Origin of the sequence: Pseudomonas sp. EL_65y_Pfl2_R95, from assembly GCF_963971045.1 — a bacterium.
Classification (GTDB): domain Bacteria; phylum Pseudomonadota; class Gammaproteobacteria; order Pseudomonadales; family Pseudomonadaceae; genus Aquipseudomonas.
The window spans coordinates 394,907-451,575 of record NZ_CAXAOV010000002.1 but is presented as its reverse complement, the minus strand read 5'-3'; the positions used below and the strand labels follow the sequence as shown (position 1 = coordinate 451,575).

The 56,669-nt window shown below is 55.3% G+C and carries 56 protein-coding genes (2 of these 56 running past the window's edge); 18 read left to right on the top strand and 38 right to left on the bottom strand.

Annotated features, from left to right (window positions below; all coding sequences use genetic code 11):
- Both bfr and AACY09_RS09940 read right to left on the bottom strand, forming a co-directional pair.
- Positions 1-128 carry the 5' portion of a bacterioferritin gene (gene bfr, locus AACY09_RS09945; RefSeq protein ID WP_339487584.1) on the bottom strand. The gene continues 343 nt to the left of window position 1, outside the view, so 128 of the gene's 471 nt are visible here — the first part of the coding sequence; its start codon is at positions 126-128; the stop codon falls past the left edge of the window.
- Positions 129-344: 216 nt separating this feature from the next.
- A complete protein-coding gene (locus AACY09_RS09940) occupies positions 345-563 on the bottom strand; it encodes a bacterioferritin-associated ferredoxin (RefSeq protein ID WP_339487583.1) in 219 nt (72 codons plus the stop codon).
- A gap of 291 nt (positions 564-854) precedes the next feature.
- Here AACY09_RS09940 and AACY09_RS09935 point away from each other — a divergent pair, with 291 nt between their 5' ends.
- From AACY09_RS09935 to AACY09_RS09925, 3 genes are all read left to right on the top strand, one after another.
- Complete coding sequence (locus AACY09_RS09935) at positions 855-1,457, top strand: peroxiredoxin (protein ID WP_010484487.1); 603 nt, start codon at positions 855-857, stop codon at positions 1,455-1,457.
- 174 nt (positions 1,458-1,631) lie between these two features.
- A complete protein-coding gene (locus tag AACY09_RS09930) occupies positions 1,632-1,904 on the top strand; it encodes a CopG family ribbon-helix-helix protein (RefSeq protein WP_339487582.1) in 273 nt (90 codons plus the stop codon).
- On the top strand, positions 1,901-2,125 hold the full coding sequence (locus AACY09_RS09925; protein WP_445323806.1) for a type II toxin-antitoxin system RelE/ParE family toxin: 225 nt from the start codon (positions 1,901-1,903) through the stop codon (positions 2,123-2,125). Before AACY09_RS09930 ends, AACY09_RS09925 begins: the two co-directional genes overlap by 4 nt.
- 129 nt (positions 2,126-2,254) lie before the next feature.
- On the opposite strand, the gene rnt is transcribed toward AACY09_RS09925, so the two are convergent.
- Together rnt and pyrC are read right to left on the bottom strand one after the other, a co-directional pair.
- Positions 2,255-2,929 (bottom strand): ribonuclease T, encoded by a 675-nt coding sequence (gene rnt / locus AACY09_RS09920; RefSeq protein ID WP_339487581.1) that lies wholly within the window; start codon positions 2,927-2,929, stop codon positions 2,255-2,257.
- On the bottom strand, positions 2,926-3,972 hold the full coding sequence (pyrC, locus tag AACY09_RS09915; RefSeq protein WP_339487580.1) for a dihydroorotase: 1,047 nt from the start codon (positions 3,970-3,972) through the stop codon (positions 2,926-2,928). Before pyrC ends, rnt begins: the two co-directional genes overlap by 4 nt.
- 206 nt (positions 3,973-4,178) lie before the next feature.
- Here pyrC and AACY09_RS09910 point away from each other — a divergent pair, with 206 nt between their 5' ends.
- The 5 genes from AACY09_RS09910 to AACY09_RS09890 all read left to right on the top strand — a co-directional run bounded on the left by AACY09_RS09910 (position 4,179) and on the right by AACY09_RS09890 (position 8,717).
- Positions 4,179-5,084: a flagellar protein MotY gene (locus AACY09_RS09910; RefSeq protein WP_339487880.1), complete on the top strand. Its 906-nt coding sequence runs from the start codon at positions 4,179-4,181 to the stop codon at positions 5,082-5,084.
- Positions 5,085-5,215: 131 nt separating this feature from the next.
- Positions 5,216-6,433, top strand: coding sequence for an argininosuccinate synthase (locus AACY09_RS09905; RefSeq protein ID WP_339487578.1), 1,218 nt, complete (start codon positions 5,216-5,218; stop codon positions 6,431-6,433).
- 179 nt (positions 6,434-6,612) lie between these two features.
- On the top strand, positions 6,613-6,903 hold the full coding sequence (locus AACY09_RS09900) for a hypothetical protein (RefSeq protein ID WP_339487576.1): 291 nt from the start codon (positions 6,613-6,615) through the stop codon (positions 6,901-6,903).
- Positions 6,904-7,116: 213 nt separating this feature from the next.
- Positions 7,117-7,509 (top strand): lactoylglutathione lyase, encoded by a 393-nt coding sequence (gene gloA / locus AACY09_RS09895; protein WP_339487574.1) that lies wholly within the window; start codon positions 7,117-7,119, stop codon positions 7,507-7,509.
- 74 nt (positions 7,510-7,583) lie between these two features.
- On the top strand, positions 7,584-8,717 hold the full coding sequence (locus AACY09_RS09890; RefSeq protein ID WP_339487573.1) for an aminotransferase class V-fold PLP-dependent enzyme: 1,134 nt from the start codon (positions 7,584-7,586) through the stop codon (positions 8,715-8,717).
- Between the two features lie 131 nt (positions 8,718-8,848).
- On the opposite strand, the gene AACY09_RS09885 is transcribed toward AACY09_RS09890, so the two are convergent.
- From AACY09_RS09885 to metG, 9 genes are all read right to left on the bottom strand, one after another.
- Complete coding sequence (locus AACY09_RS09885; protein WP_087515986.1) at positions 8,849-9,028, bottom strand: PA3496 family putative envelope integrity protein; 180 nt, start codon at positions 9,026-9,028, stop codon at positions 8,849-8,851.
- Between the two features lie 107 nt (positions 9,029-9,135).
- Positions 9,136-9,774 carry an endonuclease III gene (nth, locus tag AACY09_RS09880; RefSeq protein WP_339487571.1) on the bottom strand — a complete coding sequence of 213 codons (639 nt, stop codon included), beginning with the start codon at positions 9,772-9,774 and terminating at the stop codon, positions 9,136-9,138.
- Positions 9,771-10,484, bottom strand: a complete 714-nt coding sequence (locus AACY09_RS09875; protein WP_339487569.1) for an electron transport complex subunit E — start codon at positions 10,482-10,484, stop codon at positions 9,771-9,773. Before AACY09_RS09875 ends, nth begins: the two co-directional genes overlap by 4 nt.
- Entirely contained in the window at positions 10,484-11,110 is a 627-nt protein-coding gene (gene rsxG, locus AACY09_RS09870; RefSeq protein WP_339487878.1) for an electron transport complex subunit RsxG, read from the bottom strand. The genes AACY09_RS09875 and rsxG overlap by 1 nt, the downstream gene beginning before the upstream one ends.
- A 30-nt stretch (positions 11,111-11,140) precedes the next feature.
- Positions 11,141-12,172, bottom strand: coding sequence for an RnfABCDGE type electron transport complex subunit D (locus AACY09_RS09865; protein WP_339487568.1), 1,032 nt, complete (start codon positions 12,170-12,172; stop codon positions 11,141-11,143).
- A gap of 3 nt (positions 12,173-12,175) precedes the next feature.
- On the bottom strand, positions 12,176-14,677 hold the full coding sequence (gene rsxC, locus AACY09_RS09860) for an electron transport complex subunit RsxC (protein ID WP_339487567.1): 2,502 nt from the start codon (positions 14,675-14,677) through the stop codon (positions 12,176-12,178).
- Positions 14,674-15,264 (bottom strand): electron transport complex subunit RsxB, encoded by a 591-nt coding sequence (gene rsxB / locus AACY09_RS09855; protein ID WP_339487566.1) that lies wholly within the window; start codon positions 15,262-15,264, stop codon positions 14,674-14,676. The genes rsxC and rsxB overlap by 4 nt, the downstream gene beginning before the upstream one ends.
- Entirely contained in the window at positions 15,261-15,845 is a 585-nt protein-coding gene (gene rsxA / locus AACY09_RS09850) for an electron transport complex subunit RsxA (RefSeq protein ID WP_087515993.1), read from the bottom strand. The genes rsxB and rsxA overlap by 4 nt, the downstream gene beginning before the upstream one ends.
- A 181-nt stretch (positions 15,846-16,026) precedes the next feature.
- Positions 16,027-18,069, bottom strand: a complete 2,043-nt coding sequence (gene metG, locus AACY09_RS09845; RefSeq protein ID WP_339487565.1) for a methionine--tRNA ligase — start codon at positions 18,067-18,069, stop codon at positions 16,027-16,029.
- Positions 18,070-18,238: 169 nt separating this feature from the next.
- Here metG and apbC point away from each other — a divergent pair, with 169 nt between their 5' ends.
- A complete protein-coding gene (apbC, locus tag AACY09_RS09840; protein ID WP_339487564.1) occupies positions 18,239-19,330 on the top strand; it encodes an iron-sulfur cluster carrier protein ApbC in 1,092 nt (363 codons plus the stop codon).
- 130 nt (positions 19,331-19,460) lie between these two features.
- On the opposite strand, the gene AACY09_RS09835 is transcribed toward apbC, so the two are convergent.
- Positions 19,461-19,670, bottom strand: a complete 210-nt coding sequence (locus tag AACY09_RS09835) for a cold-shock protein (RefSeq protein WP_010484518.1) — start codon at positions 19,668-19,670, stop codon at positions 19,461-19,463.
- A 335-nt stretch (positions 19,671-20,005) separates the two neighbouring features.
- On the opposite strand from AACY09_RS09835, the gene dcd reads away from it, so the two are divergent.
- Positions 20,006-20,572 carry a dCTP deaminase gene (gene dcd / locus AACY09_RS09830; RefSeq protein ID WP_339487561.1) on the top strand — a complete coding sequence of 189 codons (567 nt, stop codon included), beginning with the start codon at positions 20,006-20,008 and terminating at the stop codon, positions 20,570-20,572.
- Between the two features lie 443 nt (positions 20,573-21,015).
- A complete protein-coding gene (locus AACY09_RS09825) occupies positions 21,016-21,243 on the top strand; it encodes a hypothetical protein (protein WP_339487560.1) in 228 nt (75 codons plus the stop codon).
- 170 nt (positions 21,244-21,413) lie between these two features.
- Here AACY09_RS09825 and AACY09_RS09820 read toward each other — a convergent pair whose 3' ends face one another.
- The 16 genes from AACY09_RS09820 to AACY09_RS09745 form a co-directional block, all read right to left on the bottom strand.
- Positions 21,414-21,860: a potassium channel family protein gene (locus AACY09_RS09820; protein WP_339487559.1), complete on the bottom strand. Its 447-nt coding sequence runs from the start codon at positions 21,858-21,860 to the stop codon at positions 21,414-21,416.
- On the bottom strand, positions 21,860-22,906 hold the full coding sequence (locus tag AACY09_RS09815) for a DUF2955 domain-containing protein (RefSeq protein ID WP_339487557.1): 1,047 nt from the start codon (positions 22,904-22,906) through the stop codon (positions 21,860-21,862). The genes AACY09_RS09820 and AACY09_RS09815 overlap by 1 nt, the downstream gene beginning before the upstream one ends.
- Complete coding sequence (locus tag AACY09_RS09810) at positions 22,906-24,036, bottom strand: HlyD family secretion protein (protein ID WP_339487555.1); 1,131 nt, start codon at positions 24,034-24,036, stop codon at positions 22,906-22,908. Before AACY09_RS09810 ends, AACY09_RS09815 begins: the two co-directional genes overlap by 1 nt.
- Positions 24,029-25,579 carry a TolC family protein gene (locus tag AACY09_RS09805; RefSeq protein ID WP_339487553.1) on the bottom strand — a complete coding sequence of 517 codons (1,551 nt, stop codon included), beginning with the start codon at positions 25,577-25,579 and terminating at the stop codon, positions 24,029-24,031. Before AACY09_RS09805 ends, AACY09_RS09810 begins: the two co-directional genes overlap by 8 nt.
- Positions 25,569-26,687, bottom strand: a complete 1,119-nt coding sequence (locus tag AACY09_RS09800; protein WP_339487552.1) for an AI-2E family transporter — start codon at positions 26,685-26,687, stop codon at positions 25,569-25,571. The genes AACY09_RS09805 and AACY09_RS09800 overlap by 11 nt, the downstream gene beginning before the upstream one ends.
- A gap of 398 nt (positions 26,688-27,085) precedes the next feature.
- On the bottom strand, positions 27,086-29,623 hold the full coding sequence (locus AACY09_RS09795; protein WP_339487550.1) for a penicillin acylase family protein: 2,538 nt from the start codon (positions 29,621-29,623) through the stop codon (positions 27,086-27,088).
- 162 nt (positions 29,624-29,785) lie between these two features.
- Entirely contained in the window at positions 29,786-30,961 is a 1,176-nt protein-coding gene (locus AACY09_RS09790) for a BamA/TamA family outer membrane protein (RefSeq protein ID WP_339487549.1), read from the bottom strand.
- 105 nt (positions 30,962-31,066) lie between these two features.
- Positions 31,067-33,616, bottom strand: a complete 2,550-nt coding sequence (locus AACY09_RS09785; RefSeq protein ID WP_445323804.1) for a fused MFS/spermidine synthase — start codon at positions 33,614-33,616, stop codon at positions 31,067-31,069.
- 98 nt (positions 33,617-33,714) lie between these two features.
- The gene (locus AACY09_RS09780; protein ID WP_445323815.1) at positions 33,715-35,259 is read right to left on the bottom strand and encodes an arylsulfatase; all 1,545 of its coding nucleotides are present in this window, start codon (positions 35,257-35,259) and stop codon (positions 33,715-33,717) included.
- Between the two features lie 151 nt (positions 35,260-35,410).
- A complete protein-coding gene (locus AACY09_RS09775) occupies positions 35,411-36,418 on the bottom strand; it encodes an HAD family hydrolase (RefSeq protein WP_339487545.1) in 1,008 nt (335 codons plus the stop codon).
- A gap of 33 nt (positions 36,419-36,451) precedes the next feature.
- Positions 36,452-37,771 carry a hypothetical protein gene (locus AACY09_RS09770; RefSeq protein WP_339487544.1) on the bottom strand — a complete coding sequence of 440 codons (1,320 nt, stop codon included), beginning with the start codon at positions 37,769-37,771 and terminating at the stop codon, positions 36,452-36,454.
- Entirely contained in the window at positions 37,768-39,366 is a 1,599-nt protein-coding gene (locus tag AACY09_RS09765; RefSeq protein WP_339487543.1) for a VWA domain-containing protein, read from the bottom strand. The genes AACY09_RS09770 and AACY09_RS09765 overlap by 4 nt, the downstream gene beginning before the upstream one ends.
- A gap of 1 nt (position 39,367) precedes the next feature.
- On the bottom strand, positions 39,368-40,369 hold the full coding sequence (locus AACY09_RS09760; protein WP_339487875.1) for a vWA domain-containing protein: 1,002 nt from the start codon (positions 40,367-40,369) through the stop codon (positions 39,368-39,370).
- A complete protein-coding gene (locus AACY09_RS09755; protein ID WP_339487542.1) occupies positions 40,356-40,853 on the bottom strand; it encodes a DUF4381 domain-containing protein in 498 nt (165 codons plus the stop codon). The genes AACY09_RS09760 and AACY09_RS09755 overlap by 14 nt, the downstream gene beginning before the upstream one ends.
- On the bottom strand, positions 40,850-41,743 hold the full coding sequence (locus AACY09_RS09750; RefSeq protein ID WP_445323814.1) for a DUF58 domain-containing protein: 894 nt from the start codon (positions 41,741-41,743) through the stop codon (positions 40,850-40,852). Before AACY09_RS09750 ends, AACY09_RS09755 begins: the two co-directional genes overlap by 4 nt.
- A gap of 71 nt (positions 41,744-41,814) precedes the next feature.
- The gene (locus AACY09_RS09745) at positions 41,815-42,795 is read right to left on the bottom strand and encodes an AAA family ATPase (RefSeq protein WP_339487540.1); all 981 of its coding nucleotides are present in this window, start codon (positions 42,793-42,795) and stop codon (positions 41,815-41,817) included.
- 535 nt (positions 42,796-43,330) lie between these two features.
- Here AACY09_RS09745 and AACY09_RS09740 point away from each other — a divergent pair.
- The 3 genes from AACY09_RS09740 (at position 43,331) to AACY09_RS09730 (ending at position 47,103) form a co-directional block, all read left to right on the top strand.
- Positions 43,331-44,029 carry a cytochrome P460 family protein gene (locus AACY09_RS09740; protein ID WP_339487539.1) on the top strand — a complete coding sequence of 233 codons (699 nt, stop codon included), beginning with the start codon at positions 43,331-43,333 and terminating at the stop codon, positions 44,027-44,029.
- A gap of 442 nt (positions 44,030-44,471) precedes the next feature.
- Entirely contained in the window at positions 44,472-45,476 is a 1,005-nt protein-coding gene (locus AACY09_RS09735) for a DUF2860 family protein (RefSeq protein WP_339487538.1), read from the top strand.
- 352 nt (positions 45,477-45,828) lie between these two features.
- Positions 45,829-47,103 carry an OmpP1/FadL family transporter gene (locus AACY09_RS09730; protein ID WP_339487537.1) on the top strand — a complete coding sequence of 425 codons (1,275 nt, stop codon included), beginning with the start codon at positions 45,829-45,831 and terminating at the stop codon, positions 47,101-47,103.
- On the opposite strand, the gene AACY09_RS09725 is transcribed toward AACY09_RS09730, so the two are convergent.
- The gene (locus AACY09_RS09725; protein WP_339487536.1) at positions 47,100-48,005 is read right to left on the bottom strand and encodes a LysR family transcriptional regulator; all 906 of its coding nucleotides are present in this window, start codon (positions 48,003-48,005) and stop codon (positions 47,100-47,102) included. The two genes, AACY09_RS09730 and AACY09_RS09725, sit on opposite strands and share 4 nt — an antisense overlap.
- 127 nt (positions 48,006-48,132) lie before the next feature.
- Between AACY09_RS09725 and AACY09_RS09720 the strand changes: the two genes are divergently transcribed.
- The gene (locus AACY09_RS09720) at positions 48,133-48,561 is read left to right on the top strand and encodes a VOC family protein (protein WP_339487873.1); all 429 of its coding nucleotides are present in this window, start codon (positions 48,133-48,135) and stop codon (positions 48,559-48,561) included.
- Positions 48,558-49,145, top strand: a complete 588-nt coding sequence (locus tag AACY09_RS09715; protein WP_339487535.1) for a glutathione S-transferase family protein — start codon at positions 48,558-48,560, stop codon at positions 49,143-49,145. The genes AACY09_RS09720 and AACY09_RS09715 overlap by 4 nt, the downstream gene beginning before the upstream one ends.
- 70 nt (positions 49,146-49,215) lie before the next feature.
- Here the strand turns inward: AACY09_RS09715 and AACY09_RS09710 are convergent, their stop codons facing one another.
- The 4 genes from AACY09_RS09710 to AACY09_RS09695 form a co-directional block, all read right to left on the bottom strand.
- Entirely contained in the window at positions 49,216-49,932 is a 717-nt protein-coding gene (locus tag AACY09_RS09710; protein ID WP_339487534.1) for an SAM-dependent methyltransferase, read from the bottom strand.
- 259 nt (positions 49,933-50,191) lie between these two features.
- Entirely contained in the window at positions 50,192-50,623 is a 432-nt protein-coding gene (locus tag AACY09_RS09705) for a carboxymuconolactone decarboxylase family protein (protein WP_339487533.1), read from the bottom strand.
- Positions 50,620-51,285, bottom strand: coding sequence for an FMN-dependent NADH-azoreductase (locus AACY09_RS09700; RefSeq protein WP_339487531.1), 666 nt, complete (start codon positions 51,283-51,285; stop codon positions 50,620-50,622). Before AACY09_RS09700 ends, AACY09_RS09705 begins: the two co-directional genes overlap by 4 nt.
- On the bottom strand, positions 51,282-51,728 hold the full coding sequence (locus AACY09_RS09695) for a GNAT family N-acetyltransferase (protein WP_339487530.1): 447 nt from the start codon (positions 51,726-51,728) through the stop codon (positions 51,282-51,284). The genes AACY09_RS09700 and AACY09_RS09695 overlap by 4 nt, the downstream gene beginning before the upstream one ends.
- Positions 51,729-51,816: 88 nt before the next feature.
- On the opposite strand from AACY09_RS09695, the gene pdxR reads away from it, so the two are divergent.
- A complete protein-coding gene (gene pdxR, locus AACY09_RS09690) occupies positions 51,817-53,220 on the top strand; it encodes a MocR-like pyridoxine biosynthesis transcription factor PdxR (RefSeq protein WP_339487529.1) in 1,404 nt (467 codons plus the stop codon).
- 46 nt (positions 53,221-53,266) lie between these two features.
- Here the strand turns inward: pdxR and AACY09_RS09685 are convergent, their stop codons facing one another.
- From AACY09_RS09685 to AACY09_RS09675, 3 genes are all read right to left on the bottom strand, one after another.
- Entirely contained in the window at positions 53,267-53,653 is a 387-nt protein-coding gene (locus tag AACY09_RS09685; RefSeq protein ID WP_339487528.1) for an ester cyclase, read from the bottom strand.
- Between the two features lie 71 nt (positions 53,654-53,724).
- Positions 53,725-54,870 (bottom strand): GGDEF domain-containing protein, encoded by a 1,146-nt coding sequence (locus tag AACY09_RS09680; RefSeq protein WP_339487526.1) that lies wholly within the window; start codon positions 54,868-54,870, stop codon positions 53,725-53,727.
- Positions 54,871-55,043: 173 nt separating this feature from the next.
- Positions 55,044-55,853 carry a CPBP family intramembrane glutamic endopeptidase gene (locus AACY09_RS09675; protein ID WP_339487525.1) on the bottom strand — a complete coding sequence of 270 codons (810 nt, stop codon included), beginning with the start codon at positions 55,851-55,853 and terminating at the stop codon, positions 55,044-55,046.
- A 551-nt stretch (positions 55,854-56,404) separates the two neighbouring features.
- Here AACY09_RS09675 and AACY09_RS09670 point away from each other — a divergent pair.
- Positions 56,405-56,669: the 5' end (the start) of an MFS transporter gene (locus AACY09_RS09670; protein ID WP_339487870.1), read on the top strand. Its footprint extends 842 nt past the window's final position; only the first 265 of its 1,107 coding nucleotides appear in the window; the start codon lies at positions 56,405-56,407; the stop codon falls past the right edge of the window.

The following is a 56,669-nucleotide window of genomic DNA, read 5'->3' as shown; positions in this document are numbered from 1 at the left end:
TGTTCGCCGAGTTTTTTCAGGCCCCAATCTTCATACATGCGTGCGTGCAGGAAGTATTGGTTGATCGCGACCAGCTCGTTACCGAGGATCTTGTTCAGATGCTGGATGACTTTCTTGTCGCCTTTCATGTGCCTGCCCTGTGCTGAAAATAATGTAAGGAGTAAATTTTGAGCGCTTAACCCTAAGCTGTCAAACCTAAGTGCTTGATAGTTAAGTTAAAATTAAACTTAATACGAATGTTTAAGTTCTGCATTTATCCATTAAGTCATTGAATTTTGGGCATAAAAAAGCCGGATATTAAATCCGGCTTTATAAATTGCTTGTGTGGCAGCAGTAAAAAATATTCAAGCCGCTACAAAATTGACCTGGTAGGCGAGGGCGCTCTGGCTGGCCTGCGCTTCATTCAAGGTTTCGCGAACAACGGATTTAGCTAAACAGGCACATTTGCCGCATTGGCTGGCAACGCCAGTGGCTTCACGGACTTCACGGTAGCTGCAGCAACCTTCGTAGATTGCATCGCGGATCTGACCGTCGGTGACACCTTCGCAGAGGCAGACATACATAGTTAAGACTCGCTGCTCAAAGTATGTTTCGTTGGCAAGGATACTAATGTGAATGAGAATGCTTGTCAAAGCGATCCGCTTTTGGTTTTTGCTAATAAGCCAAGCCACCGATGAACGGTCAAGACCTCGCTGAATTGCCGCTATGGGTCTAAGGTCAAAAAGCGGTGGGCGAGGTCTAAAATCGGAGTGTATGATGGTGGGCCCAGTCAGTGCGGGCGCGTAATTGCGTTGTCGTGTTGCAGCGCTAGGATTAAATGGCTCGCACTACTCAAACTTTTTAGGAGATATCGAATGAGCGTACTCGTAGGTAAGAAAGCCCCTGATTTCGACGTCGCAGCTGTATTGGGTACAGGCGAAATCGTTGACAGCTTCAGCCTGTCCTCTGCGATCAAAGGCAAATACGGCCTGGTATTTTTCTACCCGCTGGATTTCACCTTCGTATGCCCTTCGGAGCTGATCGCTCTGGATCACCGCATTCCTGAGTTCCAGGCGCGCAACGTTGAAGTCATCGGTGTTTCCATCGATTCCCACTTCACCCACAACGCATGGCGCAACACCCCAGTCGACAAGGGCGGCATTGGCCAGGTCAAGTACACCTTGGCCGCTGACATCAACCACGACATCTGCAAAGCCTACGATGTTGAGTCTGAAGGCGGCGTAGCTTTCCGTGGCGCATTCCTCATCGACCTCAATGGTGTCGTTCGCTCGCAGATCGTTAACGACCTGCCGCTGGGCCGTAACATGGACGAGTTGCTGCGTCTGGTTGATGCGCTGCAGTTCACCGAAGAGCACGGCGAAGTTTGCCCAGCAAACTGGAAGAAAGGCGACAAGGGTATGACTGCCTCGCCAGACGGCGTTGCTGCTTACCTGTCTGAGAACGCTGCCAACCTGTAAGGGTTTGCACTTAGCTGAGCGTGCTCAGCTGAATGATGCTTAAGACACACAAAGAACCGGCTTATGGCCGGTTTTTTGTTTTCAGGCTTTTGCCGGGTGGCCAATCTTGCATTCGTTGACAGCTTGTTGATAGCTTATCAAAGGGTAGTACCTTTAGATAATGAGGGGTGTAAATTGGCCACTTCAATCAAGATCGATGACGAGTTGAAAAAACGCATCGAGTATTTGGCAGGTCTACGTCAGCGCTCATCTCACTGGATCATGCGCGAGGCGATAGCGCAGTACGTTGAGCGTGAGGAAGCCCAAGAACGTTTTAAGCAGGAAGCCCTAAGCGCATGGGCCGCCTACCAGGAAACGGGACGGCATTTGACCGGGCAAGAGGCTCGGGCGTGGCTAAACACCTGGGGCACCGAGGCTGAAGAGGCGCTGCCCAAGTACCACGATTGATCATCACCGAAGGTGCTGGGCAAGGTTTGGAGCATTGCCGCCAGTTTGTTGCGCGCAAAGGTCCTCATGTCGCTCGACGAGCAGCTCAAGCTATTGAGTTGCAGCTCGCTCGACTGCAAGAGAGTCCGGAAGTAGGTCGCCCATTTGCGCAGGTGCCGCAATTACGTGAGTTAGTTATTGAGTTCGGTGATTCGGGCTATGTTGCTCTCTACCGGCATTAACGTGCGGATGACGCGGTTTACCTGCTGGCCTTTCGTCATCAGAAAGAAGTTGGGTACTGAGTCTTAACCCGCAGGACTGGCTTCGCCTTGTCGCACCCCAAGTTGGGTGCGACGTTTATCGCCGGCGTTTCAGTCGCCGAAGTCTTCCCAGCCGCCCATTTCTTTCCAGCGGTTGACGATGCCGCAGAACAGCTCAGCGGTTTTTTCGGTGTCGTAACGGGCTGAGTGTGCTTCACGGCCGTCAAACTCAATGCTAGCTGCCTGGCAGGCCTTGGCCAGCACGGTTTGGCCGTAAGCCAAGCCAGCCAGGGTGGCGGTATCGAAGCTTGAGAACGGGTGGAACGGATTGCGTTTCATGCCCGTACGGGCAACGGCAGCATTGAGAAAACCAAGGTCAAAACTGCTGTTATGGCCGACCAGAATCGCACGCTTGCAGCCATTGGCTTTGAGCGACTTGCGCAAACCACGGAAGATTTCCGTCAATGCATGTTCTTCAGTCACTGCCATGCGCAGCGGGTGATCCAGCTTGATGCCGGTGAACTCCAGCGCCGCTTGTTCGATGTTGGCGCCCGCAAAGGGCTCAACCCGGAAAAAGTGGGTGTGATCAGGATAGAGAAACCCCTGCTCATCGATGCCTACCGTGGTCGCGGCAATTTCCAGCAGTGCGTCAGTGGCACTGTTGAACCCGCCGGTTTCAACATCAACCACGACAGGAAGGTAGCCGCGAAAGCGTGCCGCCATCGGATGGCGCGGGCCAGACGGCGCGCTGCTTTCCAGTTCGTCGTCGTATTGTTCTTCGCTCATGCGGTTTGCTCCAGCAAGCGCCAACGCAGGGTTTCACCCGCACGTAACGGGATAACGGTTTGCTCGCCAAAAGGCAGGCTGGTCGGCACATTCCAGTCATCACGAACCAGAGTAATGGTCTCGGTGTTGCGCGGTAAGCCGTAGAAGTCCGGGCCATTGAGGCTGGCGAACGCTTCGAGTTTATCCAGCGCGTTGCGCTGTTCAAAGGCTTCGGCGTACAACTCGATGGCGGCAAAGGCGGTGTAGCAGCCAGCGCAGCCACAGGCGGATTCTTTGGCATGCACGGCATGCGGCGCGGAGTCGGTCCCCAGGAAGAACTTGCGATTGTCGCTGGTGGCGACATCGAGCAGGGCTTCCTGATGCACATTACGCTTAAGAATCGGCAGGCAATAGAAGTGCGGTCGAATCCCGCCGACCAACATATGGTTGCGGTTGTACAGCAGGTGGTGAGCGGTGATGGTTGCGCCTACGTTGGCAGGCGCGGCTTTGACGAACTCGACGGCATCCCGGGTAGTGATGTGCTCAAACACCACTTTCAGGGTCGGGAAGCGCTCAACCACACGGGCGAGGTGCTCATCGATAAACTGCTTTTCACGGTCAAAGATATCGATTTCGCTGCGGGTCACTTCGCCGTGAACCAGCAGCGGCAAGCCGACTTCAGCCATGGCTTCCAGGGTCGCGAATATCTTGTCGATACTGGTCACGCCCGAGTCGGAGTTGGTGGTTGCACCGGCCGGATAAAGCTTGGCCCCATGGACAAAGCCCGACGCCTTGGCGGTGCGCACATCTTCAGGGCTGGTCTGGTCGGTGAGGTATAACACCATCAAGGGTTCGAACTGGCTGTTTGCCGGGCGTACGTTGAGGATGCGTTGGCGATAGGCATCCGCTTCGCTGGCAGTACGTACGGGCGGAACCAGGTTCGGCATGATGATCGCGCGGCCAAAAGTACGCGCAACGTCAGTTACGGTATGCGGCAGAACGCCACCGTCGCGCAGGTGAATATGCCAGTCATCAGGACGCAGCAGAGTAAGGCGGTCGATCATGGAAGCTTCCAGGCGGGTAAAACGTGGCTGGAATCCTACCCGAAAACCCCCGTCAGAGCACGCCGTCAGTGTGCTCACTGTGTATATCAGCGACCAGCGTGCTTAAGTTTTGGCCGGTGCTACCGATATTAAGGGCAACCCCGTGATTTCGTGTGGAGCCTATCGTGCGCCAACTACCTGTTACTCCACTGTTCCTGCTAATTGGCATGAGTGCTTGTATGCCTGCGTGGGCTATCAGTTTTCAGACGCGTCTGGAAAATGTTGAGTGGAAGGTCGAGGGTGATAAGTTTGAGTGCCGCTTGTCACAGCCGGTGGCTGATTTCGGTGTAGGCGAGTTCGTCAGAAAAGCCGGTGAGCAAGCCACCTTTCGCTTGCAGACGCAGGGGCAGTGGTTGAGCACCGGTTCGGCAACCTTGCTCGCGGCCGCGGCGCCTTGGCAGCCGGGGCGTTCGGATATTAATTTGGGGCGTGTCGGCGTTAACGATGGCAGCACTCCGTTCAATAGCTCTCAAGCGCAAGCTGGGCGTTTACTTGCTGGGTTGTTGGACGGTCGCAGTCCGCTGGTGCGGAACCTGTCAATTCAGGGCGGCGAGCGGATTGAAGTGCGCCTACTGCCGGTCAAGTTCAAGCTGGCTTACAACGATTATCTGGCCTGTACCGCCAAGCTGTTACCCTTTAATTTCAATCAGGTAAAACAAAGCCGTATTGGTTTCCCCAATGGTGGCGTTGACCTCGATCCGATGGCCGAGGCCAAGCTGCAAATCTTGTTGGATTTTCTTAAGTCGGACCCTGCGGTCAATCGGGTGTTGGTAGAGGGTCATTCGGATAACAGTGGCAGTCGTCTGACCAACCGTGATTTGTCGCGGCGCCGGGCCATCGCGGTGGTGAGTTACCTGGAAGCCCACGGTGTGCCGGCCGACCAGATCACCATGCGCTTTCACGGCGAGCGCTACCCTGTAGTGCCGAATAACAGCCCCGCTAACCGGGCAACTAACCGCCGCGTGGCCATCACCTTGGACAAAGTGCCTGAGCAAGCCGCAGACAAAGCTCCGGATGCGCCTGCTTCAGCACCTAAATCCACTGCGCCAGCGGACCCTGCTGCGACCTCCTGACCACTGTTTCAGTGGTCGCATCGAACAAACAATTTGTCGCCTCGTCGTCTTAAGCTGTCGCGCCTCTGTAAATTGGCCGCCAGGGTCAGTAGAATGGTCGGCTTTCCGCACAACCCCATGGAGTTCATGGCATGGCCGATGTAAACAAGGTAGTCCTGGCATATTCCGGTGGCTTGGACACTTCAGTGATCCTCAAGTGGCTGCAAGACACTTACAACTGTGAAGTAGTGACCTTCACTGCTGACCTCGGTCAAGGCGAAGAAGTTGAGCCGGCTCGCGCTAAAGCTCAGGCCATGGGCGTTAAAGAAATCTACATCGATGACCTGCGCGAAGAGTTCGTTCGTGATTTCGTGTTCCCGATGTTCCGTGCCAACACTGTTTATGAAGGCGAATACCTGCTCGGCACTTCGATCGCGCGACCACTGATTGCCAAGCGCTTGATCGAAATTGCCAATGAAACGGGCGCTGATGCTATTTCCCACGGTGCAACCGGTAAAGGCAACGATCAGGTTCGTTTCGAACTGGGCGCCTATGCACTTAAGCCAGGCGTCAAAGTGATTGCTCCTTGGCGTGAATGGGACTTGATGTCCCGTGAAAAACTGATGGATTATGCTGAAAAGCACGCCATCCCGATCGAGCGTCACGGCAAGAAGAAATCGCCCTACTCGATGGATGCCAACTTGCTGCACATCTCCTATGAAGGCGGTGTGCTGGAAGACACCTGGACCGAGCATGAAGAAGACATGTGGCGGTGGACCAAGTCGCCAGAAATGGCCCCAGACACTCCAACCTACATTGAGCTGACGTACCGCGCCGGTGACATCGTTGCCATCGACGGCAAAGAGATGACGCCTGCAACTGTGCTGGCTGAGTTGAACCGCATCGGTGGTGAGAACGGTATTGGTCGTCTGGATATTGTAGAGAACCGTTTTGTCGGCATGAAGTCGCGCGGCTGCTACGAAACCCCGGGCGGCACCATCATGCTCAAGGGCCACCGCGCCATTGAGTCGATCACCCTGGACCGTGAAGTGGCGCACCTCAAAGACGAGCTGATGCCGAAATACGCCAGCCTGATCTACAACGGCTTCTGGTGGAGCCCTGAGCGCACCATGCTGCAACAGATGATTGATGCGTCGCAGGCCAACGTCAACGGCGTGGTCCGCATGAAGCTGTACAAAGGCAACGTCATCGTTGTAGGTCGTAAGTCCGATGAGTCGTTGTTTGATGCCAACATCGCTACCTTTGAAGAAGACGGCGGTGCCTACAATCAGCAGGATGCTGCTGGCTTTATCAAGCTGAACGCTCTGCGCATGCGCATTGCCGCCAACAAGGGCCGCAAACTGATCTAAGCTGTTCAGTAGCTTCCCAAAAGCCTCATATGGATATATCTGTATGAGGCTTTTTTATGCGTCAACGCAAAGCTACGAAGTAGGGCGGATGACGCTTTTCTCATCCGCCATTGGCTGCTTAGGAAGAAGTGTTGTGGCGGACACGCTTTGTGTTGTGCGCCTTATGGAGGGTATTGATCATGGGTAAATTACTGCTGGGTCTGACGCTTGGCCTGTTTTGCTTGAATCTGCAGGCCGGCGTCATTAACCCCGACTGCACCGCTGGCAAAGCCGCCAAAAGCGCCGCCATGAAAGCCACTGTGGGGGTGGGCGGACGCTGTGATGCCAAAGAAGCGGCTTCCGATAGCATGGGGCTGGATGACAAGAAGGACAAAATGGACGATACCAAGGACAATATGTCCGACAAGAAGGACAAGGCGCACGATGCCACTGACAATGCTGGCCGCAAAGCGGTGAAAAAGGCGCTTTAAGATCAGCTAATGCAGGAAGGATGACGCTTTGTTCATCCGCGATCGATTGTTCGGGCATCGGTGCTGAGTCATGGCGAGCTGGCATGGCATTGTCCGCCTTACGCATTGCCTGATGCCATTGGGACGCTCACAATAGACCTTCTCTTAGAAGCCATTGATCAGTGATTAGTGGCTTTTTGCATTTGCCATAACGACTCTAACGGAGCCTTTATCATGCGCTTGTTGCATACCATGCTACGCGTTGGCGATATGGATAAGTCCATCGCTTTCTACACTGAAGTGCTGGGCATGACCCTGCTGCGCCGCAAAGATTATCCAGAGGGTAAGTTCACCTTGGCATTCGTTGGCTACGGCGACGAAGCCCATAACTCGGTGCTCGAACTGACCCAAAACTGGGGCACTGAACGCTATGACCTTGGTAACGGTTATGGCCACATCGCCCTTGAAGTGGAAGATGTTTACAAAGCTTGTGATGACATTCGCTCTCGGGGCGGCAAAATCACCCGCGAGCCCGGTCCGATGATGCATGGCACCAGCATTCTCGCCTTTGTCGAAGATCCGGACGGTTATAAGATCGAACTGTTGTCGCCATCGCGTAACGACTGATCCCACGTTTTCCCGCAGCTTAGGTCAGCAAAAAGACTGCTGCATTCTGCTGCCACTGTTTACAAGGTATCCCCATGCACAATCCTGTCTCAGCTGTTGATCCAGAAGGTCTGCTTGAGTATTCGGTGGTCTACACCGACCGTTCGCTGAACCACATGTCGCAGTCTTTCCAAGGGGTCATGAACGATATTTCGCGCACCCTCAAACAGGTGTACAACGCTCACGCTGTGGCTGTAGTCCCTGGCAGCGGCACTTTCGGTATGGAGGCAGTGGCTCGCCAGTTTGCCGGTGACAAGAAGTGCCTGATTGTGCGTAACGGCTGGTTTAGCTACCGGTGGACGCAGATTCTGGAGATGGGCAAGATCGCCGCGCACAGTACGGTGCTGAAAGCTCGCCCGGTCAATGCTGAGCCGCAAGCGGCGTTTGCACCTGCACCCATTGACGAAGTGGTTGCTGCCATTCATCAAGAAAAGCCAGACGTTGTCTTCGCTCCGCACGTTGAAACCTCATCTGGGATTATCCTGCCAGACGAATACATGCGTGCCATAGGCGATGCGGTTCACGCAGTCGGCGGTATTTTTGTGCTCGACTGCATTGCCTCTGGCACGCTGTGGGTGGATATGCAGGCCAATGCTGTGGATATCCTGATCAGCGCGCCCCAGAAAGGCTGGAGCGGCTCTCCGTGCTGTGCCTTGGTGATGTTCAGCGAGCTTGCCCGTGAACGTATCGAAGCCACAGAAAGCAGCAGCTTTGCCTGCGACCTGAAGAAATGGCTGCAAATCATGAACGCCTACGAACAGGGCGGTCACGCCTATCACGCAACCATGCCAAGCGACTCGCTGGTGCGCTTTAGTCAAGTGATGAAAGAGACTGAGCAGTACGGGTTCGATCTCGTGCGCAAGGAGCAGCAAGAACTTGGCGATAAAGTCCGCGCCTTGTTGGCTGACAAAGGGTTCAAGAGTGTGGCTGCACCGGGATTCGAGGCGCCGGGCGTGGTGGTTTGCTACACCGACGATGCGGATATCAAAAGCGGTAAAAAGTTTGCAGCCCAAGGCCTGCAGATTGCTGCTGGCGTACCGCTGATGTGTGATGAGCCGGCAGACTTCCAGACTTTCCGTCTGGGTCTGTTCGGTCTTGATAAGCTGAATAACGTTGAACGAACAGTGAACACTCTGGCAAACGCCTTGGACAAGGTGTTGGCTGAGTAAAACCGGGTTCGATGTGCGAAGCTGAAACAATGCAATAGCGCTGGTCTTGGCCCGCGCTATTGCTTTTCAACCTGTTGCGTCAGTCCTGCTGCTGTCTATAGTGCAGGCCAGGCTGCTTTACAGGGCGGTGCTTATAAATCGAAATCGTATTCAGACAGTTGCTTGTTCAGGCGACGTTCGTCGAGAAAATTATCAATGATACGGCGCTTGGTCAGGTTGGTTTTCGCCACCTCAACCGGTGCATCGCCGTCATCGCTATCGTCTGCGGCAAAGTCGTCGTCGATGTCCAGATCTTCTTTATCAGTGCTCATATCTTCCACTCCCGGCTGCGTTAGCCATTTGCGCACCTTATAGCGGCAAAATCGCAGCGGGTAAAAAAGATTTTTTCAATCAGGTAGATAGAAAAGTCACTGCAAAATCAATCGTCAGATGTTTTCTGCTTGTATTCGCACAAATCTTCAATGCGGCAACTGCCACAGCGCGGCTTGCGAGCCTGGCATACGTAGCGCCCGTGAAGGATCATCCAATGGTGTGCATCCAGTAGAAAATCTTTGGGCACAAACTTCAAAAGCTTCTTCTCGACCTCAAGCACATTCTTGCCAGGGGCCACGCCGGTGCGATTGCTGAAGCGGAAGATATGGGTGTCGACTGCCATGGTGAACTGACGAAATGCAGTGTTGAGCACCACATTGGCGGTCTTTCGCCCCACGCCCGGTAGCGCTTCCAGTTCTTCACGGGTTTGCGGTACCTGGCTGTTATGCAGGTCTATGAGCATGCGGCAGGTTGCTATGACATTCTTCGCCTTGCTTGGGTATAAGCCAATGGTTTTGACGTACTCACACAAGCCGTCGTAGCCCAAGGCGAATATTGCCTCTGGGGTGTTAGCCACGGGGTAGAGCTTGGCAGTGGCCTTGTTGACCCCGACATCAGTGGCTTGAGCCGACAAAATCACCGCAATCAGCAGTTCAAAAGGTGTGCTGTAGGCCAGTTCGGTTTTGGGCTCGGGGTTGTCTTCATGCAGACGACGGAAAATTTCGTAGCGTTTAGCCGCGTTCACTCAATGACTCCTGTTACTCGAACCCGGCGGCTTGGCACGACCAACTCCGGTTGGTTGGCCCTGGCGCGTTCAGCCAGCACCGAGTCGATTCGGTTTTTTCCGGCAATTAACAGCCCAAGAACGATAAAGGCACCCGGCGGCAAAATAGCCAGCAGGAAGCCTTGGTAATCGCTGAACACTGTAATCTGCCAATTGGCCGCAGCAGGGCCAAACAGCAACTGCATATTGGCAAACAACATACCGGTGCCAAGCAGTTCGCGAATGGCGCCGATGGCGACCAGCACCGCCGCAAAGCCCAAGCCCATCATCAACCCGTCATAGGCGGCGCGGCCCGGATCGTTTTTGGCGGCAAAGGCGTCGGCTCGGCCCAGGATCACGCAGTTGGTGGTGATCAACGGGATAAAAATACCGAGTATCTGATACAGCTCATAGGTGTAGGCCTGCATCAGCAATTCAATGCAGGTTGTCAACGCAGCGATGATCATGACAAAGGCGGGCAGGCGCACAGCGGTATTCACCACGCCGCGCACCAAGGACACCGCAGTGTTGGAACAAATCAGTACCAAGGCACTGGCCAACCCTAACCCTAAGGCGTTCACCGTGGAATTACTGGTACCCAGCAGTGGACACAGGCCGAGCAACTGAACCAGGCCTGGGTTATTTTTCCACAGGCCGTTCAGGGTGATTTCGCGGTAGCTGGGGCTGGCCATCAGTTGCCTTCCTGTATGGGCGTGCGTTGAGTCGCAAACAGTTGTTGCTCATTCGCGTCGAAGTATTGCAGCGCCTTATGCACGGCTTTGACTACGGCGCGCGGGGTGATGGTCGCGCCGGCAAATTGGTCGAATTCGCCACGGTCCTTCTTGACTGCCCAGCCGCTTTCATCCGGGTTGCTGAGGGACTTGCCGTTAAAGCCCAGAATCCAGCGGCTTTTACTGAGGTCAATGCGGTCGCCCAATCCCGGGGTTTCCCGGTGGCTGAGGGCGCGCACGCCGGCCAAGGTGCCATTGGCGTTGATCCCAATCAGCAGCTGAATCGCACCGCTGTAGCCGTCTGGGGCCGTAGCCTTGAGGATAATTGCACTGGGCTTGCCGTTTTTAAGTGCAATGTAGGCGTCTTGCGGTGTTTTGATCCCGAGTAGTTTTGGATCGAACACTTCAACCACATTGTCCAGTAGGTGGTTGTCGTAGCTGCCATTGGGCAGTATTTCTGCCAGGGCACGGACCTGCGCTTCACGCTTCGAAGTTTCAATGCGCGATGCGGTACCCAGTTGGGTGAGCGCCACGGTACCGACTGTGACCACGGCGAAAAGCCCCAGCACCAAGCTGTTTTTGATCATCGATCGGCTGATTTCAGGCAAGGCCACTGGTTATTCTCCGAGCTTAAAGCCGCGGGTGGGCTTGCGATGACCATAGGTGCGGGGTCGCGTGTAGTAGTCGATGGTTGGCGCTGCGAGGTTCATCAGCAACACGCCAAAGGCGACGCCGTCCGGGTAGCCGCCCCAGGCACGGATGACGTAGACCAGCACACCAACCCCAATACCGAATAGCAGGCGTCCCAGGTTGCTGGTGGCGCCGGAAACCGGGTCGGTGACAATAAAAAAAGCGCCAAGCATGGTGGCGCCGCTAAGCAGGTGAAACAGCGGTGAGCCGTGGGAGTCGGAGCCACTACCGTTCCAGAACAACAAGCTCATTATTGCCAGTGCCGCGAGCATGCCGACCGGTGCATGCCAGGTGAACAAGCGTTTGCGCAGCAGGTACATGCCGCCGACCAGAAAGGCAAAGTTGACTGCTTCTGCGCCAGCGCCGCCAAAACGACCAAAGCCCGGGTTTTGCGCCCATAGCTCGTCGACGGTCAGGCTTTTATTGATTTTAAGTACATCCAGCGCTGTCGCTTGCGCCCAGCCATCGGGCAGATTGGCGAGGCCGAAAATTTGCTGCAAGGCATCCAGTGGGCCGATCATGTGCGGCGCTGGCCATGTGGTCATTTCCACGGGGAAGGACACTAGCACCACCACGTAGCCAACCATCGCCGGGTTGAACGGGTTCTGGCCGAGGCCACCATAGAGCTGTTTACCAAAACTAATGGCAAAGCCGGTAGCGACCAGCGTCAGCCACCAAGGTGCGTAAGGCGGCAGCGCCAAAGCCAGCAGTACGGCAGTAACCAACGCACTGTAATCTTTAAGGAAGAAGCCTACGGGGCGCTTACGCAGGGTTAAAATCAGTGCTTCAAAGCCCAATGCACAGGCACTGGCCCAGATCAGGTTGATCAGGGTGCCAAAACCGAACAACCACGTCAGTGCAAGAATCCCGGGCACCGTCGCCAGCAGCACCTGCAGCATGACGTGCTGGGTGCGGTTGCTACCCTTGGCGTGAGGCGATGTGATGCGGGGCAGGGCCATTGGCTATTGGGTCTCTGTTGAGGTTGAGTCTGTGGCTTGATGAGCCGCCAAGGCTTGCTCGGCAGTGCTCAAACGCGCGTGCGCAGCGTCCAATGCAGCAGTTTCTGCATTTGCATCACGTTCTAATTTGCGCAAATCCGCCCGGGCGAATGCCACCTCAGTTTTCAATGCACGGCGGGTCTCATCGATTGGCCGTTTATCGTTACGCTGCAACTGCGGTGCTGGCTTGTTCGATGCATCTTCTGCGGCGTGCAGGGCATGTTCAGCAGCGTCTACGGCGGCGCGTAACGGGCTCAACGCGTCAGCATCGGCTTCGGCCTTCTCTGCTTTTTTCAAAGCCGCGCGAGCCATTGCCAGTTCAATCTTGGCCTTCTTCAGCGGGTCAACTGCACCTGGTTCGGCTGTGGTTGTGGCTGCTGTTGCTGGCGTTTGCTGTTGCAGGCTGGCGAGTAGCGTTTCTGCGCTGCTTAACTTGCTGCGCAGTTCTTGCAACTCTGCGTCTTGCTCAGCGCTTGGCGCTTCGGTTTTTTCCAGCTTGCGCAGTTGGGCGCGGAGCATGGCCGCGTCGATCTTGGCTTTTTTCAGCTCAGCGTCGTTACTTACTGGCGCCGTTGGCGCGGGGGCAACGGCTGTCTGCAGGCTGGCGAGAGCCTTTTCTGCGGCTTCAAGCTGGCCGCGCAGTTGCTGTAGCTCGGTTTGTTGTTCGGCCGTTGGCGCTTCGACTTTTTCCAGTTTGCGCAGTTGGGCGCGGAGCATGGCGGCGTCGATCTTGGCCTTTTTTAGCTCAGCATCGTTGCTCGGCGTGACAACTGGTTCAGCCGCTAATGCAGCATCCAAGGCTTTTTGTGCCACTTCGGCGGCGCTGCGCAGCTCGCTGACTTGCGTGTGCAGTTCTGGGGTGTCGTGAGTGGCCAGTTGCTTTTCGGCTTTTTTCAGCGCGACCTGGGCCATGCTCGCTTGAATCTTCAGCTTCTTCAGTTCATCGCTTAGGCCGCTGGCTTTGGGCGCAACCGCATTGCCAGGCGCTTCAGCAGTTGTTGCACTGGCTTGGCTGGCTTTGGCGTGTGCTGCGCGTTCAAGGCGCGCTTTGCGCTCGGCCTCTTTTTTCTCTTCGGCAAGGCGCAAGCGCTCTTGGCGTAACTCAAAGCGCTGTCTGGATTGCTCGGCCTTGAGCTGCTTTTGTTCCAGATCGCGAATCTCGCCTTTGGCGGCGCGGTAATACTGGACCAATGGGATGCTCGACGGGCAAACATAGGCGCAGGCGCCGCATTCGATGCAGTCAAAAAGGTTGTGGGCTTTGAGTTGCTCGTGATCCTGGCCAAGGGTAAAAAAATGCAATTGCTGCGGCAATAAACTGGCTGGGCAGACTTCTGCACACTCACCGCAGCGGATGCAGGGCATCGCTGGGGTGGGCGCGGCGAGTTCGGCAGCGCTCGAAGCGAGCAGACAGTTGGTGGTTTTGATCACCGGCACATCAGTGTTGGGCAGGGTGAAGCCCATCATCGGGCCGCCCATGATCAAGCGATTAAGTGAGCGCTGATCCAGCCCGGCAAAGCTGAGCAATTCGCCCACTGGCGTGCCAAGCAAAACCTCGACGTTCATCGGTCGCGCCAACGCTTCACCGGTCAGGGTGGTAATCCGCGATATCAGCGGCTTGCCAAGGACCACAGCATTATGCACGGCAACGGCGGTGCCGACGTTCTGACAGAGCATGCCGATGTCCGCAGGCAGTCCACCGCTTGGCACTTCAACCCCGGTGAGAATCTGGATTAGCTGTTTCTCGCCGCCAGACGGGTATTTGGTTGGGAAGACGCAGACATGAAAAGGCCGCTCGGCCACTGCTTGTTTCACCGCGGCAATGGCCTCGGGTTTGTTGTCTTCGATGCCAATCAGCACCTGTTCCGGGTTGATCAACTGAACCAGGATTTCAATGCCTGAAACCAACTCGGCCGCGAACTCGCGCATCAGCATGTCATCGGCGGTGATATAGGGCTCGCACTCGGTGCCATTGATAATCAGCGTATGGATCTTCTGGGTCGGGCGCGCTGTCAGTTTTACTGCTGTGGGGAAGCCCGCACCGCCCAAACCGCTGATCCCGGACTGACCAATCAGCTCAAGCAGTGTAGTGGGTTCAAGTTGGGGGTAGTCGGCGCAAGGCTTCAGCTCGCACCACTGATCCTTGCCGTCACTGTCGATAACGATGGCGGGTGCGAGCATGCCCGATACATGCGGATAGGGTTGCGGGCCAATAAAGCTGATGGTGCCCGAAGTCGGAGCATGCACCGGCACGCTGATAAAGCCATTGGCTTTGGCAATCAGTTGGCCTTTTAACACCGCATCGCCGACATTCACCACCGGCTCCGCTGGAGCGCCAATGTGCTGGTTCAGCGGTAATATCAGGCGCGCCGGCAAGGGAGCGGGCTGGATCGGCGTCTGGTTGGAAAGGTCTTTGCGCTCAGGCGGATGAATGCCACCCGGAATATCCCAGATTTGCATCAGGCTCATGCCGCTTCGCCCCGATGGTTGTCAGAGCGATCAGTAGCAATTAACTGGCCGGGCGCGAGTGGCTGTTGCCATTTCCAGGTTTGCACGCTGCTGCCGACTTCGATCATGTCGATGCAATCCACTGGGCAAGGCTCTACGCAAAGATCGCAGCCGGTGCATTCTGAGACGATCACGGTGTGCATCTGCTTGGCGGCGCCGACAATGGCATCCACCGGACAGGCTTGAATACACTTGGTGCAGCCAATGCACTCGGCTTCACGGATGTATGCGACCATTTGCGGCTTTTCGCCTTCGACCGCATCCAGCGGTTCTGGCTCGACATCGAGCAAGTCAGCCAGCGCTTGGATGGTCGCTTCGCCGCCAGGTGGACATTTGTTGATCTTGTCGCCGCCCGCAATGGCTTCGGCGTAGGGTTTGCAGCCGGGGTAACCGCACTGGCCGCATTGGGTTTGCGGGAGCAGGGCATTGACTTGCTCGGCAATCGGGTCGCCTTCGACCTTAAAGCGCACGGCAGCGTAACCGAGGATCGCGCCGCAGACCAAGCACAGGGCCAGCAGCGCGAGTACAGCGCTGATGACCAGAGTCATAGCTTGATCAATCCGGTGAAGCCCATAAATGCCAGAGACATCAAACCAGCGGTGATCATGCCGATCGCCGCGCCCTCAAATGTCTTGGGTACGTCGGCAATGGCGATCCTTTCGCGCATGGCCGCAAACAATACCAGCACCAATGAGAAGCCCAAGCCCGCGCCAAAACCGTTGGCAGTGGCGGTGATAAAGGTGAACTCGCTTTTGTTGGCGTTGAGCAGGGCAACGCCCAACACGATGCAGTTGGTAGTAATCAGCGGCAGAAAAATCCCCAGCACCCGGTAGAGCAGGGGGCTGGTCTTGTTAACCACCATTTCGGTGAACTGCACCACCACCGCGATCACCAGAATAAAGCTAATGGTGCGCAGAAACTCGATGTCCAGCGGTTTGAGCACGTATTGCTGGACCAGATAGCTGCACATCGCAGCCAAGGTCAGGACAAAGGTGGTCGCCAGGGACAAGCCAATCGCGGTTTCGATTTTCTTCGATACACCCATAAATGGGCACAGGCCAAGAAACTGCACCAACACGAAGTTGTTGACCAGTATGGCACTAACCAGAATCAGAGCGAGTTCGGTCATTGCGGGTACCGTTTGGACGGGCAAAGGCCGTATAAAAAGGGCGTTTATTATCGGTGACAGGTGCCGTGCAGACAAGCCAGCATTGGCATAGCTGTTAGTCACTCATAAGCCTAGCACCGTTGGTGCTGGATGCTGACTGGCGTTACTGCTCGGGTGCAGTAACGCCATGGCGTGAGTGGTGTTACTTAACCCGTTGGCCGGGCTTGGCACCGCTGTCTGGGCTGAGCAGGTAAATTTCTTCACCACCAGGGCCTGCTGCCAGAACCATACCTTCGGATACGCCAAATTTCATTTTGCGTGCGGCCAGGTTGGCCACGTACAGGGTCAGGCGACCTTCAAGCTTGCTTGGGTCTGGATACGCGCTTTTGATCCCGGAGAACACGTTGCGCTTGGCATCACCGATATCCAGGCTGAGGCGCAGAAGCTTGTCAGCACCTTCAACGAATTCACATTTTTCGATCAAAGCCACGCGTAAATCGACAGCGGCAAAGGCGTCGAAGGCAATTTCGGCAGCGATTGGCTCTTTGACCAGCTCACCATTGCCGGCTGGCTGGTTAGTGGCCTCAGCGGCAGCGAGGTCTTCTTTGGAGGCTTCGATCATGGCTTCAATTTTCGCAGGTTCGATACGAGTCAGCAGAGCGCTGAACGGATTCAGTTGATGGTCGGCCAGCAGGGTTTTGTAGTCATTCCATTGCAGAGGCGCAACATTGAGGAATTTCTCGGCGTGTTCGGCAAGGTTTGGTAGCACCGGCTTGAGGAAAATCACCAACTGGCGGAACAGGTTGATCGCCTGAGCGCAAATCGCTTGGACTTCTTCCTGCTTGCCTTCCTGTTTATTCAATGACCACGGCGCTTTGTCGGCGATCCAGGCGTTGGCGCGGTCGGCCAGGCCCATGATTTCGCGCATGGCTCGAGCAAAGTCGCGGGCTTCATAAGCCTCGGCGATGCTTGGCGCGGCGGCCTGGAAAGCTTCGGTCAGTTCAGGCGCAGCGTTGCTTGCGACCAGAACTCCGGCGTTGCCTTTGTGAATAAAACCGGCGCAACGGCTGGCGATATTGACCACTTTGCCGACCAGGTCGGAGTTGACCTTCTGCACGAAGTCTTCGAGGTTGAGGTCGAGGTCGTCAACGCCACGGCCCAGTTTAGCGGCGTAGTAGTAACGCAGGTATTCGGGGTTGAGGTGATCCAGATAAGTGCGCGCCTTGATAAAGGTGCCGCGCGACTTGGACATTTTCTGACCATTAACGGTCAGGTAGCCGTGGACATTGACCGCCGTTGGCTTGCGCAGGCCGGCACCTTCGAGCATGGCTGGCCAGAACAGGGCGTGGAAGTTGACGATGTCTTTGCCGATGAAGTGGTACAGCTCGGCGCTGGAATCCTTGTTCCAGAATGCATCGAAATCCAGATCCGGGCGTTTGCTGCACAGGTTCTTGAAGCTGGCCATGTAGCCAATTGGGGCGTCCAGCCAGACGTAAAAGTATTTGCCTGGCTCATCTGGAATCTCAAAGCCGAAATACGGCGCATCACGGCTGATGTCCCACTCGTGCAGCCCTGAATCCAGCCATTCGGCGAGCTTGTTTGCCACGGCATCCTGCAAGGCGCCACCGCGCGTCCATTGCTTGAGCATGGCTTCGAATTCAGGCAGCTTGAAGAAGAAATGCTTGGATTCTTTAAGCACCGGCACGGCGCCAGAAATGGCTGAACGCGGGTCTTTCAGCTCGGTTGGCTCATAAGTCGCGCCGCACTTCTCGCAGTTATCGCCGTATTGGTCTGGCGTCGCACATTTCGGGCAGGTGCCTTTAATAAAGCGATCCGCGAGGAACATGCCTTTTTCCGGGTCGAAGTACTGGGTCACCGAGCGCGTAGAAATATGTCCAGCATCGCGCAGTTTGAGGTAGATGGCTGATGACAGCTCACGGTTCTCATCAGAGTGCGTCGAGTGGTAATTGTCGAAGTTCACGCCAAAATCGGCAAAGTCGGCGGTGTGCTCGGCTTTGACGTTATCAATCAGTTGCTCTGGTGTGATGCCTTCTTTTTCGGCGCGCAACATGATTGCCGAGCCGTGGGCATCGTCGGCACAGACATAAATGCACTGATTGCCGCGCAGTTTCTGGAAACGCACCCACATGTCGGTCTGGATGTACTCAAGCATATGGCCAAGGTGAATTGAACCGTTGGCGTACGGCAGGGCGCTGGTTACGAGAATCTTGCGGGCTTCAGTCATGGATATCGGCTGCACTGGTAAAACAAAGGAGGTCGGTAACTATATAGGCCCGGCAGGTTTTTTTCATCCTGCGCGGACGCCTTGAGGCTTAAAAGTCGGCATCTGTTGCAAGTCTGGCTTTGCGGTAACATGCTGGGCTGCGTTACTTGACCTTTGTTTGGGAGTTTTCATGTCTGTCACCCGTGAAGTGGTTGAAGCCACCCTGCGTCAGTACACCGATCCGCATTTGAATCAGGACCCGGTCAGTGCCGGTTGTCTGCGAGAGATCGACATTCAGGGGGGCACCGTTAATGTCCGTCTTGAATTGGGTTATGCGGCTGGCTTGTTCAAGAGCGGTTGGGCGCAAGTGCTGGAAATGGCGCTAAGCAACCTTGATGGCGTCGACACGGCCAAGGTGCAGATTGATTGCGTAATTGCCGGGCACAAAGCGCAAGACCAGGTCCCCGCGCTGGCCAATGTAAAAAACATCATTGCCGTTGCCTCGGGCAAGGGTGGCGTTGGCAAGTCGACCACAGCGGCGAACCTGGCACTGGCTCTGGCCCGTGAAGGCGCCAAGGTCGGGATTCTGGACGCGGATATTTATGGCCCGAGCCAAGGCATCATGTTCGGTATTGCCGAAGGCACGCGCCCGCTGGTAAAGGATCAGAAGTGGTTTGTACCGCTTGAGGCCCACGGCGTCGAAGTAATGTCGATGGCGTTCCTGACCGACGAGAACACGCCTGTAGTGTGGCGTGGGCCGATGGTTTCCAGCGCCTTGATCCAGTTGATTACGCAAACCGCCTGGACTGATCTGGATTACTTGGTCGTGGATATGCCGCCAGGCACGGGTGATATTCAACTGACGCTGGCGCAGAAGGTCCCGGTTGCCGGTGCAGTCATTGTGACTACCCCGCAAGACCTCGCATTGCTCGACGCCAAGAAGGGCGTTGAAATGTTCCGCAAGGTCAACATTCCAGTGTTGGGCGTGGTTGAGAACATGGCGGTGCATATCTGTTCAAACTGCGGCCATGCCGAGCACCTGTTCGGTGAGGGCGGGGGCGAGAAGCTGGCCAGGCAGTTTGATGTGGACTTGCTGGCCTCATTGCCATTGTCGATGGCGATTCGCATGCAGTCCGATGGCGGCAAACCCACCACTATCGCCGATCCTGAAAGCCAGATTGCCATGATCTATCAGGAAACGGCGCGTACCGTGGGGGCACGTATCGCCCAAAGCGGCGCCACCGCGCAGTCGATGCCGACCATTTCGGTCAGCGACGACTAACAGCCATCACCGCGGTTGCCTCGATACCCTGAGGCAACTGCTGGTCAGAGCGTCGCCTGTCTTCTGTCAGCATCAATCTGCAGGCATAAAAAAACCCCGCCGAAGCGGGGTTTTTTATAGGGAGGACAAGTTAGATAACTTGTACTTCCTCAGCTTGCATGCCTTTCTGACCACGAGTGGCCACGAAAGTCACTTGCTGGCCTTCTTTCAGGCTCTTGAAGCCATCGCTCTGGATAGCTTTGAAGTGTACGAACAGGTCATCACCAGATTGTGGAGTGATGAAGCCGTAACCTTTCTCATCGTTGAACCACTTAACGGTGCCAGTTTGACGATTAGACATGTGAAATCTCCTAACAAAAGTAAATAACAGCCCTGGAAAAACCCAGGCCGGGACTGAGTGCAACGAGTACTAGGAGTCGGACGATGTTTGGATCGAAATCTAGGCATCAAGTAGCGATTCGCGGTGACACATGCAGCACAGTGGAAGCACCATACTCGTTTTTCACGCTAAGCGCGAACACTGTGTGCACCTTTCTGTTATTTAACGACTGATGGAGCCAAAAACTGCTCAGTTTTTGTACATTCGACGCCAGCCTTTGAACCCTACCGCTCGCACCGGTAAGATGCGCTCACTTTTCACCATTTGTTTCATCACTCATATTCAGGACGCCCGCCATGAGCATCAAATCGGATAAGTGGATTCGCCGCATGGCCCAAGAACAGGGCATGATCGAACCTTTCGTAGAACGCCAAGTACGCACTGAAGGTGCTGAACGATTAATTTCGTACGGCGTCTCCAGCTACGGATACGACGTGCGTTGCGCAGATGAATTCAAGGTTTTTACCAACATCAACTCGGCAACCGTCGACCCAAAAAACTTTGATGAAAAAAGTTTTGTTGATGTGAAAAGTGATGTTTGCATCATTCCGCCGAACTCTTTCGCCCTGGCGCGCACTGTCGAGTTCTTCCGTATTCCACGTAATGTGCTGACCATTTGCCTGGGCAAGAGCACCTACGCGCGTTGCGGCATCATCGTTAACGTCACTCCGCTTGAACCCGAGTGGGAGGGCCACGTAACGCTGGAGTTCTCCAACACCACCACGCTGCCCGCGAAAATCTACGCCAACGAAGGTGTGGCGCAGATGCTGTTCCTGGAGTCCGATGAAGAGTGTGAAGTGTCTTATAAAGACCGTGGTGGTAAGTACCAGGGCCAGCGCGGCGTGACGCTGCCTAAAGCCTGAGTCTGAAACGGTAAAACAGCCTCGCCACGTGCGGGGCTTTTTTTCGCCTGCTCGACCGGCTTTTGCGCTGGCGTTGTGGTTAGGAGGACAGGCTAGGTCAAAAAAGAGGTGGTGAGCATTCGCTGACCACCTAAGACCATGGAGTCGCTCAGGGAGAGCGCAGGGTTGAAACACAAGGCACGGGCGCCTTGGAATGCATTCAACTGTCCAGGGGCTAATTATCCATGGAAAGCTGTGTGGTTATTGCCAGCTTACGGCAGAAATTTGTCCGTTGATGACAAATGTGCCGGGGCGGGGGGTAATCTGGCTTCAGCTTGAGCAAGGCTGGCCGGTTAATACCTTTCATGATGTAACGCTGCCGAACTGTCTGGGGTCTAGGCTTTCTAAACTCAACAGGCCCTTAATCAGGGTGGTCACTCAAGACGTTGTTATGAGGAGGCACCATGCCAGTTTGGCGAATTACCTACAGTCATGATGAAAGCGCCGAGAGCTTGGAAATTGAGTCGGCGCAAAAGCCCGGTATTGATGAAGCCAACGAGTTGGTTCTCGACATGGCGCAGCACAAGCATAAAGCCCTGCCACCCAAAGACCTCCCCCATGAGGAGCAAACACCGGCTGTTCGGCTATTGGAGCGCTACGCAATCACGGTGACAGGCATCACTCAGGAGTGACCCTTGCTCTGTAATGCAAACCGCAGGCAAAAGAAAGGGCGCCAAGAGGCGCCCTAAAAGATGATCATGGAGTAAGTCCATTATCTCTGAGTGGTATTCGGTCTTTTGGTTCAGTGAGTACTGACAAATGGTGGCGCTCCTGTAATTCCGTCTGCGTGGTAAGTGACGATTTAAGGGGGGCCATCGGCCTTGTGCATCGATTGCTTGATGATATCCATGATCGCTGCCGTCATTACTGAGGTGGAAACTCCAAACATAAGAATGCCATTCGCACCTTCCAGCGGCCCCAACAGTCTCCAGCGCTCGGACATGACGATATCGCCGTAGCCCAGCGTCGCGAAGTTAACGCCTGAGTGATACAGCGCCGTGCTGAATTGATCGAACTCCCCAAGCCACATAAATACCTTGGCCCATATGGCCATTTGCACGAAATTGCCGAGCAACATCAAAATCATGATTAGCGACAGCAACAAGGTATTTTTAACGAAGGGTTTTTTGAGATGTATGATCGCTTTGCGTTTACTTACGTATTTGCGGAGGCACAATGCGACGAAGATCGCTTGGAAAATCAGGCAGGTCAGCATCACTGGGATGCCGATTAACAAGTTCATCAGCATTACGGGGTTAATCCAGCAAGTGGGTATTTTCGCCGACGCATACGCCGGTTATCGATCAGGTAGATGGCTGCGCAGGCATAAAGTGTTACAGCAGTGAACAGGCCCATGCGTATTGCGAATGCGCTGTAAACGTCTTTACCACTGGCGCTGTCTTGAACGGACTGGCCGAGCAGAATAATCATTGTAGTGGCGGCATTGAGCCAGAAGCTGGCCGACAAGTTGTTCGGGACCAGTTGGTAAAGGCGTCGCGCTATCATCAGCACGAAGAACAGGGTCAAAATAAAGAACAGCCAAATGTGCGGCAGAATGCTTAACAGGGTCCAGAAAACCACTGCAAGTAAGCCGCCAAGCAGGGTTGAGCCGATGACCTCGCGACCCGCATTTTTTGAACTGGTGATGCACACTTGTTGGCCCAAGGTGACTGATTTCATTATCAGCGGCATATAGCTGGCCGGATCTATCAGCGCCATCAGAAACGAAGGCATCACCACCAGCGCCGCGCGCAAGGCGATCCAGCTTGCCTGCTCTGGAGTTGATTGGCTGGGGGCTTGCTGGCCGGGCAAACCGGCGGGTTCCGGAAATAACCAATGGCTCAGCATCACCGCAAGGGTGGTTATCAGCACGCTTTTAATCAGCGCCTCAATGACCAGCAGTGCCAACTCGAAGGAGCTGGCGCCTGCTGCGGCAATCATCGTTAGACCAATAACCATGAAGGTTGAAAGCAGGTTATTACCGCCACGCAGTGCGTAGCGGAAACAACCAAACAGACTGAGCGCAATGATCAACACGCCGCTGAAGGGGTAGTACTGCAGCAATGGTGTCACCAACAAGCCACAGCTGGTTGTCAGTGCGACCACGGCAGCCAAGGCTAGTCCGCCTTTAAGAGGAAGAGACTGATTGCGCATAACCAGTAGGAATAAGGTCAGCATTGGCGCCAGGAAGGGCAGCGGCAGGGCCAAGGAGAAGCTTAGCGCCAGAGCAACTGCGCTACCCACACCTAGCCTCAAAGCGCGTAGTGGTCGTGGATCAACTCGCTTAGATTGCATTAGTAGGCGTACGACAGCCAGCTCATAAAGCCTAAAAACAGGCCGCCGAGTAGGTTGAGTGGGTTGCCATCTAGGGGGAAGGCCATGACTTCAGCCTGACCGCCCACGCGCAGGTTTTGATAGGTGTCGAGTTGGCCGGGGTCAATGCCAACTATCACTGGAAAGCGCTGCGCTGCTCTCAACCAGTCGCGGCTGTTCTGCACCGTTGGCAAGCCCCCGGGAGGGGCGCTTTGGTTAACGCTAACGCCATAGCCGATACTGCGAACCTTGCCGCTCAGCACGTGGCCAGGCATTGCGTCCAGAACGATAGACACCGGCGTGCCAGGCTGCATGTGTCCGAGGTTGTTTTCGGTCATGTCAGCGCTGATCCACACATCATTTAACGCGATTAGAGTCATTTGCGGGTTGCCAGTGGCGGCAAACTGGCCGACATCGATATTCAAGTCGGTGATCAAACCTGCAGAGCTGGCATGCACTTCGGTTTTGCTTAAGTCTAACCGGGCTTTTTCAACCGCACTGGCTGCGCTGCGCAGTTTGGCATTGTCTTCACCGCCACCGCCTTCTTGTTCGCGTGCGCGCTGCACTTCGGCGCGAGCAGCGGCAACTTGGCTGGTTGCTTGTATAAGTGTGGCGCGGGATATTTCCAAGCGGCGCAGTGAAATAGTCCCGGAGTCTTCAGCGTATAGCCGCTCCAATCGGTTGCGGTCTTGACTGGCTTTCAGTTCATTGGCTTGGGCTGCGCGCAACGAGGCTTGCGCTGAATCAATACCGGCCGTGCCAGCACCGACCTGGGTGCGCACGTTGGCCTGGTCGGCCAGTGCGCGATCGAGGGCGATTTTGTAGGGTGTTGGGTCAATACTGAAAAGCAGTTGGCCTTGCTCGACATTCTGGTTGTTGCGAACTGCAACTTTGGTCACGCGCCCGGCAACCTCTGGGGCTACCGCCACGATGTAGGCTTGGACCCGCGCTTGCTGGGTGTAGGGCGTGAAGCGATCGGCCAACACGTACCATAGCAAGCTGATGATGATCAGCAGGCCGACAACCCGTACTCCTTTGCGGCTTGGATCCGTTGGGGGCTTAGCCGCTGGCGCGGGGGCGGAGGGATCCGGAGTCTGTTGGTTATCAGTCATCGTCTTGGACCTTGTTGGAGGTGGGGCTGCTTTCGTCGAGCAGATCGCCCCAATCGGTGCGGTGCGACATTTGTTTGAGGGTGGCGTCGTCAATCAACGGTTGATCGCTCTGCCAGCCGCCACCGAGTGCTTTGTACAAGCCAATCAAATTACTCACAGCGGCGCTGCGGCTGAGCAGGTAACTGTCTTGTTGGTTGGCGAGCGCGCGCTGTGCGTCAAGCACGCGTTGAAAGTCCGAATAACCTTCGCGGTACTGCGCTGATGCCAGTTCCAATGAGCGCTCGGCCGCAGAGGAGGCTGCACTGAGAATGCGTTCACGCTCTAGGGATTTGATCAGCCCCGTCGCCGCATCATCGGCCTCGCGGGCAGCTTGGCGAACCCTGTCGCGGTAAGCGACGATCAATTGCTGCAGGCGTGCATCTTGAATACGCACATTGTTACGCAGTAAGCCTTGATCGAAAATATTCCAACTCAAACTTGGCCCGGCACCTAAGGTTAGGGTGTCGGACGCAGAGCCGAGAGAACTTGCAGACCAGCCGATGCTTCCCAGCAAGGAAAGCGAAGGGTAGAGGTCAGTCTCGGCGACCCCAACCAGTGCCGACTGTGCTGCGACTTGCCATTGTGCGGCGCGAATATCCGGGCGCCGCAGTAATAGATTCGCGGGCACATCATTGAGTGCTGCGCTATCCACCAAGGGGATTAATCCGGTCTGTTCTGCAAGCTCGGGCAAATCGCTTGGGGGGCGACCGATTAAAACCGCTAGCGCGTTGCGGGTACTGGCGACCTGAGCTTCGAAGTCCGGTAGGGTACTCAAGGTACCTAAGTATTGGCTCTTGGCTTGCTGTAGATCGAGTTCTGCACTGTTCCCACTGTTGAACAGCCGCTCGGTAATGTCCAAGCTGCGCTTCTGCCGTTTGGCGTTATCACGGGCAATCCTCAGGCGTGCTTCTGCGGTGCGCAACGCAAAGTAAGTGGTTGCCACTTGCGCGCGCAGTATCACCAGTAGGTCTTGGTAATTAGCTTGGGCGGCAAAATAGGCGGCGTTCGATGACTCGATTGCACGGCTGTAGCGGCCCCAAAAATCAAGCTCCCAGCCCACGTCGAAACCTGCGCTGTATTGCGCAAAGTGATTGTCTTGCGGATTGCTGCCGCCGGACTGGTTGCGGTCGATGTAAAACGCATCGGCACTGGCAATACGGGCTTGCGGCAAGCGTCCCGCCTGAGCCATGCCCAAGCGTGCGCGTGACTCCAGAATGCTTAAGCCGGCAATACGTAGAGTGGCGTTGTGTGCATCGGCTTCACTGATCAATCGGTCCAGCAGCGGGTCGTTGAACGCAGACCACCACTGCGGATTGTCCGCTTGCTGCTGGTGATTGGTACCCTGAGCGATCGACTTGCTGCTCCAGCCATCAACCCAGGGTTCGCCCGGAGGAGTGAAGTCAGGGCCCAACTGCACACACCCCGAGAGCACACAGCCGCACAGTAGAGGCAGTGTGACTCGGGTTGCCCCAGTAAGCGCTGACTTTCGGCGCTTACTGCGCATCCTGCTTGGCGCGATCAGCAATTTCGGTCACGGTTGGTTTTTCACTGGCATCCACCCATTGCCAGAACAGTTTGTAACCCACCGCGAGCACCACCGGGCCTATGAACAGGCCAATAATTCCGCCTGCTAACATGCCGCCCAAGGCGCCGATCAGGATCACCGGCATGGGAACGTCAACGCCACGGCCCAGTAGCAGTGGTTTTAGGATGTTATCTAGCAGGCCACCGACAAAGGTGTAGATGGCGAAGATAACGGTGGCCACCGAAGTCCCTTCGGTGAAGAACACAAAGGCGATTACCGGAATCGTGATCAAAGGCAGAGGCAACTGCATGATGCCCAGCAGTAGAACCACCATTGCCAATAGACCGGCACCCGGAATCCCCATGACCACGAAGCCGATGCCGATCACCAACATCTGGATAAAGGCAATACCGATGACTCCTTGAGCCACGGCGCGAATAGTTGCGGTGCACAGGGTAACGAAGCTGTGGCTGCGGTCATGGCCGATAATGCGGTCAGCAATGCGAATTGCACTTTTGTGGCCGCTTTCGCCATAAGCCATCATTACCCCGGCGATGACCAGCGAAGCGATGAATATCAGAAAGCCAGCCCCGACGCCCGCCAGTTTGCTGAGCAGGCCAAGGGTGAACCCTTTCATGTGTGGCGCGAGACTTTGCAGGACGCTGGTCAAGTCTGAGGCTGCATTGGCCCAGAAGCTGTACAGCGGTTTGCCGATCATGGGCCAGGTTTCGATCGAGGCAGGTGGTGGCGGAATGTGTACGCTGCCACTTTTGACCGTTTCGATTGCGGCTTGCACGGACTCTGTCAGAGAGGTGCCGAGGAAATATACCGGAACCAGCAATACGGCAATTGCCAAAACTACTAGCAACGATGCTGAGCGGCCATCGCGGTTGCCCAAGCGTGCTTTGAGCATTTTGTGCAATGGATACAGGGTCACGGCGAGTATCAATGCCCAGAGCATCATACTTAGGAAGGGGTGAAAAACCTGATAGCAGCTGTACACCAGAATCGCGACCAACGCTGCGCGGATGAAGGTATCCAGCAGGGTCCGCGAAAATTGCAGCTCGGGAGGGGATGTAAGCGACATTTGAGTTCCTTTCTAGGTGGCTAAGCAAGGGGACATGACCAAGCCTTGAGCACAGCCATTGCCGAGTTGCCATGTAGTGTTAAATCCAGGTTCAAGTAGAGCATAGCCGCTGGTCAGAAATACAGTGTGCGACATAACTGACTGCGTAGTCAGTTACTAACGTGTTCCTAGGCACCACTGTCAATCATTCAGGGGCATGAATAGGTCGGAGCCTTGAGGACTCCCTTGAAGGAGCGCCCATCACCTCTGCCGTGAGCCAATTATTATGGGGGGGCAAGTCAAATTTCAGGCAAAAGAAAGGGCGCCAGAGGCGCCCTTAAACGATGATCATGGAGTAAGTCCACTATTTATGACGGGTGCTTTAGCCATTTGGTTCAGCACTTAGGAATAAATAGTTTTTACTTGCCAGGCGTCAGCAGTAAACGCTTGTTGCCGTAAACCTTGTCGATGTTCTGCGGCTTGAACGGAAAGCTCATGTAATGGCCCTTGAGCCAGGCATCAATGCCATCGGCATAGTGATCACTGGCCGGATTACCCGACTGGCCAGAACTGTTGACTCCATAAAAGGGTTCATCCAGACCAAAGTCCACGGCAATGCGCATGGCCGGAATCAACCAGGTATCGAAGTCTTGTCCCCAGTTGTAGGCCGAGGTATTCAAGGTGCTGTGGTCGCCACCGGCCGGGTAAGGGCCGCGATCCAGATAGCTGCTAATGGTGCCTACACTGGCGCGTTGACTGGTGCTGAGCATCGGTGCACTTTTGCTGCTATCGCTCAGCCAGGTGTAGCTGTGCAGTTTGCCCCACTGCCAAGCGGAGGGGTCGCTGCCCAGTTGGTTTTGGGTGAAGGTGGCGGCGGCGCTGAGGCTGCGGGCCAGAATCATGGCTTTGGTTTCTTTTTGCGGGGTATTGATGTCATCCCAGAACGGGCTGTCATCGCGACCTAGCAAATGATCTGCCTGGGCCGAATACGAGGTATTCGCCGTTTCAACCAACGCCTTCCACGCGGCACTGGTCTCTGGACCCAATTCATCGAGAAATGTCTGGCGCGCGCTTACATAGAGGAATGCACTGTACAGCGCCGCATCGGCTGAATTGGCTGCCATGTTCCCGTCAAAGGCCATCAGGCGCTTCAAGGTATCTCGCGCTTGTGTCGCTTCAGCCGTAGGCAGCGCGTCAATCGCTTGTTTGAGTGGCGCGCTCATGCCCGGCGCCTCGAACATGCTCTGCAGCTTGCCTGGAAACAGACTGGTTTGATCGTATTGCATGGCCTTGATGCTGCGCATATCCTGCTTGCCACTGTTGAGCAACTGGGCGATCCGTTCGGCCCGCTCCGGGTAATACCACGAGTTGGACAGTTGCATGCCGTAGCCGGGCTGGATGGTGCGGTTATTGGCGGTGCCGATCCAGCCTTGTTGCGGGTCTTGATCATAAGGGTGCAGCATAGGCTCGGCATAACCGTCCCAATCGTACTTGCCGTCCCAGCCCGGTGAAGGCATCAGGCCTACGCCGGCGCGGCGATTGGGGAAGCTGCCGGTGACTTGCCAGCCAATATGCTCAGCATCGGCAAATACAATGTTCAGAGGCATGGCGCGGATTTCACGGGTGGCGGTTGAAGCTTGGTCCGCCGATTGGGCACGAGACAGGTCAAAAAAAGCATCCAGGCTTTTGTCGTTATCGAGGCGTGGGGTTTGCAATGCCAAGCCATAGCCGCTGCTGATCTGCAAGGGTTGGAGCATGTGCTTGCGCTCACCCAATACCGAATTCAGTAACGGACCGTGGCGGGTCTCAAAAATGGTTTCGCGGATCGGGCTTTGACCCTTGATGAAGAAGGTTTCCTGGCGCTGTTTGGCCGGTTGCCACTTGCCGCCTGCCAGATAGTAAAGTTGGCCGTTCTGACGTTTGATTTTCTCAAGGAAAATGTCCTGATTGTCACCCATCACCATGGTCATGCCCCAGGCGACTTTGCCGTTAAACCCGGCAACTACGGCGGGCACACCGGCGATTGAAACACCTGCCACCGAATATTTTGGTGCGCGGATCTGGACGAAATTCCACATCGACGGCAATGACAGCGGTAAGTGTGTGTCATTGGCCAGCAGGCTTTTTCCGCTGCGACTCTTTTGTGGGCTTACCGCCCAATTGTTGGAGGCGGCAATCCCCAGCAAACGTGTATCGGCTACCTGTTGTGCGGCTGAGTCGATGGCATTCAACCCAGCAATCTGGCCGTTGAGTTTCAGGCCTTTGAGCTTGTCAGCCTCAGCAAATGGCAGTGCTTCGTCAGGATAAACCGGTAGCAGCCAGGCGAGGTTGTTGCTGCCCACTTTTTGCGCCATGACCAGTGCGGCGATTTCTTCTTGCAGGTTCACCGACAAGCCAAAGTTGATCAGGCTGAAAACCAATGCTGAGTCTTCTGGTTTCCAGTACGCCGGGCGATAGCCCGATTCGGCAATATCCATCGGCAGCTTGTCGCGGTGGCGGAACATATAAGCGTTCACGCCGCGCGCGTAAACCTCAAAAATCTTCTTCAGGCGCGGCGATGCACCTTTATAAAGCTGCTCAGCACTTTGTTTCAGGTTGACCGCCCGCATGAGTCGGTCGACTTCAAGTGCGCCGGGGCCGACCATTTCAGACAGGCGACCTTCAGCTAACAGGCGCATGCCGACCATCTGGCTGAGGCGATCACCGGCATGCACATAGCCGAGGGTGAAAATTGCATCATGCAGGGTGCTGGTTTCAATCAATGGCATGCCCAGTGCATTGCGCCGGACAACTGCCCCTTTGGCCAAGCCTTTAACGCTGACGATGCCATGCTCTGGCGGCACGCTGTCGCTGTAGCGGCTGCTCAAAAATGACTCACAGCCACTGAGCGTAAGGGCAGCGCTGAATAACGCGGCAAGACCGAATAGGGCGGTTGGACGAAACACACGCGATTGCATGCGGCAAACTCCTGGCGGGTGGAGCGGGTCGATAATTAATTGAGCAATGGTCACTAGCCTAGCAGGCGTGCCGGGCAGGGTGACGCTGGCGCTGCGTACGTTAGTCAGCGGCGCTGAAACTGGCAAGCGCTGGATTGAAAATATCGATCCGACGCGACGGCTTTACCAGGTTGAACCGGTCTGGATATACACCGCCGTATCTTCAGGCCCTCTGGCGATATCGGCGCCCATTACCAGGCCGTAGCGTTTGGTGATCAGGTAGCGAAAGCCTGTGCCGTAACTATTGACCACTTCAGCACTGCCCAGTTGATCGACGTGGTCGGCTGCGCGGCCAGTGCCGGTGAATGCGCCGAGGGTCCAGCGTGGCGTTAGCTTGTAGTCCAGCTGAACCTCGGCCATCCCGACCCGGTTACCTTGATAGCGTGATTTCGGCACCCCGCGCAGGTCGATAAAGGGCGGTACATAGGGCGGCAGGTTTTTATCCCCACGGGCATTGACTGCATCCATCTGCAGGCGCAGGCCCAGATTCCAGCGGTCATTCAATTGCCAATAATTCAATCCGGAAATCTGATAACTGGCGTAGTCGACATCACTGCCAATGCTGTCATCGAACACCGTGTAATTGCTTGAGTAGTAATAGCCCTTTTGCGGATTAAAAGGGTTGTCACGACTGTCATACTCCAACACCAGGCCTAAACCCGAGGTGGTAATTGACCTGTCGGTTTGGCGCTGAAGAAAATCCTGCACCGCGGTTGGGAAGCGCGACAGGTCAGGAGAGTGGGTCAGTTTACTGGTTACTTTACGGTAAAGCTGACGGCCGCCGATGAAGACCTTGGTACCGGGGAGTCGGTACTTCAGGTCCTGAAAAACCACTGGGCCTTTAAGGTTCAGCTCAACAGATTTGCTCAACTCACCGGTTCGCGGTAGCGAGTAAAACTCCAGGTTAGGTGATGCATAGGCCAGCACCCCCCGGTAACGCACTGTGTCCTGCAACCAAAACCCAAGATGGCCAACGGCTGCTGCCCATGTGCCGTTTTCAGTGGCAGCACCCCCAAGTATGCTGATGTTTTCCGGTAGCAGGGCTTTGCCCTGAGTGCGCTGTTTACGTTGTTCGTCAGACTCATGAAAAAACAGAGCGCCCAACGCGAGCCCGGTGCCTACCGCGGGTTCGGTGATAAGGCTGGGCACTGGCAGAAAACCACTTGGCACCTTAGACAGATAGCCACTCATATCGAACTGACCATCATCGGGGTCGACCATATGCTCGTTCATCGCATCAGCTAGCGCGATGGAGGGCAGTAGCAGTGCCAATGAGGAGAGTATCGGTTTCAAGCTCATCCAGAGGCGCATCCCGTGTGGAGTCTGACCTGCAGTATAGGCAGAGGTTAATCAGTGCTGGATTAACTCAGGTTCTACCGCAGGGTCTAAGCTACAGGTTAATAATCAGTTTGAGTCGCGGGGTAACCCCAGAAACCAGCGGTAGTAGGGGTTGTCGCCGTCGGTTTGCATGAGCTGGCGTACTTCACGTGTCCAGCCTTGGCGATCACGCTGGTAGGAAAACAGCCCGGCTGCATAGAAGTGTTGCAGGCGTTTCCAGTTATCGGCGACTTCAGCACGGAACGCAGCGTCAGCCCCGTCCAATGGCGGCGCACTGTGCAGCTCCAACAATTCGGGCAGTACGCGGGTGATTTCATTTGAGCGTACCCAAGGCGCGTATTCGATGCGGGGTTGATCGTCGGTGACGGCTGGGGCATCGCCGACAAAACGCTCAAGGCCCTTGCGGTCGGTAATCCACGTCGCAAGCAAGGCTGCCGGGGAGTCAATGCCCACTTCACGCAGTGATTCAGTAATTTGCGGGCGTGCGAAGCGTTGCTTAATAGTCGGGACCGAGAGGGTCATGGGCTCCAGGGAGCCGATCAACAGCATCTCGTGGAGTTCGGTGGTCCACAGCGTTGCATGGGGAAAAACATCGATAAAGCTGCGCACTAACGAGCGACTGTCTTCGGTATTTTGCGTGGGCAGAGGTAACCATTGGGCGACCAGTCCGCCTGGCTTCAAGCGACTGGCCGCGAGCCGGTAGAAGTCCCGTGAGTACAGATTGACCACGCCCGCTGCTGAAGGCGGCGGCGGCTCCAAGGTAACCACATCGTAATGGTCGGCGCTGCGCAGTAGCTCGCGGCGTCCGTCACGTAAGCGGATGTCCAGACGGGGATTGTTTACCGCGTTGTAGTTGCCTTTAAACAGCGGAGCGGCTTGCAGTACTTCTGGCAGCAGTTCGGCGACCACCGAGTGGTCTAAATCTGCGTCGCGCAGCATGGCGCCGACGGTGATGCCAGTGCCAAAACCGATGACCAGGGCAGAACTGGGTTTTCCATCGTGGATCAACAACGGCAGCAGCGCCTGCAAGCGCATGTAGCGCAGTGACGGCATGGCATCTCCGGTGTTGGACACACCTTGGATATACAGCCGGTTGAACTGGCGTTCAGCGCGACCTTGGCTGACAACGGCGACCGTACCGCTGCGGCCTTCTTGATAGAACATTATTTTGCCGTTGCGCGCTCCGGGCAGTAGCTCGGCCAGTCGTTCAGGTGGGGTCAGCACGCTGCCCACAACCGTGGCCAGCCCGATCCCCAAAACGGTAAAGCGCATGCCGCGACCGACTGCCACGCCTTTAAGCACGGCAAAGGCGCCGATCAGCGCCGCCACTACAGCCAATACAGCCAAGGTCCTTACCAGCCCCAATTCAGGTATCAAGACAAAGCCGGTGAGCACCACGCCAAGGATGCCGCCCAGGGTATTGAGGGCAACCACTGCGCCGACATCGCGGCCGACGTGCTTGCTGTCGACCACCAAGCGCAGCGCCAATGGAAAAGCTGCGCCGAGTAGGGTGGTGGGCAAGAACACAACGCACAGGGCGGCCACAGTAAAACGTGCCGTCATACCTGCCAGATCATTGCCGGTCAGTTGCAGCACCACGCGTTCTGCTTGTGTCTGGGCGATGATCAGCCAATGGCCCAGGCCAGAGATTTGCAACAGCGCGAGCAAGCCTGCAGCGGCTATGAGTAGGCCAAATAAACCCCAAGGATCCCGCAAACGATCGGCACGACGTGCATAAAGTGCACTGCCGAGTACCAAACCGGTGAGGTAGGTGGCGAGCACTACCGAGAAGGCAAAGGTGCGCGTGCTCATAAAGGGTACGATGGACTGCGTCCAAACCACTTCGTAGCCAAGTGCCACGCCACCTGCGATGCAATACAAGGCAATGGCCAGGCGTGCCGTGTTTGAGCGCGCAGTGCGGGTCATAATTGCAGGTTGGGCCAATGCCTGATCATTGCGTCGGGCTAACCAGGCACCGCCGCCTGCAAGCAGGTTAAGCAGCGCCGCCGCCCAGGCGCTGCCGGTGACCCCTAATTGTGGAATCAGAAAAAAAGCCGCAAGCAGCGTGCCGGCAATGGCGCCTGCGGTGTTGCCTGCATAGAGACGCCCACCTGCTTCACCGAGGCGACCCTCAGCTGGCGACAAGGCACGGACCAATACCGGCAAGGTTCCACCCATAAAAAACGCGGGCAAACCGACTAATAAAAAAGGTAGCAACCACGCGAGTAACCCCAGGCTGTCTTCCAGTCGGGCGAACAGGCCCGCTGAGTGGGACAAGGCATAGGTTGTAGACACACCCAGAATCGCGACAATCAACTCCAGCGCTGCATACAAGCGCACAGGCCGTGTTAAGCGATCGGCCCAGCGGCCGAAGACCAAGCCACCCAGCGCCAGGCCTGCGAAGAATGCACTAATGCCGGTGGTGATGGCATAGACCTCAACCCCGACGACCAGCGACAGTTGCTTCACCCATAGCACCTGATACACCAGCGCAGCGCAGCCGGATACAAGCAGCAGCAATACAGGAATCAGCATGGGCAGGGTAAGCGGTTTTGCAGGGGAATCAGCAACCGCACCCGGGGAGCGGGCACGAGACGATTTGGCGGCTGAGGACATCAAAAAAGAGCCTTATCTGATATGAGAAAACCTGCGACAGGTTGCCCCGTCACAGGTTTTAAGATAGCGGCCGCGACAAGCGGACGCCAGGTGTTACATCACTGTTTTTTAACCGCTTCAGCTTCTTGCATCTTCGCTTCGATCTGCTTGTCCACATCAGCGCGGATCTGGTCAATGCTGAAGCTCGCCGGACGCTGGCTTGGTGGGTAGTCGACAAATGTCTGCAGGAAGGCGGCTGCCTTACGCGTGCCTTCGAAGACTAAATAGTCGTTCTTTGTCAGCCAGTCGTAGTATTGATCAGACACCACGTCTGCGCGCTCGTAGGGGTCCATGCGCAGGTTGAATAGCTTAGGCACTCGCAGGCAAGTAAACGGCTCGCTCCAGACTTTTAAACCGCCTGGTGCACGTTGCTCGCAATAGACCAATTTCCAGTTGCCGAAGCGCATGCCGACCAAGTCACCATCATCGCTGAAGTAGTAGAACTCGTCACGTGCGCTCTTATCAGCTTTGCCGGTCAGGTAATCGAGCTGGTTATAGCCATCCAAGTGAACCTTGAAGTTCTTATCACCGACTTCAGTTCCTTTAAGCAAGCGGTCCTTGACATCGGTATCACCTGCAGCGGCAAGCAGGGTTGGGAACCAGTCCAAACCGGAGAACATTTGGGTGGAAACCGTATCTGGCTTGATGTGGCCCGGCCAGCGAATCATCGCCGGTACCCGGTAAGCACCCTCCCAGTTGGAGTTCTTCTCGTTACGGAAGGGAGTGGTCGCGGCATCCGGCCATGACCATTGGTTTGGACCATTATCGGTGGTGTAGATAACGATGGTGTTATCCGCGATCTTCAGGTCATCGATCTTTTTCAGCAACTTGCCGACATCTTCATCGTGCTCAAGCATGCCATCGGCATATTCATTGCCTGGCATGCCGCTGCGGCCTTTCATCGAATCACGGACATGGGTGAAGGCATGCATACGTGTGGTGTTCATCCACACGAAGAAGGGTTTGTCTGCCTTGACCTGTTTGTCCATGAAGTTGATGGCAGCTTCGGTAGTCTCGTCGTCGATGGTTTCCATGCGCTTGCTATTAAGCGCTCCGGTATCCTCGATTTTGCCGTCAGCACTGGATTTCATCACACCACGCGGTGACGCGGCCTTGAGGAACTCTACGTCATCTTTTGGCCAGTAAGGACGCTCTGGTTCTTCTTCGGCGTTAAGGTGGTAGAGGTTGCCGAAGAACTCGTCGAAACCATGGTTGGTTGGCAGGTATTCATCACGGTCGCCAAGGTGGTTTTTACCAAACTGACCGGTGGCATAACCGAGGGGCTTGAGCGCTTGGGCGATGGTCACGTCACGGGCTTGCAGGCCAACGGTTGCACCGGGCATCCCAACTTTGGACAAACCAGTACGCAGTGGCGATTGACCGGTGATAAAGGTCGAGCGGCCGGCGGTGCAACTGTTCTCTGCATAGTAGTCAGTGAACATCATGCCTTCTTTGGCAATTTTATCGATGTTCGGCGTTTGATAGCCAACAACGCCATGGGCATAGGCGCTGATATTCGTCTGGCCAACGTCGTCGCCAAATATCACCAGGATATTCGGCTTGTCGGCGGCCATTACCGCAGAGGCACCGATGGCAGTTGCCATCACCAGTGCCAGTCGCGGTACCCATTTTTGCGGGGTTCTCATGTTTGTATCTCCTTATAGCGCCACTGTCTTCAACATCAACGGTTTAAAAGCGTAGTACATAACCAAGTCTGAGGAACTGTTATGCATCGTTTTAAACCGACTAAATGACTTAAGGTTGATTAAGCTCAAAGGGATAGACGACTTTCCACTCTTTTGCCATATCAACAACTGTCCAATTATTGGCCTTCGCCGCATCAAGGGCTTTGTCCAAACGGCCGATATGGCTATCGCGGTCGTAGGCCCATTCGCGTTTTGCATCTGTGTGATGGACTATCCCGGCGAATCGCTTACCTTCCCCTGCAGTGGTCCACTGCAGCATTTGCAGGTCACCGTCGGAGTTACCGAAGGCCAGAATAGGGCGGCGACCGATGATTGACTGAATGCTCACAGGCTTACCGGGGCCATCGTCGTTGAGCGCCAGCTTTGGCTCACGCAATATCGAGTACTTGCCATCTTTATCTTGAAACTGGGTGGAAAAGGTTGTGCCGATGACCTGCTCTGGCGGTATGCCGTACACCTCTTCGGCGAAGACCCGCATAAACTCCACTTCACCGCCTGAGACAATGTAAGTTTTAAAGCCATTGGCACGCAGGTAATTCAGTAGTTCCAGCATTGGCTGGAAAACCATTTCAGTGAAGGGCTTATCATTCTTCGGGTGTTTGGCTGTCGCTAGCCAGCGCTGTGCATTCTCTCTGAATGCATCAACAGATACGCCGGTATGCGTGGCGCCCACAATCTTCATCAGACCATCCATGCCAGTGGTGGCGAGGGTCTTTTGGTCGTTTTCAAGGACGGCTTTGAAGGGTTGTTCGGTTTTCCATTCCGGATGTTCAGGCGCCAAGCGTTTAACCTCGCTTAGTGCAAACAACAGTTGGAAGTACATCGGCTGTTCGCTCCACAATGTCCCGTCGTTGTCGAACACTGCGATGCGCTGGGCCACGGGCACATAGTCTTTGCTGCCCTCGGTGGTGACTGTCTCAACAAATTGCTCAATGGCCTGACGTGAGGGGCCATCGTTCCATGACGCGAGTTGGTCATCCGCTTGCGCAAGCAATGGCAGCGCCAGCACGAGTGCGATAACCCAACGCAACTGTATGTGCGCAATTGATCGAAGCATGTAGATATCCTTATTTTTAAACGTTCAAACAGCTCAGTGTTTTGGATTTAGCGGTTTGAGTGCCCCGCTAATCGGTGCGGTAGCAGCATTTTCTTTGAATAGATGGCGGCATTGAGCCAGTATTTGTTTTTGCTCAGAAGCCCTTGCTAGAGCGGTTTTGTCATCGGCGTAGCTGGACTTTAAAAAGGTTAGCAGTTGATCGTTAAGATGCGAGGGCAGTTGCCATGATGCACCCTGAAATGTGTCAGTATTTGCACTGCGTTTGAGCCAACGATACAACTCAGTGAGGGGCGGTGACTCATCATTGAGATGGGCCTGGAGTTGTTGCCAAGCGTAGTCCGGTGAGTTGTGCCATGCCTGCTTTCTTGCTGCCCGGCGCTGGCGTAAATAGCTGACGCCGCGACCCCAGTAGGGGCGAGCGAAGTAGCTCAGTAAGGCAATTAGTACTATTAAGGACGTCAGCAATAGCCAGTGGCGGGCTATGTGCACTCTGCTGTTCTGACCCAGTTCACGCAGGTCTTCGGCGATTGAGAATGGGGCGTTATAGCCACTACCGGCCTTGGCTTCGAATATGACTTTTTCGACTGAGGCCGTTTGTGCTTGCCCGGCTTGATCCCACCATTTCAGCTCCATAGCCGGAAGGGTGTATTTACCGGGCTTGCTGACCACATAGGCAATCGTATCGCTACGCTGACCGCCAGTAATATCGCCGCGGCCGTTGTCGATTGGCTGAATGTCAGGGGTTTGCAGGTAGTGTTTTAGCCCGTCGACTTCAGCCAGTTTTGGGGCTGGAATGAGCATGGCTTGCGCACCTGTGGCCCGCACACTGAGTTGCCGGCTGATGGTATCGCCAACCCGCAATGGATCGTGGGAACGGACAATGTTTTGGCTGTATTCGACTGACTCGGCGACTAGGGCATGCTCTTCATTGCTGGCACCGACAGGTTGTACCGCGTTGAAACGCTGGGGTTGGGTCTGCACGGTTTGTGGTTGAGTGCCTTGTCCAGGCTGCACTTCAATGCTTAGCGCCGGAATGTCGAAGCTTTGTGCCTGTTGCGGAGTAATTCGATAAGAGAAGCGCAACCCAAACAAGGTTTTGCCATCGCGTTTTTGAGTGAGGTGGGTTGCTTCCGAGCTCGGTGCGCTCACCACTGCGCCGGGCAGTTCCAGCTTTGGCAGTTGCGGTGCGTTGGTGAACCAGGTGTCGACCAACAGATCGACCTCCAGAGTCATCAGCCCACCGACTAACACCTGTTTGTCCGGCACCAGGCGACTGTCGACAATTACCGTAGGCTCCGCCGCCAATACGGGCCAAGGCAGCAGTAATGCAAGTAGCAGGATCAGGCGTTTCATGGCGACGGCTCCGTGTCTTGCTGGCGCTTGGCGTCTTGCAACATGAATTTCTGCTTGAGAAAACGTGCCGGTGAAGTGGTCAGGTTGTCCAGCCAGAGTTGGTCGGATGCGGCCTTGATCACGGGCAGCGGGGTGTCCTGACCTTTGTTGGTTTTGTTATCGAATTTAACTTCATCGGGTTTGTCCCCCGGCGGTGTGGCTTCTTGCTGACTTTCGTAGTCTTTTTGCAGGGCTTGGGCCAACGCTAAGTTGCTGGTGGCCTCGGCAAACACCGGCTGCTTTTTCAGGGCTTGCTGGTATGCATTTATCGCTTCGGGAAAGCGTGATAGGCGCACATAACTGTTGCCCATATAGAAGAATGCCTGGGCACTATCAAGGCTGGCTAAATTGATCAGCGCGGCGTCAAAGTCTGCAGCATTGTAGGCGGCTACGCCTTTCCAGTAAGGGTCGTTAAAGTGGGCTGCGGCTTTGGGGTACTGTTGATGTTCAAAGGCCCAGCGGCCCTGTTGATCCGGTGTGAAAAAGGCATCGGCCAAAACACCTGCTTGGGCAGGAGGGGCAGGCAACCCGAGGCCTACAGCCAGCAGTAGACTGGCCAACCAGTGCACACGCCAGCCGCGGCGTACGCAAAACAGCGCGATCATTAACAGCGGCCAGCACAGCCAGTAGCCCGCGTCCTTCCAGTGGATTTCTTTGCCGTCGTCGCTCACGGCCTGGAAGTGGCGCTGGGCGTGCAGCTCGATCCAATCCAGATCATCGTCATTAAGGGTCAAGCTGCCGAGTGGCGCATTGGCTGCGTCGGCCAGATCCTCAAGGGCTTTGCTGTCAAACTTGGCCACAACTGGGCGACCGCTGGCATCAACCTGCGGTTGCCCTTGTGCATTGCGTACGACCCCTGTGGTCTTACTGCCAACGGCGAGCACCAGCACCTGCAGGTCGACTCCTTTAAGATGCTCGTCTATTTGTGCATTCAGGCCAGGATCGGCTCCATCGGTAATCAGCACCAGCGTGCCGGGGCTTTTTTCCGCCTCGAGCAAGCGTTTCGCTTGATCAATTACCCCGAGAACGTCATGACCGTTTTTTTCAATCAGGCCGGTCGATAGCGCTTGCAGGAAGCTATCCAACAGCGCTGGGTCGTCGGTTGCAGGCAAGACCAAATGAGCGCTCCCCGCATAGGCGATCAGTGCGGTGCGAGCACCGGCGCGTTGCTCGATCAGGTCGTGCAATTTATGGCGCACCGCGCTTAAGCGTGTCGGTGGCACATCGTCGGCATCCATTGAGGGCGACAAATCCACGGCCAGAATAAGTGGGGCGCGGTCATCTAGAAAGTCAGGGCGATCTTGTTGCCACGTCGGACCGGCTGCGGCCATGGCGCCCAATATCAGCAGTGCTGCGAACAAGTGCACCGGACGCAAACGCTGATTATCCTGCGGCTTTATCACCAGGTGTTGAAGCAAATGTGGCGCGATGGCGCCTTGCAGTTGGCGGCTTATATCGTTGCGGCGTGCCCAGATAATCGGCAGGGCTATACCCGGTAGCAGTAGCAGCAGCCAGAGCGGGCGCAGAAAGTGAAAGGCGCTGAGATCGATATCCATATCAGCGCTCCTTCTGCTGTCGAGGTGGGCCAGATGTGGTCATCCGAGCGGAAAGTGCGGCGAGGGATTGAGCAAGTGCGAGCAATAGAAGTGCTGCCCCTAAAGGCCACCAGAACAGATCGCGTTTGGGTTGATGGCTAAAGGTTTTGACTTTGTGCGGGGTAATTTGATCAAGGGTGTCGTAGACCTGTTTGAGCGCCGTGCGATCGTCGGCGCGAAAGAAGCGACCGTGGGTGATGTCGGCGATGTTTTGCAGGGTTTGTAGGTCAACCTTGGACTCACCGGTGGCTTCGGGGTCGCCAATACCAATGGTGTGCACAACAATGCCCTTGCTGGCGGCCAGGTCAGCAGCATGATCAGGGGTGATTGCGCTACCTGTGTCGTTACCGTCAGTGAGCAGGATCAGCACTTTTTCCTGCTCTTTGGCGTTGTCCAATAATTTAATGGTCAAGCCAATGGCGTCGCCCAGCGCCGTGTTCGGCCCGGCCATGCCGATCCCTACTTCATCGAGTAATAGGTTCAGGCTGGAATGATCAAGGGTCAGCGGGGCCTGAGGGTAGGCGCCGGTACCAAACACGATCAAGCCAATGCGGTCGTCTTTGCGTTCAGCTATGAAGTCACGCACCACATCTTTAACTGCACTCAGGCGATCGGTCTGCTCGCCGCTAAGGCTGGTGTAGTCGCGGGTTTGCATCGATTGGGAAATGTCGATAGCGAGCATCAGGTCGCGGGTCGGCTGAGTATGTTCAATCGGCTTTTCAACATACACAGGCCGCGCGCAGGCAAGTAGGATCAGCAGCCAAACCACTAGATTGATCAGCAACTGCCAGCGGCCACCGCGCGCAGTGGCTTGGCCGGGCTCTTGGCCAACGGCTTGGCTCAGCGCACCGAAGAAGGGAACGCGCACCGCGCTGCGTGATTCGCGGTACTCGGTGCAATAGCGCCATACCAGCCAAGGCAGCGGCAACAGCAGCATTAACCAAGGGTAATCAAGCTGCCACATCATGAGCCTCAATCCATTGTTTACAGGTGTTAAACAACGCGTCGAGTTGCTCCTGGCCTAGGGTTGCCAGTTGGGCCTGAGGCGCATAAGCCAATAACCAGAGTTGTTGGCTAAGCGAAGTGGGCAAAGGGGTAGGGCTCGCGTTTTGCAGAAAGCTTTGCCAACCAGCGCCACTTAAACTGCCGACGTCTGGAGAGTTGGGCATCGACAGCGCCACACGTTTAAGCAACTCGGGAAGTTCGCGCAGCGCTTGCAGCCGTTGTTGATCATGGATGACGGCATCTTGTAATTCGGCTAGACGCTGTAGGGCGTCGCGGCGATACCGGTTACGCCGTCGGTGGCGCCAGTGCAGCAGCGCCCAGGCGCTCAAGCTAATCAGGATAACCAGCAAAAGCGCGAGCCAACCCCAGGTTTGTGGCAGGTAGCTAAAGTCCGGCGCCGTCAGCTCCAGTTCCTTTAACTGACTGATATTGGGCCTGCTCATCGAGGCACCTGCGCAAGTCGGCCCAGTTCTTGGCGCAACTGTTCCAAGCTGTCTTCGCCAGTGTTGAACATCATTAGGGGCACTTGGCTGAGCCGCAGTAAATCGGCCACTTCGCGCAGACGCCCCATAAGAAACTCGCCCAATGGCTTATTAACGCGGCGGCGGTCAACCTGTAGCTCGACCTGCAGTTGGCCTTGGGTGACCATCAGCCGACCTTTGCTTGGTAGGTTCAAGGCGATGGGATCATAGACCTGCAAGGCGATGACATCGTTGTGGGTTTTTAGCTCGCGCAGCAGTTGTAAGGTGCGTTCACTGGTGGCGGCGAAATCGCTGATGATGCAAATCAGGTGATCGTGCCCTGCAAGGCTCAAGCAGTTACGTAATGCTTGGTCTAATTGATCTTCGTGTTCTGTGTCTGGGCGGGTTGCAGACAGCATCTGGTTTTGCCGCACGATGCTGGTACATAACGCTTCAACCCGAGAGCGGCTGCGCAGTGGGCGGATATGCTCGATGCGCTCGTCCCCGAACACCAGCCCACCCACGCGATCACCGGCTTGGAGGGCGATCCATGCACAAAGGGCGCCCAACTCGGCAGCGGTGACGGATTTGAAGTTGCGCTGCGAGCCAAAAAACATACTCATGCGCTGGTCTACAAGGATCAAGGTGGGGCGGTCGCGTTCCTCGGTGAAACTGCGCACAAAGGGTTTGCCGTAGCGCATTGAGGCGCGCCAGTCGAGGTGGCGTAAGTTATCCCCGGGCAGGTAATGGCGCAACTCGTCAAAACTCAAGCCTCTACCCCGTAGACGCGAAGCATGATTGCCCGACAGCACGCTTGATAACGACTGCCGAGCCATAAAGCTCAGGCCACGCGCCCGGTACTCAAACGCCATTAGCTGTGGCAATGATGCGTAAACGAACCCGTCAGCGGCGACGTTGGAAGGCTCCACGGTAGTGCTCCTTGTCAGGCGGGTATTGCCACCTTGTCGAGCAAACGATCAAGCACTTTGTCTGCGTCTACCCCATCGGCCACTGCGTCGTAGCTAAGCAACAGTCGGTGTCGCAACACCGGGTGAATGACCGCTCGCACGTCGTCAGGTGAAACAAAGTCATTGCCCGACAACCACGCGTGGGCTCGGGCTACCCGGTCCAGGCTAATGCCGCCGCGTGGGCTCGCGCCAATATGGATCCAGCGGGCGAGGTCTTCGTCATAATCTGCTGGATGACGAGTCGCATTGACCAAATCAATCAGGTAACGGTCGATAGCCTCCGATACATGCACCTGATTGATTGCCTGGCGTGCGGAGAAAATCACGTCCTGGGGCAGGCGCAGTTCTTGCTCTGCTGTGTGCTCGCCATCTGCGGCTTGTTCTTCTGCTCGCAACATGCGCAACACCTGAGCTTCATCCTCTGTGTGCGGATAATCCATGACCAGCTTCATCAGAAAACGGTCCATCTGCGCTTCCGGCAGTGGGTAGGTGCCTTCCTGTTCGATAGGGTTCTGCGTCGCCAATACGATGAACAATTGCGACATGGGATGCGTTTGGCCGGCGACCGTTATTTGCCGCTCCTCCATGGCCTCCAGCAAGGCCGCTTGTACCTTGGCCGGAGCACGGTTGATTTCATCCGCGAGTATGATTTCGCCGAACAACGGGCCAGGCTGAAACTTGATTTGGTTCTGGCCATTGACCTGCTGCAGGATCTCGCCCCCGGTGATGTCCGAGGGCAACAGATCTGGGGTGAACTGAATACGGCTCATCCGCGCATCAAGATGCTTGGCAAGTGCTTTGACGGTGCGGGTTTTGGCAAGACCAGGGAGGCTTTCCAGCAGGATATGGCCGTTGGCTAACAGCCCGAGAATCACATATTTAATGGTCTGCTCTTGGCCAAGCACACGCTGGCCGACAAAGCGTTCTAAATTTGAAACTTGTTCTCTGCTATCCATGGAAGTTCCTTAGCAACGACGCAGTCTTCATGCCTTGAGCAACAACGCGATTTCAGCTTTTGCTTAATATGAGCTCAGATGGTGCATGCAATAGTAGAACATTTAAGTTAGGCACATGTAGCTATTAACTCGATGTCAGGAAATAAATGAGATGCTCTAGCGCGCACTTTATTGCCACTTCACGGCTTATGGATGGTATCTAGGGCTATCACTAAGCTTGGTAGCGGGCTCTACGCGGTATTCATCGGTATCTGGAGTTTAGCCTTGATGTTTGCCGTTTGATTGCGTGCTTGTGTCAGACCGTTCGCACAACTTTAATGGATAAATCGGCCCGCCCTAACAACCAGCTGATCAGGCAAATCAGCTGGGTCTAATACCTCTGGCACGCCGGGCACAGTATCGTTCGCGAGTACCGTTATTCAGGTGCACCGCACTTCCAACCATGATCTATGCGTCCGGGAGCCTCCTCGGAGTCAACCAATGGGCGGCCGAGCATTGCTGTGCTCGAAACATGATAATTAATAGGGAAATTGATATGTTTAAACAGGCTAAAGTCATCAGCCGTACCGCAAAATGCCTGCTGATGGCGCTTTCTCTTACGGCGCTAGGCGGCGTTGCCCAAGCAGCCGACGTCGTCAATAAAGCTACACAGGCGCACTTTATTGATGCAACCACGGCACATATCCCACAGGGCTATCGAAGCTGGACCCACATCGGCACGTTTGCGACCCCGCCAGGCCACAAAACCATCATTGATGGCAGTACTCGGGAGGGCGCTCAATTCGGCAATACCTATGTCGAGACGTCTGCATTAGCCATCTACAAAGTCACCCACAAGTGGCCAGACGGTACCCAGTTCGTCAAGGAATTCAGCGAATCCAGCCTAGCTGACGACTGCGACAAGACCACCGGTGCTTGCGTCATGAACCATGGTAAAAAATGGCCACAGCACATGGGTAACTGCGACAAGACTACAGGCGTCTGCGTGACGACCCATGGCACTGGTATTTTTCAGAACAACTTTTTCGGCGTGACCTACATGGTCAAGGATGCTGCACGTTTTCCCAAAGCACCGGGTAACTGGGGTTATTTTGCCTTTGGCCCCGCCAAGAGCGACAAGGCTTACCCTCAGACATCCAAAGTGTTGCCATTTGAAAAATGCGCCGGTTGTCATGTGGCTCACGTTGCAGATAAAGACTACGTGTTTAGCGACCTGCACTTAGGCTTGCAGTAAGTTCAAAGATTGTAGAAGGCGCCGTGGGCTAAGTTATTCGCGGCGCCCTGTATTAATACTTTAGTTAACTTCGTGTGATAGCCTTTTGATGGCATTTAAAGGCGCTGTTTATGACCGTCCGGTCATTGTTCAGTAATGAGCCGGTAATAAGCAGCGTCATTATCTTCTGCGTAGGCAGCCGCCTATCAGGAACTTACCCTGTAATTCCTCTATCGAATGCAAGGCGCCAGCATCCGTTAAACCTGAAAACGTTGATCTCGGGCACTTTATTGCAGTGATTTGAACTTTTTTTCTGGGTGGAAAATATGGGTTTCTGTATAAGTAGACTAAAGTTGCAATGAAGATTTATGCGGCTAGAGCTAACAAGCTGGTGTGTCCGTATTTTGACCTGCCAGTCGCTACTAAACACGTATCAGGCTAATTGCGTTTACAGGAGTAACACATGCGTCGATTTACCCTTACAGTTCTCAGCTTGGCGGTGACTTGCTCCGCCCATGCCTATGACCGTATCCCCAAGAAGGATGGCTTTACTGGTTATGTCTATCTGGGAGCCAGTACTAACCGGATGGAAAGCAATACGGTTGCGACGCTGGGCGGCACCGATGTCAGTGACAGCCATATTGACTCCCTGAACAGTTCCCCCGACAGCAAAAGCTTTAGCAAAATTCTGCCGGCTTTTGGCCTGTCTTATAAACTGCAAGGCAGCCGTACCGAGTTCTTTGGCGGTACTGAACTTGAAGACTTTCTGACTCAAGATGGCACCCTTGCACTCGGTGTGCGTCAGGGCATCGGTCAAGCCGGTAACCTCAGCGCCAGCCTGTTGGCCTCGACCCCGGTCGAAGTGTGGGAAGACCCGTACCTGGTTAATGGCAAGCGCAAAGAAACTGACCGTGAAAGCAGCGGGGCACGTTTGGCGTGGGAACATATTTTTCAGTCCGGCTTTGACGTGACCTATACCCACCGCAAAATCGACATCGATGATGAAAATAGCGGCGAGGCCTTAGGCCTGACCGCTGCGCAGCGCGGCTTGCTGGATCGTGAAGGCGACGAAAACAAACTCGACGTGCGTTATGTTTGGGGCATTGGCACTGATCACATCGTGATCCCGACCCTGAGTTACATCAACCGTGACCTCGATGGCGATGCAATGGCCATGGACGGTTACCAGATGGAGCTTAACTATGCCTACACCGGCTTTGACCGTTGGGAACTGGTCACCAACCTGACGGCAGGCCATTTGGAGAGTGATGACGACAATCCAATTTACGACAAGAAAGCTGATTTGGACCGCATGGGTATCTCCTTTGCTGCCACCTATAAAGAACCGTTCGGCCTGAAAAACTGGCGCGCACGTGCTGTGGCGAGCTATGGCGAGGAAGACAGCAATATCGACTTCTACGACACCAGCATCAAAAGCTTGAGCTTGGGCATGCTCTACAACTTCTAAGGTGTATTGAGGCGCCTGCTACGAGCGTGTCGCCATTGGGTTCAGGTTGACACGCTCAGTGCTAGCTCGCGTTTATCCAGCGTCTTAGCGGTGCGAGTGTTGCGGGATAATCATTACTTCAGATTAGGGCTTTAGCTGCCGTCACAGGCTGTTTTCTCAACAGTTGGATGCGGTTTTGTGCCTGTTTCACAACCGATCAACCGGTGGCAGCTTATTGCATTGCTGCGTTAGCAGGTCTGGATGGACAGCTTGGCAGGGGTGATTATACTCAACCCCAATTCCACATTTAACCGGACCTTAAAGCACCTAATCAGTTAAGTGTTTATACACACACATCAAGGGATTTCAGGCCATGCTGCACAAAGCACTATTGTCTATGACGTTGTTGGGCATTACAGGGAATGTTTGGGCTGGCGGTTTGATGGTTTATGAAGTGGGTCAGGAGGGGGCTGGTTTGGCCAATGCCGGTGCCGCCGTTTTGGCTACAGACCCCAGTATTTTAATGAATAACCCTGCCGGTTTAACTGAGCTTGCGGGAACCCAGGTCAGCGCTAATGGCCAATTAATGTTGGGTGACATCACGTTCTCACGTGATGATGGCAACGACTTCGATGGCAACGAAGGCGGCAATGCCCTCAAGTATTTTCCAAGCGGCAGTGCCTTTATCAGCCACCAACTCAATGACCGTGCGGCTATCGGCTTCGGCATGGTGGGTAACTTCGGTTTGGCAGTGAACTATGACGATGACTGGGCGGGGCGCTATTTCACCCAGAAGTCCTCGTTGATTGGTCTCGCTTTTCAGCCAACGATTGCATACAAAGTCACCGATGACCTGTCGGTGGGTGTCGGCCCCCGTATTATGTTTGGCCGCTTTGTCACGGAGATAGCGGTGGACAACAACCCGCTTGGATTAGGCAATGCCGAGGACGGCCAACTCAAATACAAAGACACTGACTGGGGCATGGGTGTGACCGTGGGTGTTTTGTACGACCTCTCTGAGCGCACTAAATTGGGTCTGTCTTATGTCAGCAAGATCAAACTCAAGTTTGAAGACAACCCGGATTTCGATGGCATCAGCAATCCTCTGTTAAATGTTGCGCTTGGCCGTATCAATGCGGATCAACTCAATGTTGATATGACCGTGCCGCAGACAGCGTTGGCGAGCATCTCGCATCAGTTGAATAACCAGTGGAAAGTCCTCGGCAGCGTTGGATGGCAGGACTGGAGCGAGTTCGGCAAAATCGGCGTAGAAGTCGATGGCAATCCGAATGGTTCATCTGTCTCGCGCTCGGTAGACCGGAACTACAAAGATACCTGGCATCTATCCTTGGGCGCACAAAACCAAATCACTCAGAAACTGCGGCTCAACATGGGTGTCGGTTATGACAGCTCAGCGGTTGATGACAAGGATCGCACTGTGGATGTGCCGATGGGCGAGGCTTGGCGCTTGGCAACGGGCTTCAACTACCAAGTTGACGAGACGCTGTCGGTCAATATGAACTACACCCTTATCTGGATGGGCGATATGAGTGTCGAGCAGAGCAAGCGTAATGGCGAGACTCTGTCCGGTGAGTTCAAGAACGCAGCAATCCACGTTATTGGTGGCGGTGCCACCTGGCGCTTCTAAAGGCTTAGGTCGGGATTGGGTGTGAGCTGCTCCAACTGTGGACACGCCCATTCAACGAATGCCCGCACCCGTGGCGAGAGTTGCAAGGCGTGCGGGTAGACCAACTGCACTGGCAGGTCCAAGGGTTCGAAATCCTTAAGAATCCTGATCAGCCGACCCGCTTCCAGTTCATCCGCAACCTGATAATGCATCAATCGAGTAATGCCTACGCCTTGCTGGCAGGCGAGGCTGGCAGCGCGGATCTGGTTGCAGACTAATCTGGGGCTCAGTGGTGTTGTAAGCGTTTTGGCGTTATCCCGAAAATACCAGTGCCGCCCATGTGAAGCCAAGATGATACAGGCGTGGTCCTGCAACGATTCTGGGGACTCGATCGCGGGCGCGTTGGCCAGATAATCTGGGCTGGCGCAGGTTATGAGCCGGGTTGCACCGACCTGTCGCGCGATCATGGCGGAGTCGGGCAGATGGCCAATACGCAGTGCAAGATCGAGACGCTCATCAAGCAATGCAACCACCTGGTCGTTTAGCGTCAGCTCAATGGCAATGTCGCTGTGCTGCTTGAGAAACTGGTTAACCAGTGGCGCCACAAATCGCTGACCAAACTCCACAGGCGCCGTGAGGCGCAGCACGCCACGAACAATGCCATCCCGGGAGTCCAGGCGCTGCTCCATGTGTTCGAAATCAGCGAGCGTGCGCCGGCTCCAGTCGAGGTACTGTTCGCCTTCAACCGTGAGTGCCATGCGCCGGGTGCTGCGGTTCAATAAACGAACCCCTAAATAGCGCTCCAACGCCGCCAGCGAACGCACCAACGATGCAGCCGACTGGCCGGTTGCGTCTGCAGCCGAACTCAAGCTGCCGCAGTCGACGATCCGAACGAAGTTGGCCATTGCCTTGAGCCTGTCCATTCTCACTCTCTGATTTGTGCGTTTACTGCATAAGTATTGTCAGGTTCACACCATTGGTGAAAGTGCTATCTGCGCTGAAACTTCAGGGGTTATCTCAAGCAGAGACCTTATCTGGAGTTGCATGGATATGAACCCACACGCCAACCCCGCCAGAATTTGTGCCTACGACCACATTGGCATCCGAGTCAGCGACAAACCGCGGGCGATCGCTTTTTATCAGGCGCTTGGCTTCGTCGAGAGTGCCACTTTTCCGCTGTATGAAGCCAACGAGATGCTCACTGCGGACGGGGTACGGATAAACCTGATTTTCAATGGTGCCCGTCAAGCCAATGCCCACAATGTCTTGCTAGACGCGCCCCTGAAACTGCCGGGGATGACCCATCCGGCATTCGTGGTTGATGACCTTCATGCGCTTGAGTCTTGGTTGAATGAGCAGGGCATCGTGATTACCGAAGGCCCGCATCACATCGGTCCTCGACGCATTGCGCTATTTATCCGCGACCCCGACGGCAATGTCCTCGAATTCAATCAGTTGATGAATGGAGATGAACAATGAAACTCTATGATTTAGATGCGTCCGGTAACTGCTACAAGGTTCGCCTGCTGGCCTCTTTGGCCAATATCAAGCTTGAACTCGTGCCGGTGGATTTTTTAAACGGCGCGCATAAGAAGTCGCCGCTGGTGGACCTGAATCCACTGGGCCAGGTGCCGATTTTAGAAGATGGTTCTCAGGTCCTTCGCGACTCGCAAGCCATTCTGGTTTACCTCGCTGGTGTTTACGGCGGTCTGGCGTGGTGGCCCGCCCATGCCCAAGGTCAGGCAGAGATCATGCAGTGGCTGTCTTTCGCGGCGAATGAGATTGATCACAGCCTTTGTGCGGCGCGTTTGGTGCAGAAGTTTGGCGCCGAATTGGACCATTCGGCGGCCCTGGAAAAATCCTGCGTGACCTTGTCCCTGCTCGATAAACATTTGCAACACAGTGAGTGGCTGGCGATCGGGCGGCCTTCAATTGCCGAGTGCGCGGTTTACCCATACGTTGCCTTGGGCCCTGAGGGCGATGTGGATCTTGCCCCATACCGCCATGTTGCACGGTGGATGAAGCAGGTGGAGGCTTTACCTGGTTATTTAGCCAAACCCTGAGTCGCGTTTTGATCGGTTTCTGCCGGTCTTGGGCAAAAACCGATGGTGATAATCCCTAATTCCGATGATTTTAGACGGGTTTACAGCTTAACCACGCGCCCCAGAAAAGGCTGCTGAAGAAACGAGTTGCCTCGCCGTACCCGGCGTTATGCAGCAGTTTCTGTACCTGCGCTTCGGAGTGTGGCGGGTCAGCGCCTTGCAGGATTTTGCCAAGCTTGACCTTCACCTCGTCGGGGCTCGCACCGTGCTGACGCCAACGTTGCCCCCAGGCAGCAAGCAGCAGTGGTTGGCTGGCATAGGCATGGTGATTACCGGCCACAATAAGCGGGGCACCGGGCTTTAGGCGAGCGTGAATGGACTCAAGCAATCTGTGCTTAGGCGCATCGCCCTGCAGGTGGTGAAGGACCCCAATGAGGGTGGCGGCATCGTAGGATTCATCGGCTGGCAAGTCATCCACCGAGCCGAGGTGAATGGTTGTTCGATCAAGTAATTGCTCGGCGCTTAATGTCTGTGTCGCGGCAGCCAGCATCGGCTCGGATGGATCAACAGCCGTGAAGCGCCAACTGGGCTCCAGCTTTGCCATCGCAATAATTTCCTGCGCCGTACCGCCAGCGCCAACCACAAGGACTTTCGCCGAGGTCGTGCTGCCGAGACTTGCAGCGAGCATGCAGGCTGCAAGGTCGTGGCAGGCGTCGTATCCGGCTAGGGCAATACGGCTTTGCTGGCCGTATTCATTGGCCCGTGAACGATCAAACTTATCAGCAGCGTCACTGGAGGGTGATTTCAAGAGGGTTCTCCTTGGTCTTGAACCAGCCTACGCCGAGGTATCAAATAATAAAAATTCATTAATTTTATGCAATGCATTCCTCTCGGGAATGCTGCGGCAGCCAGCGGCGTCGGTCTTAGACACATCCAGCACTGTAACGCCGCGAATAACGCGGCGTTACAGGTCAGGGATGAGTAGAAAATTTGCCAACCACGGAGCAACAGCCCTTGCTCTCCGGTCGGTAAATTGGCTAAAGGTGCGGCGGGTTTTGTATTGATGCTTAGAGGTTCATGCCTATAGCCAGCCGATTGAAGGCATTCATCAGCGAGATAGCCAGGGTCAGATCGGAAATCTCGATATCGGAGAAATGGGCTTTTAAAGGCTCATATAACGCATCGGGTGCGCCTTTTTCGCTGACATAAGTGAGTGTCTCGGTCCAGGCGAGGGCTGCGCGCTCGCGATCGTTGAACAGCGCGCTAATTTTCCAGCCGGCGAGGCAGTCGAGCTTCGCTTGCGCCACGTCGCATTCACGCAGGGTTTGTGAATGTGTACCCAGGCAGTAAGCGCAGCCGTTGATTTGCGAAATACGCAAATAGACCAGCTCAATCAGTGGCAGGCCCAACGAGCTTGCAGCCAGTGCGGTGTTGGTGGCAAGCAAGCCTTGGTAAGCCGCAGGCGAAAGGGAAGAGAACGGCAGTCTAAGTTGGCTCATGATGAAACTCCTGGCGTAGAAAAAGTGATCGGTTGCAAGCAAGGTTGCTCAACCAAGTGGGTGAATAAGGGTTCGCGGGACAGTGCTGCTCGGGCGTCTGCGAGTGTGCTGCGTACGGCTTCTTCACCCAGCACTAAACCTTGGAGGTAAGTGAACTGCAGATTAAAAAGCCCCATGGTGTTCAGCGCATGACGCAGGTAAACCGTCAGGAAATCCGGCTGGCGGGCCCGCTCACCCCGATGAAATCCGCCGGAGCCTACGATGACGTGGACGGGGCGATCCTCCAGCAGCCCGACCTTGCCTTCGGCGCCCGAACTGAATGTCCGGTGAATACGCAGCACATAATCGATCCAAAGCTTGAGCGCGGCGGGGAGGGTAAAGTTGTGCATCGGTGTGGCAATCAACAGAACATCACTGCGCTCAAGTTCGCCGATCAGCGTCTCGGAAAGCTCAAACACTGGTGAGTCAACGGGCGTGATGGTGGTGAGCGCGCTGGCATATTCCGATCCTAGCGGTGGCAGCGGGTTGGCGCCCAAGGCGCGCTCCACCCGTTCGATGCCCGGATACTGCTGGTGTAAGGATGCCGCTAACTCCACTGCAAGCTGGTGCGCGTGGGAGGCGTGGCCGTGAGGACTGGCATTAATCAACAGAATATTTTTCATCGCGATTCAACCTCATGCAGGCTCTGGGTGAAATGCATGCCTCGGGCCAGCAAGCCCTCGCGGAAATAAAAGCGCTGGGCCAGTGGCATATGCAGGCCGGTATCCAGGACGAAGTGATCACACTGATATTCCAGGGCTTCGTCACGTACCGCGTTGAGCAGATGGCTGCCGAGGCCACTGCGCTGCAGGGCGGGACTTACGACAAGGTCATCGACGTAAATAAACCGTCCGTAGAGCAGGTTTTCCAGTTCACGGTATCCAGCTAGGCCGACAATCCGCTCACCCTGCCAAGCGGCGAGTAGGCGGTAGCCTTGGCGGGTTTGTCGCATCAGCTGCGCCACATAGGCCGCTGAATCGACTAGATGCGGACGCAAGACAGGCATCAGGTCGAAACTGGACTGGAAGTCTTGCTCGTTCTCAAGGTGTTTGAAGGTAAAGGGCATGTTCGTGCGCCTGCTTAAAAGTGATGACTGATTTTAGAGGCAGGATGGCTTAGCCTATAGAGCCAAAAAATGCATAAATGACTAGGCCATGATTGTTCAATTTGAGCTTGACCGCAGCTATTCGGCGCCGATCTACCGTCAGCTTTATCATCGCTTTCGCGAGTCGATTGCTGATGGCCGCCTGCGCCCCGGTGATCGGGTGCCAGCGGTTCGCGCTCTGGCGGCAGAACTGAATGTGGCACGCGGAACCGTGGAGGCGGCTTACCAGTTACTTATTGGTGAGGGCTATCTGATTGCGCGGGGAGCAGCCGGGACTGTCGTCACGCCGCAATTGGCCGCGGTCATCCGGCCTGTACGCCATGAGGCGGTTGCGTCGGTGGCTTATCAGGGGACTCATTCCGGTGAATTGCCGTTAGCGCTGCAGATGGGGCTGCCCGCGTTGGATGCATTTCCGCGCAAACTGTGGACACGACTCGCCGGCCGCCAGCAGCGCCAGTCTGGCCTTGAAGGCCTCGTCTACCCGGACTCACGCGGTTATGCACCGCTGCGCGCGGCCATTGCATCCTATCTGGGGATTTCGCGAGGCATCAATTGCCACCCTGATCAGATAGTGGTGTGTGCGGGCTATCGTGCTTGCCTCGACCTGATCAGTCACACCTTGATGCGCCCGGGCGATAAATGTTGGATCGAAGAACCCGGCTATTTCATGGCGCGGAGCGCCTTGCAAGCAGCCGGCGCAGAGTTGGTGCCGGTCACTGTGGATGATCAGGGACTGGATGTTGTGCAGGGCATTGCGCGCTGCCCGGATGCACGCTTTGCTGTGGTCACCCCGACCCATCAAAGTCCGCTGGGGATGTCTCTGTCACTGCCGCGTCGTTTGGCCCTGCTCGCGTGGGCCAACCGCCAAGGCAGCTGGATCATTGAGGACGATTACGACAGCGAGTACCGCTATCAGGGCAAACCATTGCCAGCTTTGAAAAGTCTCGATGAGCAAGGCCGTGTGCTGTATACCGGAACCTTCAGCAAGGTCCTGTTTCCGGGGTTGCGTCTGGCTTATCTGGTGGTGCCCAGGGAGCAGAGCCAGGCATTCGCACGGCAAGCGGATCGTCTGCATAACCATTGTCCGCATCTGCTTCAGGCGACTGTTGCCGCCTTCCTCAGCGAGGGACACTTTGCCCGGCATTTAAACAAGATGCGCAATCTCTATGCGCGGCGCCGGCAATGGCTGGTCGATGCACTCCGTGATCAATTCGGCGAGCGTTTACAGATCAATCCACAGGCCGGAGGAATGCATCTGGTCGCGGGGCTGGGGGAAGGTGACGATAGCGCGCTGGTTAAGCCTGCCCGGGCTTTGGGCATCGCCATTGAGCCCTTGTCCCACTGGTATCTGCAGGCCCAGCCCAGGCACGGTTTGGTTATAGGTTTCACTAACATTGCCAGTGCCGAGCAAGCATCAGCTGTGGTCGCGCGACTGGCACAGATACTCAGTTAACAGCCGCCTGATGTATATCTTCAATCGCTAGCGGCATCCCCAGCGGCTAGAGTTGTGCCTCGATTGCAGCCTTATCAATGATCGACCAGACGTGGGCAATTTTGTCGTCGATGAATTCATAGAACACGTTTTCGGAGAAGGCGACCCTTTTGCCATTGATGGCAAGCCCGAAGAATTCGCCCCTTGGGCAGACATTGAAGTTCAGTCGACTGGAAATGTGGGGCGGATCGGACGTCAGGATCTGAATGCGAAACACCAAATCGGGTATTTCTCGGAAGTCTCGCTCCAACATGGCTTGATAGCCTGCCAGACCGACTGCAGCTGAATTGTGGGTCACGTCCTTATGGACAAAACGGTCAAGATTTTGCCAATCCTGACGGTTTAGGCAGTCAATGTAACCCCGGTATGTGGCGGCCAGTTCGTCTCGTGTCATAAGGCTTAGTCTCGTTTCCAGCAGGGCGATCAGGGGAAGGGGTTAACATTAAGTAGCAGCACTCCCACCGTTTAACGGCTCGCCGGTTGCACTGCTCGCTTCAGCATTTCCTGCCCAAGTACGTCCGCCTCAATTCTGTTGCGGCCATTTGCCTTGGCTTTGTACAAGGCTCGATCGCCCCGTTCAAGCAGCTCTGCCAAGCTGTCACCGGGGCGCAGTTCGGTAACGCCAAAGCTCGCGGTGTTGTGTCCGATGCGCTCGAAGTCGAACGCATTGATCCGTTGTTGCAGGAGTTGCGCCACCGTCAGCGCGTGATCGCCATTGGTTTCAGGAAGTACGACCAGAAACTCTTCGCCGCCACGCCGCCCCACCCAATCGACCTCCCGCACATGTGACTTCAAGAGGGTCGCGAACTGGCAAAGCACGTGGTCGCCAACCGCATATCCATGACTGTCGTTGACGCGTTTGAAGTGGTCGATGTCCAGGGTTATCACCGACAGTGAGCCGCCGTATCTGGCAGTGCGAGCGATCTGGTCGTCAAGAAACTGATCAATATGCGAGCGGTTCGACAGTCCGGTCAGGCCGTCAATGCTTGCCAACAAAGCAAGGCGGTGCTGTTGCAGAAACATGCTCTTGTGCGCCTTCTCCAGCAGAAACGCGCAGAGCAGGCCAAACGAGAACGACGCCAATATCCATAAAAAATGCAGTGCATTTATACCCGATTGCGCGGTGTGGCCTAGGGTCACCGCCAGCAGTATGAAAAGTGAGGTACAAGCGGTCGGCGTCGCCTCGCGCAGGCTGAGACCAGACACGGCGAAGATCCACATCAGGCTCAGGTAAATCTCGGGAACGTAGTAGGCGAAGTCACTGCTTTGCGAGTTGAAGTAAAGATTCGACGCCACCGCCACGACGGGGGCGGTTGTCAGTATGCCCAGCATTGGTCGGCGCAGGGACTCGTTGTAACTGAGCAACGCCACGGCCAGCAATGCGCCTGGAATGACAACGCCGTGAACCAACAGGCGTAACCCTTGCTGGTCGGTGGCAACGTGATACTCGATGGGTGCGTAGACAAAATAGAGCGCCATGGTCAGAAAGGCTACATAGCGTATTTGCGGCACTTTTGTGCGCATATACCACGGGATAAAATCGCGGCGAACCGACGCTGAGACGCCGTGGAGCGGGTCGAGCAAACCCTTCAGCGTGTTGAGATACGACACATATCACCTATGCAAAATGCCATCACTGTGTGAAGCATACGATGCGGCCGTTAAGAGCAACAGCATTGTCGCGATGATAGCCAGGCGACGTGCCAATGCAGTGCCTACAAAAGCCGTCTAATCGTCGATGGGGCGCAGCGTAACCCCTGGCACAAAATCACGCAGGCTTCGATTTACTGGGCGATATCTGCGCCTGCCGCGCCAATAGCCAGCACGCTGATGAGTATCATCCAGTCATTGAGGATATGGGCACCCGTGGAGACCCAGATGTTTTTGCTCATGATGTATGGCAATAGCAGAATTAACCGCGCACTGCCGATAAGGACTAGTGACTGCACGACGTTCCAGTCGTAGGTGGGGAGGTGGGCCGCACCGAACCACAGGGGTGAGAGCAACCACGCCGCAACTATTGCCTTGCGCCGGGACCAGCCGAATGTGGCGCTGAATAAAGTCAGCAACGCGAGGAAGGGCAATATCGTAAATAGCTCTTCGCCAAACAACTGCGGGATGGTCATCAAAAAGAAGCGCAGGTGATCATTGCGCGATTGAGAGGCCAGTTCAGCAAAAACTGGATTGTCATTGACACCCAAGGTGCCCTGCAACAACACGCCAATCAGCAGGGTGACAACTATGTTGATCAGGGCGAACCCAAGCATCCACATGAAATCCCGTAAGCGCGGTTTACGGAACAGTGAGGTCCAATGCCCTGGGGTGACAAAGGCAAGTGCCGCCAGGGGGATGACGAAAAACAGGGTTGCAGGGATAAACAGGGCCCAGCTTCCAGAGACGACTTTCTCGAGGGTAATAAGCGCGATAAAACCTAGCACAACAGCGACCAGTACCATGCTCCACTGAGGCGCGGAAAGCCATACTGGTTGGCCATTGTAGAAAGGGAAGTCGTCGTTTTTACGCTCTAGCCAAGTAAATCGTTCAACGTCTGCCAAATCGCGTTTTTCTGCTGTTCCCGTGTGGCCGTTATTCACTTTACTCTCCGCTTGTCTTTATCAGGAACGCGATGCTTATTCGATTGACTCTAGCGCTGGCCGTTGAGATCGCAAGCACCCTGTGGCGGTGAATGTTCGCTTTTGGATTGGCTAAAAATTGCTGTTGGGGCGAGCGTGCAACTTGGCTTTAGAGGTTCGTACCACTGTCAGGGATAACGGTATTTACAGATTGGACCGTTGGCGCATGGCATGGATATTGGGGATGTGGCTCTTGATTCACATAGGGTGGTTGACGCTATTTTTCAGCCACCATTTGCACGATCGGGTATTTGGATTATTGCCTGAAAATGACGGCCAAGCTTTGCGTTGATCGCCGTTATAAACGTTCAAATATTACCCTGCGCTATCTGCATCACTTAGCGCGTCGACCTCGGCCTAATTGAGGTACCCGCTGATCAAAGAGCATTGTGGCGGCACTCATTATTGGCCGCTTGTAAAAAGCCCGCTTCAGCGGTCATTATTTCAGGATGTTTCCTGAATATGCCTGAGACTTCGTTGTGTCTGCGACTCTTTCTTCATCGCCCGACGATATGCCGAAACAGGCAGTCCGAAATGCGCGCCTCGCAGCGCTGACCCTAGCATTTTGCCTGCCCAGCGATGTGTTGCTGTATTTGCTGCTTCCGATGCACCCAGAAGCTTTCGGCATCACGTTAGTGCAGGCAGGGATCTTGCTGGCGGCCAATCGTTTGGTGCGGATATTTGGCTACAGCCATGTGTTGCGTTTCTATGGATGCCGTGGAGATCGGCTCACCTTGATGCTGGCGGCTGGCGCGGCGATGTTCTGTGCCTTGGGTA

Bases quoted from the DNA above. Each gene is read 5' to 3' on its own strand.
- AACY09_RS09940 (WP_339487583.1), bottom strand. From the start codon at position 563: ATGTATGTCTGCCTCTGCGAAGGTGTCACCGACGGTCAGATCCGCGAT.
- AACY09_RS09935 (WP_010484487.1), top strand. From the start codon at position 855: ATGAGCGTACTCGTAGGTAAGAAAGCCCCTGATTTCGACGTCGCAGCT.
- rnt (WP_339487581.1), bottom strand. From the start codon at position 2,929: ATGAGCGAAGAACAATACGACGACGAACTGGAAAGCAGCGCGCCGTCT.
- pyrC (WP_339487580.1), bottom strand. From the start codon at position 3,972: ATGATCGACCGCCTTACTCTGCTGCGTCCTGATGACTGGCATATTCAC.
- AACY09_RS09910 (WP_339487880.1), top strand. From the start codon at position 4,179: ATGAGTGCTTGTATGCCTGCGTGGGCTATCAGTTTTCAGACGCGTCTG.
- AACY09_RS09905 (WP_339487578.1), top strand. From the start codon at position 5,216: ATGGCCGATGTAAACAAGGTAGTCCTGGCATATTCCGGTGGCTTGGAC.
- AACY09_RS09900 (WP_339487576.1), top strand. From the start codon at position 6,613: ATGGGTAAATTACTGCTGGGTCTGACGCTTGGCCTGTTTTGCTTGAAT.
- gloA (WP_339487574.1), top strand. From the start codon at position 7,117: ATGCGCTTGTTGCATACCATGCTACGCGTTGGCGATATGGATAAGTCC.
- AACY09_RS09890 (WP_339487573.1), top strand. From the start codon at position 7,584: ATGCACAATCCTGTCTCAGCTGTTGATCCAGAAGGTCTGCTTGAGTAT.
- AACY09_RS09885 (WP_087515986.1), bottom strand. From the start codon at position 9,028: ATGAGCACTGATAAAGAAGATCTGGACATCGACGACGACTTTGCCGCA.
- AACY09_RS09875 (WP_339487569.1), bottom strand. From the start codon at position 10,484: ATGGCCAGCCCCAGCTACCGCGAAATCACCCTGAACGGCCTGTGGAAA.
- rsxG (WP_339487878.1), bottom strand. From the start codon at position 11,110: ATGATCAAAAACAGCTTGGTGCTGGGGCTTTTCGCCGTGGTCACAGTC.
- AACY09_RS09865 (WP_339487568.1), bottom strand. From the start codon at position 12,172: ATGGCCCTGCCCCGCATCACATCGCCTCACGCCAAGGGTAGCAACCGC.
- rsxC (WP_339487567.1), bottom strand. From the start codon at position 14,677: ATGAGCCTGATGCAAATCTGGGATATTCCGGGTGGCATTCATCCGCCT.
- rsxB (WP_339487566.1), bottom strand. From the start codon at position 15,264: ATGACTCTGGTCATCAGCGCTGTACTCGCGCTGCTGGCCCTGTGCTTG.
- rsxA (WP_087515993.1), bottom strand. From the start codon at position 15,845: ATGACCGAACTCGCTCTGATTCTGGTTAGTGCCATACTGGTCAACAAC.
- metG (WP_339487565.1), bottom strand. From the start codon at position 18,069: ATGACTGAAGCCCGCAAGATTCTCGTAACCAGCGCCCTGCCGTACGCC.
- apbC (WP_339487564.1), top strand. From the start codon at position 18,239: ATGTCTGTCACCCGTGAAGTGGTTGAAGCCACCCTGCGTCAGTACACC.
- AACY09_RS09835 (WP_010484518.1), bottom strand. From the start codon at position 19,670: ATGTCTAATCGTCAAACTGGCACCGTTAAGTGGTTCAACGATGAGAAA.
- dcd (WP_339487561.1), top strand. From the start codon at position 20,006: ATGAGCATCAAATCGGATAAGTGGATTCGCCGCATGGCCCAAGAACAG.
- AACY09_RS09825 (WP_339487560.1), top strand. From the start codon at position 21,016: ATGCCAGTTTGGCGAATTACCTACAGTCATGATGAAAGCGCCGAGAGC.
- AACY09_RS09820 (WP_339487559.1), bottom strand. From the start codon at position 21,860: ATGCTGATGAACTTGTTAATCGGCATCCCAGTGATGCTGACCTGCCTG.
- AACY09_RS09815 (WP_339487557.1), bottom strand. From the start codon at position 22,906: ATGCAATCTAAGCGAGTTGATCCACGACCACTACGCGCTTTGAGGCTA.
- AACY09_RS09810 (WP_339487555.1), bottom strand. From the start codon at position 24,036: ATGACTGATAACCAACAGACTCCGGATCCCTCCGCCCCCGCGCCAGCG.
- AACY09_RS09805 (WP_339487553.1), bottom strand. From the start codon at position 25,579: ATGCGCAGTAAGCGCCGAAAGTCAGCGCTTACTGGGGCAACCCGAGTC.
- AACY09_RS09800 (WP_339487552.1), bottom strand. From the start codon at position 26,687: ATGTCGCTTACATCCCCTCCCGAGCTGCAATTTTCGCGGACCCTGCTG.
- AACY09_RS09795 (WP_339487550.1), bottom strand. From the start codon at position 29,623: ATGCAATCGCGTGTGTTTCGTCCAACCGCCCTATTCGGTCTTGCCGCG.
- AACY09_RS09790 (WP_339487549.1), bottom strand. From the start codon at position 30,961: ATGAGCTTGAAACCGATACTCTCCTCATTGGCACTGCTACTGCCCTCC.
- AACY09_RS09785 (WP_445323804.1), bottom strand. From the start codon at position 33,616: ATGTCCTCAGCCGCCAAATCGTCTCGTGCCCGCTCCCCGGGTGCGGTT.
- AACY09_RS09780 (WP_445323815.1), bottom strand. From the start codon at position 35,259: ATGGCAACTGCCATCGGTGCCTCTGCGGTAATGGCCGCCGACAAGCCG.
- AACY09_RS09775 (WP_339487545.1), bottom strand. From the start codon at position 36,418: ATGCTTCGATCAATTGCGCACATACAGTTGCGTTGGGTTATCGCACTC.
- AACY09_RS09770 (WP_339487544.1), bottom strand. From the start codon at position 37,771: ATGAAACGCCTGATCCTGCTACTTGCATTACTGCTGCCTTGGCCCGTA.
- AACY09_RS09765 (WP_339487543.1), bottom strand. From the start codon at position 39,366: ATGGATATCGATCTCAGCGCCTTTCACTTTCTGCGCCCGCTCTGGCTG.
- AACY09_RS09760 (WP_339487875.1), bottom strand. From the start codon at position 40,369: ATGTGGCAGCTTGATTACCCTTGGTTAATGCTGCTGTTGCCGCTGCCT.
- AACY09_RS09755 (WP_339487542.1), bottom strand. From the start codon at position 40,853: ATGAGCAGGCCCAATATCAGTCAGTTAAAGGAACTGGAGCTGACGGCG.
- AACY09_RS09750 (WP_445323814.1), bottom strand. From the start codon at position 41,743: ATGGCGTTTGAGTACCGGGCGCGTGGCCTGAGCTTTATGGCTCGGCAG.
- AACY09_RS09745 (WP_339487540.1), bottom strand. From the start codon at position 42,795: ATGGATAGCAGAGAACAAGTTTCAAATTTAGAACGCTTTGTCGGCCAG.
- AACY09_RS09740 (WP_339487539.1), top strand. From the start codon at position 43,331: ATGTTTAAACAGGCTAAAGTCATCAGCCGTACCGCAAAATGCCTGCTG.
- AACY09_RS09735 (WP_339487538.1), top strand. From the start codon at position 44,472: ATGCGTCGATTTACCCTTACAGTTCTCAGCTTGGCGGTGACTTGCTCC.
- AACY09_RS09730 (WP_339487537.1), top strand. From the start codon at position 45,829: ATGCTGCACAAAGCACTATTGTCTATGACGTTGTTGGGCATTACAGGG.
- AACY09_RS09725 (WP_339487536.1), bottom strand. From the start codon at position 48,005: ATGGACAGGCTCAAGGCAATGGCCAACTTCGTTCGGATCGTCGACTGC.
- AACY09_RS09720 (WP_339487873.1), top strand. From the start codon at position 48,133: ATGAACCCACACGCCAACCCCGCCAGAATTTGTGCCTACGACCACATT.
- AACY09_RS09715 (WP_339487535.1), top strand. From the start codon at position 48,558: ATGAAACTCTATGATTTAGATGCGTCCGGTAACTGCTACAAGGTTCGC.
- AACY09_RS09705 (WP_339487533.1), bottom strand. From the start codon at position 50,623: ATGAGCCAACTTAGACTGCCGTTCTCTTCCCTTTCGCCTGCGGCTTAC.
- AACY09_RS09700 (WP_339487531.1), bottom strand. From the start codon at position 51,285: ATGAAAAATATTCTGTTGATTAATGCCAGTCCTCACGGCCACGCCTCC.
- AACY09_RS09695 (WP_339487530.1), bottom strand. From the start codon at position 51,728: ATGCCCTTTACCTTCAAACACCTTGAGAACGAGCAAGACTTCCAGTCC.
- pdxR (WP_339487529.1), top strand. From the start codon at position 51,817: ATGATTGTTCAATTTGAGCTTGACCGCAGCTATTCGGCGCCGATCTAC.
- AACY09_RS09685 (WP_339487528.1), bottom strand. From the start codon at position 53,653: ATGACACGAGACGAACTGGCCGCCACATACCGGGGTTACATTGACTGC.